Below are 55,848 nucleotides of genomic sequence, written 5' to 3'. Positions count from 1 at the left end.
TTGGAGACGGTCGGGGCCGACACGCCCGCCTCCTCGGCGATACGGGCAATGGTCACACGGGGCTTTCCTGCCATGTCCGGCAGCATATCCGAAATCTTTCGGAGTGTCGTTCGAGCGGCGGCGGGCGCCTTTTGCATACGTCCGGCGCCTTCGCGGATCCTCTTCGGCCGGTCCCGCCGATTCCCGCGCGGAGAAAACTTTCGCTCTTGCCGGAAACGTTCACGGGCGACGTGCCGTTCAGGTGGCGTGGCGGACGCGGACGTTGCCGTCGGTGGAACGGGCGACGAGGGACCGCGCCGCGTCCCGGCTCCTCGGGACCCGCGCCGTCGCCTGCCCGCTCCCGCTGGAGACGCTGACCCGGTAGGTGTCGGCGGTCTTGGGCAGCACCACGTTCACGGTGCCGCTCCTGGAGACCGCCTCGACCTCGGTGGGGGGCGCGGCGAAGCCCAGGTTGACCTTCCCGTCGGTGGAACGCGCGGTGACCTTCGGCGAGCGGATCGCCTCCATGTCGACGCGCCCCGCGGTCGTGACGACGTCCAGCGGGCCGGACAGGGCGCGGGTGTGCACGTCCCCGTCCCCGGCCCTGATCTTCAGGGGCTGGTCGAGGCGGACCGCGCTGACGTTCTGGTCGCTGCCGACCTCGATCGTCACACCCGGCGGGACCATGATCGTGTGATGGGACTCGCAGTTGTCGAGCACGATGCCGGAGCAGGTGACGCTCACCTTCAGCCTCCCGTCCCTCATCGACCAGGAGGCGTTCCCCTCCTTGGCCGGCGTCCCCTTCAGGGTCCGCTTCACCTGGACCGTCCCCGCGGTGCCGGGTTCCAGGCGCACGCGCGTCCCGGCGGCCTCGATGACGAGTCCGGGAGCGGAGTGCGGGAAGAGCCGTTCCTCGTTCCGGACGCCGGAGGAGGTGTGGAGAGCGCAACCGGTGGCCGTCACGGTGAGCAGGCCGGCGGCGAGCAGGAAAGGGGTTCTACGCGTCATGTGTCGAGGATCGCCGGACGGGCCGGGCAGCCGTATCCGCCGTTCGGCCGATCATGGACCGGATCGGGGCCCACGCCTCGGCCTTTCGGCCGGTTTTCCCGCCCCCGCCAAGCGGCCGTCCCCTCACGCGCCGCCCCCTCACGCGCCGCCCCCTCACGCGCCGGCCCGTCAGGCGGCCGGTTCGTCACCGGAGCCCGGACGGCGGCCGGACGGGCGCCCGTCCGGGCGGCCGGGCGGCCGGCCGGACCGGAGCGCACGCAGCGACGTCATGAGCGTCCTGGCGACCGCGACGGCCGCCGCGCCCACCGCCCCGACCAGGGGTTCCCTCTCCTCCTCGGCGGTGGGGCCGGGATCGGGCTCGACGGGGTCGGACCGGCCTGCGCGGACCGCCTCCAGTTGCGCCGCGAACGCCAGCCCGAGGAAGAGGGCCATCGAGCTGAGGAAGGACCACAGCAGCAGCGCCATCACGGCGGTGAGCGGGCCGTAGGTCGCGCCGAAGGTGCCGCTGCTCTCGGTGTAGAGGGCCAGCAGCAGGGTGAAGACCGTCCACAGCGCGAGCGAGACCAGGGCTCCGAACGCGAGCCAGGTGTGGCCCGGCTGCCTGCGGCGCGGCGCGGCGCGGAACAGCACCGAGCTGGACATCAGCGCGAGCAGGAACCCCAGCGGCCAGCGCACCATGTTGAACGCGTCGGTGGCCCCCTCGCCCCAGTCGTAGACCTGGGCCAGCGCCCTGCTGATGGCGCCGCCGCCGACCATCACCACGAAACCGACGGTCATGAACGAGCCCGCCGTCAGCGCCATCAACAGGGCCCTGGCGTACTTGCGCAGGAAGGGGCGGTCCCTCTCGACGCCGTAGATGCGGTTGGCCCCCCGCTCCACCTGGGCCATGGAGCTGGTCAGCGAGACCAGGGCGGTGCCGAGACCGAGCCAGAGCGCGAGGGCGCCCCCGGTACGGCCCGCCTGCCGGTGGCTGTCGGAGAGCACGTCCTGGACGGCCTCCACCCCGGCGCCCGGGGCGATCCTGCTCAGGATCAGCTCCAGCACCTTGCCCATCTCCTCCTGGTTGATCACCGAGCTCAGCCCGACCAGCGCGATGGCGCCGGGAATGATCGACAGGCAGATCTGGAAGGCGAGCGCCCTGGAGTTGGTCAGACCGTCGCCGTACCTGAACCTCGCGAAGGAGTCGCGGACCAGGTGCCAGCGGCCGTACATGCGCAGGGCGGTCCAGGCGTGGTCGGCGGAGAGTTCCTCGCCGTTCATGGTCCGCGTCTGCGGGACCTTCGTCGCTGTTCCCATCGTGAAGGGCCCGTTACCCGGAATGTGATGTCATGAACGGGCCCGCCTCTTCGTGTGGCCAAGAACACTTGATAAAACCCTGATTCTGGGTAAGGCAGACCCATGGCTGAATTTCTCACAGATATCAAGGAGATCCGGGCGCGTGCGCGCCAGGAGATCGACAAGGGTCCTATCACCTCCGCCTACGGCGCCGACGTGCAGCGGGTCATCCAGGTCTGCAACGAGGCGCTGGCGACCGAACTGGTCTGCGTCCTGCGCTACAAGCGGCACTACTACACCGCCTCGGGCCTGCACGCCGGGCTCGTCGCGGCGGAGTTCCTGGAGCACGCGGCCGAGGAGCAGGAGCACGCCGACCGGCTCGCGCAGCGCATCGTCCAGCTGGGCGGGGAGCCGGACTTCAACCCCGACACGCTGACCACGCGCTCGCACGCCGAGTACGACGACAGCCTCGACCTGATCGAGATGGTCAAGGAGGACCTGGTCGCCGAGCGGATCGCGATCGCCTCCTACACCGAGATCGTCAACTGGCTCGGCAACGACGACGTGACCACCAGGCGCGTCTTCGAGGACCTGCTGGCGCAGGAGGAGGAGCACGCCGACGACCTGAAGAGCCTGCTGGAGCGCCTTCCCGGCGCCCTGACCCCCGAGGCCTGAGGTCACGGTCTCCGCGGGCCGGGCCGCGTCGCCGCCGTACGACCGGCAGCGTCACGTGACCCGGCCGTACGGCGGCCCCGGATCGGTCAGCCGGTCGCGCAGGTGACCTGGGACACCGGTGCGGGCGTGCCCGAGGCGATGAAACCGAAGGTCGCGGTGGCGCCCGCGGCCAGGGAACCGTTCCAGGAGACGTTCCGCGCCGAGACCGTGTCCCCCGACCGGGTCACCGTGGCGTTCCACGCCTGGCTGATCTGCCGTCCGGGGAACGCCCAGCTCGCCGTCCAGCCGCTGATCGGCGCCGATCCGCCGTTGGTGACGGTCACCTCCCCCTGGAAGCCGCCCGACCACTGGCCGATCGTCCGGTAGGCGGCCGCGCACCCGCCGGGCGGGGGCGGCGTCGTGGTCGGCGTCACCGTGGGCGTCACCGTCGGTGTCACCGTGGGCGTGGGCGTGGGGACGGAGCCGAGCAGCGCGGTCAGGGCCGGGAACCAGCGGTCGGCCATCTTCCGGTCACCGGCCGCGTTGGGGTGCACCCCGTCGTAGGTGTCCGTCGCCGTGCTGAACCCCGTCCACTGGTCGACCACCGTCACGGGGGAGCGCGCGGTGGTCTTGGACGCCGCCCACCCCGGGATCGCCGCGTTGAGCGCGGTGACCCGCTGCGCGCACTCGCCGCACGTGCTCGGGGTCATCGGGATGATCTGGGCGACCAGCACCTTCATATCGGGATTGTCGGCCCGCATCTGGTCGACCAGCTTGCCGTAGGCGGCCAGGATGGTGGCGGTCGGGCGGTTGCTCCAGACGTCGTTGGTGCCGAAGTGCATCAGCACGATGTCCGGACGGGTCGCCGCCAGCCAGCCGGGAAGCTGGTTCTGGTCGGCGACGGCGGTGACCAGCGCCCCGCCGTGCCCCTCGTTCTCCCCGTCGTGCGCGACGCCGCACCCCTGCGACGGCAGCGTGCCGACGAAGTCGAGGCCGGTGTGGCCGGCGTCCACCAGCTTGTTCCAGAGCATGGCGCGCCAGCAGCCCGGTGAGCCGGTGATGGAGTCCCCGAGCGCCATGATCCTGACGGCCGCCGCGCTGGCGGGCGTCGCCGTGCCCGCCAGCAGAAGGCCCAGGGCCGCCACCGCGGTCACCACGGCCGTGGTGACCGCCAGAATCGCGTTCCCCGCGCGTGTCGTCCTTCGCATCTTCTCCCGCTCCCGCCTCGATGGGGGGCCGATGCTAGGCGGCCCCCGGCGGGGACGGGAAGCACCCCGCCCGGCCCGCGGGGTCCACCTGCGACGCCGTCACCGCCGGAGGTGGAACTTTCAGCGTCGCCGGCGGATCGTAGTCTTGATCGCAACCGCCCGTCCCAGCGGGCGGGCCACGACGAAAGGACCCTCCCGTGGCCGAGACAGCGGACCCCGGCCGATGGCACGCCCGGCTCGCCGAGCTGATCGAGGAGTACCGGGTTCCCGGGGCGAGCCTGGCCTTCCTGCACGAGGGGGAGGTCCACGAGTTCGCCGCGGGCGTGCTCAACGTGTCCACCGGGGTGGAGACGACCACCGACTCGCTCTTCCAGATCGGCTCGATCACCAAGGTGTGGACCACCACCCAGATCATGCTCCTCGTCGAACGCGGCGAGCTGACACTGGACACCCCCGTCCACCGGGTGCTGCCGGAGTTCCGGGTCGCCGACCCGGAGGCCACCGCGACCGTCACGATCAGGCAGTTGCTCTCGCACACCTCCGGCATCGACGGGGACCTGTTCCTCGACACCGGCCGCGGTGACGACTGCGTCGAGAAATACGTGGCGGCCTGCGCGGGCCTGGCGCAGAACCACCCGCCGGGCGTCACCCAGTCCTACTGCAACGCGGGGTTCGTCGTCGCCGGACGCGTCGTCGAGCGTCTCACCGGCAGGGTGTGGGACAGCGCGCTGCGCGAGCAGATCATCGAGCCGCTCGGCCTGACCCACACCTGGACCCTGCCCGAGGACGTACTGCGCTTCCGCGGCGCCATGGGTCACCTGGACGGGGTGCCCGCCCCGGCCTGGGGGCTGATGCGCTCCGGCGGGCCGGCCGGGCTCATCTGCGCCCGCCCCGCCGACGTGGTCGCCTTCGCCCGCGCCCACCTGGGCACCGGGCTGCTCGCCGACCCGCGGGCGATGTGGGAACCGCAGGCCGACGTCCCCAACCCGCACACGCTGGGCCCCCGCTGGGGGCTCGGCTGGGTGCTGGACGAGTGGCAGGGGCGGCGGGTCCTCTCCCACGGAGGCAACACCATCGGCCAGGGCGCCATGCTCTGGGTGATCCCCGAGGAGGGCACGGCGGCGTGCGTGCTGGTCAACGGGGGGTACTCCGCCGCCTTCCGGCAGGCCCTGGCCGCCGAGCTCTTCGACGCGCTGCTCGGCCTGACGGTGCCGCCCGTGCTGGGACCGCCGGCCGAGCCGTTCGAGACCGACGTCGAGCGGTACGCCGGCGTCTACGAGCGGACGGGCGTGCGGCTGACGATGACGGCCCGCGACGGCGCGCTCTCCCTGTACTGGGAGACCACCGGGGCCCTCAGCGACCTGAGCCCGCCCGTGCAGCTGGACCTGGTCCCGGTGGACGACACCACCTTCGTCGGCCGTCCCGAGGGCGACCCCCACTGGATGTCGGCCGTCTTCTACGAGCTCGCCGACGGCACCCCGTACGTCCACATGGGGGTGCGCGCCACGCCCAAGGTCGCCTGAACCGCCGCCGCCGCCGCGGCGGCGGCACGGCCGGCGGCGACCGGCGGCGACGGGGCGGACGTGGGCGCGGGCGGACGGCGGAGCGGGGGACGCGGGCGGACGGCGGAGCGGGGGACGCGGGCGGACGGGGGGGACGGGGGGGACGGGGGACAAGGGGGGACGTCAGAGGGGGATCCACTCGGTGGAGACGGTGACCCGGTCGAGGACGTCCGGGATCGGCTCGACGCCGATGCCGGGCCCGGTGGGCACGTCCAGGTGGCCCTCGTTCAGCTCGAAGGGCGCGGTGAGGTCGGTGGTGAAGTAGCGGCGCGAGGCCGAGGTGTCGCCGGGCAGCGTGAAACCGGGCAGGGCGGCCAGGGCCACGTTGGCGGCCCTGCCGATGCCGGTCTCCAGCATGCCGCCGCACCAGACCGCGATCCCGTGGGCGCGGCACAGGTCGTGGATGCGCCGGGCCTCCAGGTAGCCGCCGACCCGGCCGGGCTTGATGTTGATCACGGAGCAGGCGTCCAGGGAGATCGCGGCGGCGGCGTGCGCGGCCGACTCGATGGACTCGTCCAGGCAGATCGCGGTGGTGACCTTCCGGGCGAGTCGCGCGTGCTGGACGATGTCGTCGTTGGCCAGGGGCTGCTCGACGAGCAGCAGGCCGAACTCGTCCAGCCGGGCCAGGTGCGGGGCGTCGCTGAGGGTGTAGGCGGCGTTGGCGTCCACCTGCAGCGGCACGTCGTCGCCGAAGCGCTCCCGCACGGCGCGGACCGGGGCCACGTCCCACCCCGGCTGGATCTTGAGCTTGATCCGCAGGTAGCCCTCGTCGAGGTAGCCGGCCACGGCGTCCAGGAGCTCGGGGATCGAGTCCATGATGCCGACCGATACGCCTGCCGGGACCCGGTCGGCGGTGGCGCCCAGGAAGGAGGCCATGGACCGGCCCGCGGCGCGCAGCTCGGCGTCGAGCACCGCGCTCTCCAGGGCGGCCTTGGCCATCCGGTGCCCCTTGAAGGGCTCCAGCGCGTGGCCCACGCCCTGGGCGTCGACGCGGGAGGGCAGCGCCGGGACGAGGAAGCGGCGCAGCACGTCGGCGGCGGCGTCGACGTACTCGGGGGAGTAGAGCGGGTCGGACATGGCCACGCACTCGCCCCAACCCTCCGCCTCCGGCGTGACCACCCGCAGCAGCAGCACGTCGCGTTCGGTCTCGGTGCCGAACGAGGTGCGGAACGGCGCGACCAGCGGCATCGCGACCCGCCTGAGCTCAATTCCAGTGATCTTCATGATGTGCGGCCCGCGCCGCGTCTCCCCTCGATGACGTCGCCGCTCGGGCGACACGATACGACGTAGCTGGACCTGTCGTGAAAGCCGGTCACCCGGGCGCCCTCGCCCAGCAGGCCGCCGAGCACCTCGCGCACGGCGCGGCGCCAGGACGCGGCGGCGCCGGGGTCGCGGCGGCGCAGCGCCTCCACGTCCTCGGGCACCGTGACCAGCACGGTCGCGGCGTCGGTCCGGCCCGCGACCGGGCGGCCGTCGCTCTCGCCCAGTCCGACGACGGCGTCCGGCGGGACGTGCGGAAGGCACGGCGCCCCGCCGACGGCGGCCAGGACGTGCGGCTCGGTGAGCCGCCAGACCGCGAGCACCCGGTCGGACTCGTCCCCGGCGTTGATCGCGTCGTCCATGACGCCGTAGAAGGACGGCAGGTACTCCTCGGGACGGGCGCCGAGCTTGACCAGGTTGAAGTGGGCGTTGCGGCGCACCAGCGGGTCGTAGGTCCAGGTGATCCTCTCCAGGCCGCGCTCCAGCGCCCAGGCGCGCTGGTGCAGCTTGAGGGCGAGACCGATCCCGCGCCCGGCCGAGGCGCCGGTGACGTGGGAGTGCAGCACCTGTCCCGCCGGGGCCGCGAGGAAGCCGACCGACGCGCCGGCCAGGCGGCCGCCGGCGTACGCCCCGGCCACGTAGTTGCCGGCGTGCGACAGCGCCCGCATCATCTCCACGCTGACGGGCGCGGCGCCGGGGTCGGGACGCCAGATGCCGTCGAACAACCGGAAGGCGTCCTCGAACTCCTCGATCGAACGGAGCTCGCGCAGCGTCAGGCCGCCGGGGCCGCCGGGGCCGCCGGGGCCGCCGGGGCCGCCGGGGGTGTCGGGGGCGGCGTTCACCGGAGCACCGCCGCGACCAGGCCGGCCAGCAGCCTCGCCCGGAGGGGCATCTCGGCCACGATCACGTGCTCGTCGTCGGCGTGGGCACCGCCGCCGACCGCGCCCAGCCCGTCGAGGGTGGGGCAGCCCGCCCCGGCGGTGAAGTTGCCGTCGGAGGCCCCGCCCACGCCGACACCGGAGAGCGGGGCGAGCCCGGCCCCGGCGGCGACCCCGCGGGCGAGGTCGAACAGCCCCGCCGAGGAGGCGTGCTCCAGCGGTGGGCGGTTCGGGCCTCCCAGGACCTCCAGCCGGGTGCCGGGGACGTGCGGGCGGAGCGCCCTCATCAGCTCGTCCACCCGCCGCTGCGCGTCCAGGGTCGGGACGCGGACGTCCACCGCCAGCCGGGCCAGCGCGGGCACGGTGTTGGTCGTGGTCCCGCCCGACAGCAGGGTGGGCGTCACGGTCACCGGCCCCAGGCCGTCCGCCGTCCCCGGGCCGTCCGCCCACGCCGGCCCGGTCGCGGACGCCGGGCCGGTCGCGGTCCCCGGTGGGGCGGCGTTCACCCGGTCCGCGATCCCGGCGACGGCGAGGATCTGGTGGGCGAGCTCGACGCCCGCGTTCGCGCCCTTCTCGGGGGCGAGCCCGGCGTGCGCGCCCCGGCCGTGCACCACGACCTCGTACATGGACGTGCCCTTACGCGCGATCTTGAGCGCGCCGCCGTCGGCGCTCCCCTCCAGCACGAACGTGGCAGCGCAGGCCCGCGCCGACTCCTCGACCAGCGCGCGCGAGGACGGTGAACCGACCTCCTCGTCGCCGGTCACCAGCACGCACACCCCGTCCAGGGACGGCAGCAGGGCCAGGGCGTGGAACATCTGGACCAGCCCGGCCTTCATGTCGAACACGCCCGGTCCCCGGGCGATCCCGCCGGTGACCGACCAGGGGTGGGTCCGCAGGGTGCCGACCGGCCAGACCGTGTCGTGGTGGCCCAGCAGCAGAACCCTGGGCGTGCCGAACGTCCACCGCAGGTGGGTGACCCCGTCGACCACGATCGTCTCGGGCCGCGCGCCGAGGCGGTCGTGCCCCTGGCCGGCGACCACCCCGGCGCTCGCCGCCACCGCCGCGTGGTCGGCGGAGAAGGACTCGCACAGGACGAGCTCCCGGAGATCCTCCAGCATGGCGTCCGGGTCCGGCGGACCGGCCGGGCTCACCGGGCTCACCGGGCTCACCGGGCTCACCGGGGCCGCCGGGGTCGCGGGTGAGGCGTCCCGGACGCTCGCGGCGGCGTGCTCGGCGTGCTCGAGGTGATGGGCGTGGTCGGGGTGATGGGGGTGATGGGGGTGGGGCGGGCGGGGCTCAACGGACACGTGCCAGTCCTCCGGTTCGGCGGTCACCACGACCGTACGGCAGGCCGGGTGGGGAAATTCATCCGATCCCCTCCGGGGGGTCGTGCCGCCGGCCCGGCTCCCGGAGACGCGTGCCGGGCGGGGATACGGGGCGCCGGACGCCGGCGGGCGATTATGAAGGAAAGTTACAAGCTTTGCCGTCGAGATGGAGATAATTGACGTGACCGCCCGGTCGAACGTAGGGTCCGGACAACACCCCCCGCCCCCCATCTCCAGGCCTCTGACCTCGAAGAAGACCCCACGGAGCGGTTCATGAAGCGAACAGCAGCGGCAGCGGTCTCCCTCTGTCTCGCCGCCGTGACCGCCGCGTGCGGTGGCGGTGCCGGGGGCGCCCCGGGCACCACGGGAGCGTCATCGGGTGACGCCTCCACCGGCGCGGTCTTCACCACGATCGACGCGCTCAAGCCGGGCATCGACGCCAACGCGCCGATCAACCCGTACAACCCCAAGGGCAACGCGTTCCGGGGGTTCAACGCCGAGTGGCTCGGGTGGACCAAGAACCACCTGACCGATCCGAACCTGTTCTACCCGGGCGTCGCGCGGAGCTGGCAGATCGCCCCCGACCAGTCCTCGATCACGCTCCGGCTGCAGCCGGACGGCCGGTGGTCCGACGGCAGGCCGATCACCGCCGAGGACGTGAAGTTCTCCATCGGGGTGGCCTACACCCAGGGCGGCACCGCCTACGCCCTCGACCCCTCCGCGGCCGGCGCCGCCTCCGACATCGCGATCCTGGACGAGCGGACGATCAGGATCACCCAGGCGGCCGAGAACCCCAGCTCCACCTTCGTCCGCAGCGTGATGGAGACCGTGATCGTCCCGAGGCACGTCTGGGGGTCCGTGCTGCCCGCCGACTTCTGGCAGCGCCTGAAGGTCGCCCAGAGCGACGCCCCCGGGGCCGGGGCCGCGCGGGCCGGGATCACCGCCCTCGCCGAGAAGGTCATCACCTTCGCCCCTCCCAGGGATGTCTCGGCCGGGCCGTTCGTCCTCAAGCGCGTCAACCCCGGCGAGGCCCTGCTGGTCAAGAACAGGTACTTCCACAACGCCGCCGCCGTCGCCGCCGACCAGGTGCGCGTCCTCAACTACACCGGCAACGAGCAGGTCTGGAACTACCTCGTCGCAGGCAGGCTGGACAGCGCGCCGTTCACCGCCGTCCCAGCCGGCGTGATGCGCAGGATCCTCCGCACGCCAGGGAACGTCGCGGTCAGGGGGTACTCGCCGGTCAGCGAGGGGCTGGCGTTCAACCAGTCCAGGAAGCCCTACGACAACGTGCACGTCCGCCGCGCGCTCGCCCACCTGATCGACCGCGCCCAGGTCACCAAGGTCGCCTCCCCCGAGGGCGGCACCGCCTCGGTCACCACCTCGGGCCTGCACCAGCGGGCCGCTCAGGCGTGGCTGGGCGACGGTCTCGCCGCCCTGGAGCCGTACCGGCACGACCCGGCCAGGGCCGAGGCCGAGCTGCGGGCCGCGGGCATGCGCAAGACCGGGGGCCGCTGGACGCTGCCGGACGGCTCCCCGTGGAAGATGACCATCAACGTGCCCGCGTCCTTCTCCGACTGGCTGGCCGGGGCCAAGGCCGTCACCAGCCAGCTCAACGACGCCGGCATCGAGGCCGAGGTCGTCACCACCGCCGACTACCCCCTCTACCTGGAGGAGATGGCGGCCGGCAAGTACGACGTGGGGTTCTGGCTGGTCGCGCTCGGGCCGGCGCCGTACAACATCTTCCAGCGCCTGTACGGCGCCCAGAACGGCTGGAAGCTCTTCGGCGGCAAACTCAGGCACGTCCCCGCCGGCACCGAGGGCAACTGGATGGGCGGCGCCGAGACCGTCGAGGTCGCGGGCGAGGGCAGGATCGACCCCGGCGCGCTGGCCGTCAGGCTGAACTCCGCGCCCGAGGCCGAGCAGAGGAGGATCGTCTCGATCCTGGCCAGGGCCGCCAACCAGGACCTGCCGGTGATCCAGCTGTGGGACTACGTCAACACGCAGGTGGTCAACACCACGCGCTTCGACGGCTTCCCCGGCGACGACAGCGACGCGCTGCGCCTCACCTCGGGGGTCTGGCTCCAACTCGGCATGATCAAGAGGAAGTAGCCGCACATGACGGTCATCGCACGCCGCCTGGCGGGTCACCTCGCCCGCGGGCTCGCCATGATCCTGGTGGTCGCCACGATCAGCTTCGTGATCATCAGGAGCATCCCCGGCGACCCCATGCGGGCCCGCTACGAGAAGCTCGTCGAGCAGGGCATGTCGCCCGAGCAGGCCGAGCGCGCCACCGCGGTGATGTACGGCTTCATGCCCCGGGGCACGATGTGGGAGCAGTACACCGACTACGTCAGGGGACTGCTCCACCTCGACCTCGGCCGGTCGACGAGCGTCCCCGGCGCCGAGGTCACCTCCCTGCTCGCCTCGGCCGCCGCCTGGACGATCCTGCCGGTGCTGGTCGGCACGCTGCTCAGCTTCACGGCCGGGATCATCCTGGGCGTCTACGCGGCGATCAAGCGCTCCAGCAGGCTCGGCGACGCGCTGGCCGTCTCCGGCTCGCTCCTGCACGGCCTGCCGCAGTACGTGCTGGCGCTGCTGCTCAGCGCGGCCTTCACCACCCTGCTGCCGATCTTCCCGGCGAGCGGCACCGCCGACGTCACGCTGGAGCCGGGACTCAACGCCGCCTACGTCGGCTCCCTGATCCAGTACGCCACCCTGCCGGTGCTGACCTACGCGCTGGCCGGGTACGGCGGCTGGATCCTGGCGATGAAGTCGAGCGTGGTCACCGTGCTGGGCGACGACTTCATCCTCGCCGCCGAACTGCGCGGCATGCGGCGCGGTGTCGTCTTCCGCTACGTGGCGCGCAACGCCATCCTGCCGCTCTTCACGATCCTGGCGCTCTCGCTGGGCCTGCTCTTCGGCGGCGCCATCTTCATCGAACGGATCTTCACCTATCCGGGACTGGGACTGCTGCTGCTCAACAGCGTCACCGACCGCGACTACGCGCTGATGGGCGGGGCCTTCCTGCTGATCACGGTGGCGATCGTCATCGCCAACATCGTGGCCGACATGCTCTACACCGCGATCGACCCGCGCGTCCGCTCGGGACAGGAGGCCTCATGACGGCACCGACCGTGATCCCCGGGGCGTCCGGCACGCCCGAGGCGCCGGGCACCGGCGCGGTCCCGGGCCCCCCTGTCCTCGGCAGCCGCGCGGTGCAGCGGCGCAACTTCCGGCGCGGCGTGCTGCGGGTCCTGCGGCGCAAGCCCAGCCGCATCCTGGGCGTGGCCATCCTGGCCGTGTTCGCGTTCATGGGGATCTTCGGGCCGCTGCTGTACCCCGCGCGGCTGCCGCGCGACGACGACGCCCTCTACGCCGCGCCGAGCTGGGCGCACCCCTTCGGCACCGACTTCGAGGGCACCGACGTGCTCGCGCTGGTGGTCACCGGCGCCCGGTACGTCCTGCTGACCGCCCTGGTGACCGCGGTCATCACGGTCGCCGTGGGCACCTCGGTCGGGCTGTTCGCCGGCTTCAGGCGCGGACGCTGGGACGGCGTGCTGATGCGGATCACCGACATGAAGCTGACCATCCCGGCGCTGCCGCTGCTGCTGGTGCTCTCGACCGTCTGGAAGTTCACCGGCCCGATCCAGATGGGCCTGGTGCTGGGCCTCCTCGGCTGGGGCGGGGTGGCGCGCGCCGTACGGGCGCAGACCCTGTCGCTGCGCGAGCGCGGTTTCATCGAGGCCGCCCGGGGGCTCGGGCTGTCCACCCGGCACATCATCGGCAGGGAACTGCTGCCCAGCATGGCCCCGTTCATCGCGATGAACATGCTCATCGCGGTGACCGGCGCGGTCTACGCGCAGGTGGGCCTGTTCTTCCTGGGCGTCCTGCCGTTCGACGCCAACAACTGGGGCGTCATGCTCAACCTCGCCGTGTTCGGCGGCGGCGCGCTGACGACGACCGCCGCGCTGCCCTACATGCTGGCGCCGCTGCTGGCGATCCTGCTGCTCACCCTGGGCATCGTCCTCGTCGTCGACGCCATGGACGAGATCTTCAACCCCCGCCTGCGGGAGGAGTGACAGATGTTCGCACGCACGAAGAAGGTGCCCGCCGCACCGGACGGACGGCCGCCCCTGGCCGCGAACGGCCGCGAGGCGGGCGGGGACGGCCCCCCCGGGGTGCGCGTCGGCGGCCTGTCCGTCGTCTACCGCACGGGCGGGGGCGAGCTGCCCGCCGTCTCCGGGGTCGACCTGGAACTGCTCCCGGGCACGATCACCGGCGTGGTCGGCGAGTCCGGCTCGGGCAAGTCCACCCTGGCGCTCTCGCTGCTCAACGCGGTCCAGCCGCCCGGCAGGATCAGCTCGGGAAGCGTGGAGATCGACGGGCTCGGCGACGTCACCGCGCTGCGGGGCGAGGCCCTGCGCAGCGCCAGGGGCCGCCACATCGGGTACGTCTTCCAGGCCGCCCAGAACTCCCTCAACCCGCTCAAGACCGTCGGCAAGCAGCTTCTCGACCTGGGCCGTTCGCACGGGATCGAGGACCTGCGCGCGCTGGTCGCGGACGCCAGGGACCTGCTCGGCCGGATGGGCATGGACGGCGCGCGTGTGCTCGACTCCCACCAGCACGAACTGTCGGGCGGCATGCGCCAGCGGGTCGGCATCATGCTCGCGCTGGTCCTCAACGCCCACCTCGTCGTGCTCGACGAGCCCACGACCGCCCTCGACATGATCACCCAGGCCACGATCCTGCGGATCATCCGGGAGGTCCACCAGGAGCGGGGGCTCACCACGCTCGTCATCACCCACGACCTCGGCGTGGTCGCCGAGGTCGCCGACAGGCTGGCCGTCATGTACGGCGGGCGGGTGGTGGAGCAGGGGCCGACCGCCGAGGTGCTCGCGGCCCCCCGTCACCCCTACACCCAGGGCCTGATCCGGGCCATCCCGCGCCTGGTCGGCGACATCGGGGAGGCCAGGGCGCTGCCCGGCCGGCCGCCGACGCTCGGGACCGTCCCGGCGCGGGGGTGCGTCTTCAGGGAGCGGTGCGAGTGGCGCATGGACGTCTGCGAGACCGAGGAGCCGCCCGCGGTGACCCGCGGCGCGTCGGTCGTGGCCTGCCACGCCGTCGCCGCCCGCGACGCCGGGACGGACGTGGGGACGGACGTGGGGACGGACGTGGGGACGAAAGCAGGGACGGACGACAGGAGCACCGCGCGGATCGCGGAGGGGAGCGGGTGCCGCAGCGCCGTGCTCGACGTGATCGAGGACGCCGGCGCCGCCGGCGCCGCCGGCCCCGCCCGCGCCGAGGTCCCGGTGGGAGCCGGGCGGACCGGCGGGACCCGCGAGACGTACGGGCACGGGGAGGAGAGAACGTGATCACCGGACAGGGCGTCACGAAGACCTTCAGGCAGAAGGGGAACATGCTCGCCGGGCGGGCGGTGCCGGCACTGCGCGGCGTCGACTTCGCCATCCCCAAGGGCGGCGCGGCCTCCTTCATCGGCGAGTCCGGCAGCGGCAAGACGACGCTCGGGAGGATCATCGCCGGGCTGGAGAGCCACGACTCCGGCGAGATCACCATCGACGGCACCGCGATGTCGTCGCTGCGCCCCAAGCAGCGGCAGCCCTACTTCCGCCGCATCCAGCTCATCCACCAAGACCCCTACTCCGCGCTCAACCCGACCCGGACGGTGCACCAGACGCTGGACGCGCCGCTCTCGCTGCGGGCCGGGCAGACCGGCCGCTCGCGGGCGTGGGCGGACGGCCGCGCCCGCGAACTGCTGGAACTGGTCGGGCTCGACCCCGGCTACGTGCTGCCGCGCTACCCCCACCAGCTCTCCGGGGGCATGCGCCAGCGGGTGGTCATCGCCCGCGCCCTCACCGTCGACCCCGAGATGCTCGTCGCCGACGAGGCCGTCTCCATGATCGACGTGTCGCTGCGGCTGGGCATCCTGGCCCTGTTGAAGGACCTGCGCGAACGCCTGGGGGTGAGCGTGCTCTTCATCACCCACGACGTGGCCACCGCCCGCTACATCGGCGACGACGGCGAGCTCTACGTCATCTACCGGGGACAGGTCGTCGAGCGCGGCCACGTCGAGACGATCATCTCCGGGCCGGTGCACCCGTACACCCAGTCGCTGCTGTCGGCCATCCCGGTGCTGCACGGCCTGGAGCGGCCCGGCGAGGAGGCGGTGACGCCGACCGGGGCCCTCGACGAGAGCCGCGCCGACGCCGGGTGCCTGTTCGCCGGGCGCTGCCCGTTCCGCACCGCCCGCTGCGACACCGAGCGTCCGGTGCTGGGTCACGACGGCGGCACCCCCCAGGAACACGCCTGCCTCCACCCGGCCGCCCGCGACGTCGTCGCCGTCCCGGCGGGCCGGTCGTGACCGCTCCGGGGGACGTTCCCGCGACCCCGCGCCGCGCCGGTGGGACGCCCGCCGTCCGCGAGGCGGTCACGGGGGACGCGGCCGAGGCGGCGGCACTCGCCGAGATCGCCCGAGCCGCCCTCGTCCACGACGCCGCCGAGGCCGCGGACCTGGTCGCCCGGCTCGCCGACCCGCCCGCGGACCGGAGCTGGACGGCGCTGGTGACGCGCGACCTGGACGGCGTGGTGTTCGCCTCCGTGTCGGGGCGCGACCCGCGCGTCGGTCACGTCGACCTGCTGGCCGTGCACCCGGCCGCCCAGGGGGCCGGTCTGGGACGGGCGCTGCTCGTCGCGGCCGAGGAGTGGCTGCGCGACCGGGGGGCCGTGGAGGTACGGCTGGCCGGGAACCCGCCCTGCTACGCCTGGCCGGGCATCGACGTGCGCCACACCCCCGCGACCTGCCTGGCCGAGAGCCTCGGCTACCGGCGGTACCACGTCGCGGTCAACATGACCGCCGACCTCACGGGCGACCTCGCCGGCGACCTGTCCGCCGACGCGGGTGCCGCCCGGCTGGAGGAGCGGGGGATCACCGTGCACGCCGCCGCCCCCGGCGACCGCGCCGCCGTCCGCGACTTCGTCGCCGCGCAGTGGCACGCCGGGTGGGCGTGGGAGGCCGAGCGGGCCACCGGCTGCCACTACGCCCTCAGGGAGGGGGAGATCATCGGCTTCGCCTCCTGGGGGGCGCGACCCGCGTGGTTCGGCCCGATGGGCACCGCGCCGGCCGCGCGCGGCCTGGGCGTGGGCGGGGTGCTCATGCGCCGCTGCCTGGCCGAGCAGCGGGCCGCGGGCCTGGGGAGCGTCCAGATCGGCTGGGCCGGGCCGCTCCGCTTCTACTCCCGCGAGATCGGCGCGTACGCCGAACGGGTCTTCTGGCTGTACCGCCGGGACCTGCCCCGGGAGGCGTCGGCCACCGGGACGGACCCGCTGACGGACCCGCTGACGGGGCTCAGACGGGGCAGGCGGCCGTGACGCGGCCGGCGAGGAGAGACCACCCGCGTGATCGCGGCGCGACAGGAGAACCAGCCACATGGGGAATCATGACTGACTCACCGGCCCCTTCCTCGGGCCTCCCGGCCCCTGCGATCCCGCCGACGGCCGCCGCGCCGGCCGCGCCGGCTGTGGCCGCTCACGCCCCGGGAACCTCGGCCGCTGCGGGGCCGGACGCCTCCGCGGGAGCCCCGGACGCCGCGCTGCCGCCGACCGAGCAGAGCGACCCCCGCTACAGCGGCATCGACCGGCTCCCGACCGAGCAGGTGGCCCGGCTGATGAACGCCGCCGACGCCGCCGTGCCCGCGGCGGTGGCCGAGGCGGTCCCGGCGATCTCCGCCGCGATCGACGCGATCGTGGACCGGATGCGCGCCGGGGGCCGCCTGTTCTACGTGGGCGCCGGGACGTCGGGACGGCTGGCCGTGCTGGACGCCTCCGAGTGCCCGCCGACCTTCGGCACCGACCCCGGGCTCGTCCAGGGCGTCATCGCGGGTGGCCCGCCGGCGCTGACCCGTTCGGTCGAGGGCGCCGAGGACGACCACGCCGGGGGCGCCGCCGCCCTGGCGGAGCGGGGGGTGGGCGCGCTCGACACGGTGGTGGGCGTCTCCGCCGGAGGGCGGGCGCCCTTCGTGCTCGGCGCGCTGGCCGAGGCGGGCCGTCGCGGCGCCCTGACCGTCGCGCTCTCCTGCAACCACGCGACCGCCCTGTCGGCGGCGGCGCTGCACCCCATCGAGGTGATCGTCGGCCCGGAGGTGGTGACCGGCTCCACCCGGCTCAAGGCGGGGACCGCGCAGAAGCTGGTCCTCAACATGATCTCGACGATCACGATGGTCCGGCTCGGCCGGACCCACGGCAACACCATGATCGAGGTGTCCGCGATGAACTCCAAGCTGGCCGACCGGGCCACCCGGATGGTCGGCGACCTCACCGGCGCGGCCTCCCCCGTGGCCCGCTCCGCCCTGGAGGCCGCCGGGTGGCACGTGAAGGCCGCCGTGCTCATGATCGAGCACGGTCTCGACGCGGCCGCCGCCCGGCTGCTGCTGGAACGCCACGGCGACCGGCTGGAGGCGGCGATGGAGGCGGCCGGCCGGGCCGGCGGCTGAGGCCGCAGGCCCGGGGCCGTGATACCCGGGGCCGTGATACCCGGGGCCGTGAGACCCGGGGCCGCGAGCGCGGGTGCCCCGGGCGGGCCCGGGGCGCCCGTGACTACTCGGGCTCGTACGCCAGGTTGGGGCGCAGCCAGCGCTCGACCTCGGAGAGCTTCATGTTCCGCCGCAGCGCGTAGTCCTCGACCTGGTCCCTGCCCACGCGCCCCACGGTGAAGTACCGCGACGCGGGGTGGGCGAACAGCAGCCCGCTGACGCTGGCCGCCGGGGTCATCGCGAACGACTCGGTCAGCCCCATGCCGAGCTTCTCGGCCTCCAGCAGGTCGAACAGGTCCTGCTTCTGGCTGTGGTCCGGGCTCGCCGGGTAGCCGAGCGCCGGGCGGATGCCGCGGAACCGCTCGGCGTGCAGGTCCTCGATCCTGGGGTCGGCGTCCGGCTCGTACCAGGCCCGCCGCGCCTCGAGGTGGATGTACTCGGCGAACGCCTCGGCCAGCCGGTCGGCCAGGGCCTTCACCATGATCGCCCGGTAGTCGTCCTGCCGGGCCTCGTGGACGGCCGCGAGCTCCTCGGCGCCGTGCACGGCCACGGCGAACCCGCCGAGGTGGTCCCCGGCCGGGGCCACGTAGTCGGCCAGGGACCGGTTGGGCCGGCCCTCGGGCTTGGCCGTCTGCTGGCGCAGCATCGGCAGCCGGAGGATCTCCGCGCCCTCCGCGGGATCGCCGACCACGATGTCGTCGCCCTCGGAGTGGGCGGGCCAGTACCCGTAGGCGCCCCGGGCCCGGAAGCTCCCCTCGGCGATGATCTGGTCGAGCATGGTGTTGGCGTCGTCGAAGAGCTCGCGCGCCACCGGCTGGTCCAGGATCGCCGGGTACTTGCCCTTCAGCTCCCAGGCCAGGAAGAGGAACTGCCAGTCGATCATCGCGCGGAGGTCGTTCAGGTCCGGCTCCACGACGCGCACGCCGGTGAAGTCGGGGACCGGCAGGTCGTCGAACGGGACCGACTCGCGGTTCGCGCGGGCCTGCTCGACGGTCAGCAGGGCGGTGCGCTGCTTGTTCGCGTACTGCTCGCGCAGGCGGTCCTGGTCGGTGCGGTTGCTCGCGTCCAGCTCCTGGGCCCGGTCTGCGTCCATCAGGTCGGAGACCACGCCGACGACGCGGGAGGCGTCGAGCACGTGCACCGTGGTGTTGTCGTAGGCGGGGGCGATGCGGACCGCGGTGTGCTGGCGCGAGGTCGTGGCGCCGCCGACCAGCAGGGGCAGCTTCAGCCCGCGGCGCTGCATCTCCGCGGCGACGGTGACCATCTCGTCCAGCGACGGCGTGATCAGCCCGGACAGGCCGATGACGTCGGCGCCCTCGGCGATCGCGGTGTCCAGGATGACCGAGGCGGGCACCATCACCCCGAGGTCGACGACCTCGTAGTTGTTGCAGCCCAGGACGACGCCCACGATGTTCTTGCCGATGTCGTGGACGTCGCCCTTGACGGTCGCGAGCACCACCTTGCCCTGGCCGCGTTCGGTCTCGGCGCGTCCCTCCTGCCGAGCCAGCTCCTTCTCCGCCTCCATGTACGGCTCCAGGTAGGCGACCGAGCGCTTCATCACCCGCGCGCTCTTGACCACCTGCGGCAGGAACATCTTCCCCGCCCCGAACAGGTCGCCCACGATCTTCATGCCGTCCATGAGCGGGCCCTCGATGACCTCCAGGGGACGCGCCCTGCTCTGGCGGGCCTCCTCGGTGTCGGCCTCGATGAAGTCGACGATCCCGTGCACGAGCGCGTACGACAGGCGCTCCTCCACCGGCGCGTCACGCCAGGCCAGGTCCACGACCCGGCGCGTGGCCGAGCCGCTGACGGTCTCGGCGAAGGAGACCAGCCGGTCGGTGGCGTCCTCGCGCCGGTCGAAGATCACGTCCTCGACGAGCTCCAGCAGGTCCGCGGGGATGTCCTGGTAGACCGCGAGCTGCCCGGCGTTGACGATGCCCATGTCGAGGCCGGCCCGCACGGCGTGGAAGAGGAACGCCGAGTGCATGGCCTCGCGCACGACGTCGTTGCCGCGGAAGGAGAACGACAGGTTGGAGATGCCCCCGCTGGTCCGCGCCCCCGGGCAGCGCTCCTTGATCAGCGGCAGCGCCTCGATGAACGCCTTGGCGTACCCGTTGTGCTCGCTGATGCCGGTGGCGACCGCGAGCACGTTCGGGTCGAAAACGATGTCCTCGGGCGGGAACCCGGCCTGCCGGGTCAGCAGGTCGTAGGCGCGGGCGCAGATCGAGACCTTGCGCTCGACGGTGTCGGCCTGCCCCTCCTCGTCGAAGGCCATGACGACCACGCCGGCGCCGTAGTCGCGGATGATCCGCGCCTGCTCCAGGAACGGGCCCTCGCCCTCCTTGAGGCTGATCGAGTTGACGACGCCCTTGCCCTGCACGCACTTGAGCCCGGCCTCCAGCACGCTCCACCGCGAGCTGTCGATCATGACGGGGATGCGGGCGACCTCCGGCTCGGTCGCGATCAGGTTCAGGAAGGTCGTCATCGCCTGCACGCTGTCGAGCAGGTCGGCGTCCATGTTGACGTCGAGCAGGTTGGCGCCGCCGCGCACCTGCTCCAGCGCGACGTCGACGGCGCCCTGGTGGTCGCCCCCCTCGATCAGGCGGCGGAAACGCGCCGAGCCGGTGACGTTGGTGCGCTCCCCGATCATGACGAACCCGGTGTCCGGGCCGATCTCGAAGGGCTCCAGGCCGCTGAAGCGGGTGCGTGCCGGCGGCTCGGCGATCTTCCGGGGCGGCAGGCCGGACACCGTGGCCGCGATCTTCGCGATGTGGGCGGGGGAGGTGCCGCAGCACCCGCCGACGATGTTGACCATCCCCGAGGTGGCGAACTCGCCCACCAGCGCCGCGGTCTCCTCCGGCGTCTCGTCGTACCCGCCGAACGCGTTGGGCAGGCCCGCGTTGGGGTGGCTGGCGGTGTAGGTGTCGGCGAAGCGCGCCAGCTCGGCGACGTGCGGGCGCATCTCCGTGGCGCCCAGCGAGCAGTTCACGCCGACCACCAGCGGGTCGGCGTGCCGGATCGAGTTCCAGAACGCCTCGACGGTCTGCCCGGACAGGGTGCGCCCGCTCAGGTCGACGATCGTCACCGAGATCCACAGCGGCAGGTGCGGGGCGACCTCGCGGGCGGCGGCGACCGCGGCCTTGACGTTGAGCGTGTCGAAGCTCGTCTCGATCAGCAGCAGGTCGACCCCGCCCTCGGCCAGCGCCCGGATCTGCTCGGCGTAGGAGGCGCGGACCTGGTCGAACGAGACCGCCCGGTAGGCCGGGTCCTCGACGCGGGGCGAGAGCGAGAGCGTGACGTTCAGCGGGCCGATCGAACCGGCCACGAAGCGCCCGCCCGCCTCGTCGGCGGCCTGGCGCGCGAGCTGGGCGCCGCGCAGGTTCATCTCGTGGACCAGGGACTCCAGCCCGTAGTCGGCCTGGGCGATGGAGGTCGCGGTGAAGGTGTTCGTGGTGGTGATGTCCGCGCCCGCCGCGAGGTACTGGCGGTGGATGTCGAGGATGACGTCGGGGCGCATCACGTTCAGCAGGTCCGGGTCGCCGGTCACGTCACGCGGGTGATCGAGGAACCGGTCGCCGCGGTAGTCGTCCGGGGTGAGCGAGGCGCCCTGCAGCATCGTGCCCCAGGCCCCGTCGAGCACCGCGATCCGGCGGTCCAGCAGCTCCCGCAGGGCCCGCACGCGCTCGGCGGCCTTCGCGGCGCCGGCGTGATCGGCTTCGGCGAGGGCCTGCCCGCCGTCACGGTTCGTAGAATCGTTCATCAAACCACCTCCCAGGGATCGGGAGGCGCCCTTGGTGAACATGGAGGTCGAGCGTGGCGGGTCACGGACCCGTTGCAGCGCCTCTCGACTTCGTCATCGAGGGTACCCAAAAGCCCATGGCGGCGCCAGAAATCGGCTCTTCCGGCCTCTTCCGTTCCCCGGGTCCGCCGTCCCCGGCGGGATTCCAGGTCCTTTCGCCGGTGCCGGCCGGCACCGGCGAAAGGATCCCGGGCCCGGTGAGGAAGGGGCCGGTTCATCGGGGTCCCCGTCCTCACCGGGCCCGTTCCCGGGCCCCTCGCCGGCCGTCTCAGGTGTCCGCGGCGCCCAGGTCGAGCAGGCGCCCCCCGGAGAGCCGCAGCCGGCGGTCCACCCCGATCCCGGCGAGGAACCGCTCGTCGTGGCTGACCACCACGAAGGCCCCCCGGTACGACCGCAGGGCGCCCTCGAGCTGGGCGACGCTGACCAGGTCGAGGTTGTTGGTCGGCTCGTCCAGCAGCAGGAGCCGGGGGGCGGGTTCGGCGTACAGGACGCAGGCCAGGGTGGCGCGCAGCCGCTCGCCCCCGGACAGCACCCCCACGGGCAGGTGGGCGCCGGAGCCCCGGAACAGGAAGCGCGCGAGCAGGTTCATCCGCTCCGCCTCGGGCATCGCGGGCGCGAACGCGGCCAGGTTCTCCGCCACGGTGCGGCCCGGGTCCAGCAGGTCCAGCCGCTGGGACAGGTAGGCGATCCGGCCGTCGGCCCGCCTGATCCCGCCCCCCTCGGGCTCCAGGTCACCGTTGATCACGCGCAGCAGCGTGGACTTGCCGGCGCCGTTGGGGCCGGTCAGCGCGATCCGCTCCGGCCCCCGGATCACCAGGTCGGCCCCCTGGCCGGCGAACAGGGCCCGCCCGCCGCGGCTGATCCGTACCCGCTCGCCGGCGAAGACCGTCCGCCCTGCCGGGACGGAGGTCTCGGGCAGCTCCAGCGTGATCCGCTGCTCGTCGCGCAGGGCGCGGCCCGCCTCGTCCAGGCGGGTCCTGGCGTCGCCGACCCGCGCGGTGTGCGTCTCGTTCGACCGTGCCGCCGACTCCTGGGCGCGCCGCTTCATCGTCCCGGCGTGGATCCTCGGCAGGCCGGCGCTGCCCAGGGTGCGGGCGGCGTTCCCGGCCCGGCGCGCGGCCCGCTCCCGGGCCTGCTGCATCTCCCGCTTCTCCCGCCTGACCTCCTGCTCGGCGGTACGGACGTTCCTCTCGGCGACCTCCCGCTCGGCGCGCACGGCCTCCTCGTAGAAGGTGAAGTTCCCGCCGTGGAAGCGGACCTCGCCCCGCTCGAGCTCGGCGACGCGGTCCATCCGGTCCAGCAGGGTCCGGTCGTGGCTGACCAGCAGCAGGCAGCCGTTCCACTCCTCCAGCACGCCGTAGAGCCGCTCGCGCGCCTCCAGGTCGAGGTTGTTGGTCGGCTCGTCCAGCAGCAGGACGTCGGGCCGCTTCAGCAACTGCGCGGCCAGGCCGAGGGAGACGACCTGGCCGCCGCTGAGGGTGTCCAGGCGCCGGCCGAGGGCGACGTCCCCGAGGCCGAGCCGGTCGAGCTGGGCGCGGGTGCGTTCCTCGACGTCCCAGTCGTTGCCGATCGTGGTGAAGTGCTCCTCGCTCGCGTCCCCGGCCTCGATGGCGTCCAGCGCCTCGATCACCGGGGCGATCTGCAGGACCTCGGCCACGGTCGGGTCGCCGGACAGCGGCAGCGTCTGGGGGAGGTACCCCGGCACCCCCCGCACGGCGGCCGAGCCCGAGGCCGGGCGGAGCTCGCCCGCGATCAGCCTGAGCAGCGTGCTCTTGCCGGCGCCGTTGGGCGCCACCAGCCCGGTGCGCCCGGCCGGGACGGTGAAGGAGAGGTCCTCGAACACCGGGGTGTCGTCGGGCCAGGAGAAGGACAGGTGGGACACGACGATGAGGGCGTCGGACATCGAACCGCTTTCGCGTTCGGCCGGACGGGTCGGAACGGTCGGGCCCGCCCGGCGAGATGGTCGGGGACACGAGGGCATCCGGGTATGTCAAGGACATCGAAGGACATGCCCGGACACACAGGGACGCGCGAGGACATCACCGATCGGTGATCACCCGGAGGTGCCTCACCGACGGCCGGGGGATCCGGGATCACCCGGAGATGTCGTCGTCGCCTGCCATGTCGTGCTCCGTTCCGCCGTCGCCGGCCCGTCACGTCACCGGCCGGTCGGTCGTCGACGGGTTCGCCGGTGTCGGCCGACCATGTTACCAACCGGTGCGGCGCCCGCGCATCCCCGGCACCGGCGTTCCCGGACCGGCGTCGCCGAGGGGTGGCGCGAGCGGGTGGCGCCGAGGGGTGGCGCGGGTTCAGGACGGCCTGCTCCTGCGGCGCGGGTCGGACCTGAAGCCCTCGATGGCCTCCCTGGTGGCCCGCAACGCCGCGTCCGAGGTCTCGAACGTCCGCTGGGCGATGCCGACGAAGATGCAGTCGACGATCAGGAGCTGGCTGATCCTGCTGGCCAGCGCCCCCGGGCGAAAGGCGGTCTCCCGGCCCGCCGAGACCAGGACGTGGTCGGCCAGCTCGGCCAGCGTGGAGCGCGGGTTGTTGGTGATCGCCACCGTCGTCGCGCCCGCCTTGCGCGCGACGCGCACGGGAGCCAGCACGTCGGGGGTCTCCCCGGTGCAGCTCATCGCCACCGCGACGTCGTCCGGCCGTGCCAGCGCCGCGCTGGTCAGCGCCAGGTGCGCGTCGGCGAAGGCGTGGGCGGACAGGCCGATCCGCATCAGCTTCTGCGCCATGTCGGCCGCCACCAGCCCGGAGGCGCCGACCCCGTAGACGTCGACCCTGCGCGCACCGGCCACGGCCTCCACCACGGCCCCCAGCCGGTCGGGGCTGAGCTGGGCCGCGGTGTCGGCCAGCGCCTCGGACTCGGCCCTGGCCACCTTCGCGATCACATCGGTCAGCGGGTCGTCGGGGCCCAGGTCGCCGGGGATCAGCCGCTCCGGCTCGTGCCTGGCCACGGCGGCGGCCAGCGCGAAGCGGAGCTGGGAGTAACCGGCGAAGCCCAGGGCCCTGGCGGTGCGCACGATCGTGGCCTCGCTGGTTCCGGAGGCCACGCTGAACTCGGTGATGGTGCTGCGCGCCACCATGCCGGGGTCGTCGAGGATGAGACGGGCGATGGCCTGGGCGGCCGGGGTCAGCGAGGGCAGGACGGCCCTCACCGTGGCCACCAGGTTCACGGGTGTGGGACCGTCGGGGACGTTCATCGGGCACCTCTCGTGTCGTGGTCAGCCTATTCGCCACCGGTCAGCCGGTGGGCGACGACGCGGGCGGAGGCGCGCGAGACGCCGTTCGTGGTCACGTACACCGCTCCGGCGGGCTCGCCGGGCAGCCCCGTCTCGACGACCACGGCGTCGGGACGCAGCCTCAGGGCCCGTGCCAGCACCTCCGCGGCCCAGGGGTGCAGCCGGACGTCGTGCACGACCAGCACCAGGGGGCGCTCCGGGCCGCCGAGGTCGGGCAGCTCGGGTGCCCGCGCGGTGACGGTGTGCCCCACGGTCCCGGGCAGCAGGCCGGCGAGGGCGTCGGCGATCCCCGTGAGCCTCATCGATTCGGTGGGCTCGACCGGCCGGAGCGGGCCGGCGGGCTCCGCGGGCTCCGCGGGCTCCGCGGGCTCCGTCACCGCCGCCGGAGGGCTCCCGCGCAGGGCGACGGCGACGACCAGCGGGGGAGCGGACAGCACGGGCCCGGGCGTCGTCCGGGACGGGGCTCCCGGCGGCGGGGCGTCCCGGATCAGGACGCGCAGGGCCGCGCGGGCCGCCCTGAGGCCGAGCCGGGATTCGCCGCGTGTCCCGGCCTGTGTCCCGGCCTGTGACCCGGCCTGTGACCCGGCCTGTGACCCGGTCCGCGCCCGTGCCCGTGCGGCGGTGTTCCCGGCGTACCAGTCCGACAGGGCGAGCACGCGCGCGGCCGCCTCGGCCAGCCGTTCCTCGGGCAGCCTGCCCTCCCGTACGGCGTCGACGATCGCGTCGCGCAGCGCGTACACGCTCGCGCCGTCCGGTGAGGAGACACCGGCGCAGATCGCGTCCGCCCCGGCGGCCAGGGCGCGGACCGCGATCTCGCCGGGCGTGTGGCGGGCGGCGACGGCGCGCATCTCGATGGCGTCGGTGACGATCATCCCGTCGAACCCGAGCTCCTGGCGGAGCAGTCCCGTCGTGATCCGACGGCTCAGCGTCGCGGGGTGGTCCGGGTCGAGGGCCGGTACCAGCAGGTGCCCGCACATGACCGCCCGTACGCCGCCGGCCACGGCGGCGCGGAAGGGCGGCAGGTCGCGCTCGGCGAGGAGCCGCGGGGAGGCGTGCACGGTCGGCAGGGCGCGGTGGGAGTCGACGACGGTGCCGCCGTGTCCGGGGAAGTGCTTGGCGCAGGCGGCCACCCCGGTCTCCTGGAGGCCCGAGACCCAGGCCGAGGTGTGCCGGGCGACGAGCCCGGGGTCGGAGCCGAAGGAGCGCACCCCGACCACCGGGTTGTGCGGGCCGGCGTCGACGTCCGCCACCGGGGCGTAGTCCAGGGTGATCCCGGCCGTGCCGAGGAGGCGGCCGATCTCCCGGGCGACCAGCCGGGTCAGCCCGGTGTCGTCTCCCACCCCCAGCGCCCGGTTGCCGGGCCAGGAACTGCCCGTCGTGGCCTGCAGCCGGGTGACCGCCCCGCCCTCCTCGTCCACCGCGACCACCACGGCCGGGTTCTCCGCGCGGAGCCCGGCGACCAGGTCCGCCGTCCGGGCGGGGTCGGGGAGGTTGCGGGCGAACAGCACGACCCCGCCGAGGCCGTCGTCGGCGAGGGCGCGGCGCAGCCAGGCGGGAGGCTCGGCGCCCTCGAACCCCGGTTGCAGGACGGCCATGGCCGACCGGGCCAGGCTGGAGCTGTGGTGGGGCATCCGGTCACCTTCTCCGTCGCGTGGCGCCTCGGGACCGCCCTCAATGGTATTTTCCTTCACGTCAAATGTCGGCCAGGTAGCTTTTCGTCATCTTTGCCGTCACGGGCCGCCGGACCTCGCCGTCGCGGGCCGCCGTCAGGCGGACTGGCGCACCACCAGGGTGGGTTCGAAGATGACCGGATTCGCCCGCCGGCCGGGCTCCTCGATGTGGGCCGGCAGCAGGCGCGCCATCTCCGCGGCCATCTCCTCCATCGGCTGGCGGACCGTGGTGAGCTGCGGGCGGCAGGCCAGGGCGACGCTGCTGTCGTCGAACCCGATCACGGCCACGTCCCCCGCCCCGGAGACCACCAGGGCGATCGATCCGGTCCGGCGGGTGACGAGCGAACGGGCCGCCCTGTTGGGCGCGCACCCGGTGGCCGAGACGGCCTGCCGCACCTTCTCCTGGATCCCGGGATCGACGTTGCGGATCCCGTTGACCACGCGGGAGACGGTCGCGCGGGAGACCCCCGCCACCCGGGCCACGTCCTCCAGGGTGGGCGAGACCAGGGCGGGCTGGGGATCTCGGCTGCTCATCAGAGCTTTACAGCACTCTCGGAGAGCGCTCTCCCTGCGGGTCTCCCCTGCCCGGGAGGGGCGTGCGCCCCGGGGCAGGGACGGGCGGTGGGACGGGGTCTCCCCGACGCGGGCCGGGCCCCGTGTCAGGTGACCACGCCGCCTTTGAGGGAGAGGTGACCATTTTTTTCTCGAACGATAGGCCTGATCATGTTCGTCCCCCCCAACTGGGGGCAGGGCACGAATGTGATGGAATGCGAGGTTCGTCGACACCGCTCCCGCGGCACCGATCCGGGAGGGCGCGGTCGCCGTTCCCAGGTCCTCGCTCGTCGCGGTCTCCCGGGCGGCGCGGACGGACCGGCGCCATCACGGCACGGTGGCGGTGTGTAGCGGTTTTCGAGGAGTTCGGAGGGGTTCCCGGACCCGCGGCCGCGGGCGCGTGGCCGCACGGCCGCAGGTGGGACCCCCTCGCTCATGACGTCGCGACGACGCGGCAGAGATGGGGCCGGAGATGAGGATCGTCGGTATCGCGGGAAGCCTCCTCCCGGGGGCCTACGTGTGGAGGCTTCTGGAGGCGGCGTCGCGGGAGCTGCCCGCGACGGTGGACTTCGAGATCTGGTCCGGCCTGGACCGGGTGCCTCCCTTCGAGGACGGTGAGCTTCCACGGCCGGTGAGCGACCTGTGGCACCGTCTCTCCGACGCGGACGGCGTGCTGATCACCGCGCCGGCGCACAGCACCCTCCCGGCCGAGCTGGGACACACCCTCGACTGGTTGTCGTCCGCGCGGGGCGGGGCGGTGCTGGTCGGCAAGCCCGCGGGTGTGGTGACCGCCTGCCCGAGGGCCCACGAGGCCATGTGGACGCAGATCCAGCTCGGGCGCGCCCTCGGCGCGGCCGGAGCCGTGGTGTACGGCGCGGAGCTGCTGGTCTCCCCGTCGGTCCCGGCCCCCGAACGGTTCGACGCCGAGGGCAGGCTCACCGACGCCGACCATCGCGAGCGGCTCCGCCGGATGCTCGACAAGGTCCGCGAGCACGCCGGGACCGGTAGCCGTTCCCTCAGCGGATCTCCCGGGTGAGACCTGCCGCGACCGCCCGCCGGGACCCGCCGGTCCCGCTCTCCCACGGGTCGCCGCCCGGCCGGTGAACCTCCGGCCGGGCCCCGCGGCGGGCAGGCCGTCCCCCCGGCAACCGCCGCGTCACGCGTTACGAAGTGGACGAGGGAGGGGAGGCGGCCGTGGGGATATCCGGCCAGGAGATGGCGCTGCGAGCCCTTGGCGCGGCACTCGACCTGCACGCGCCGATGGCCAGGCACGGTGTCAGGGCTTTTCCCGAGGGCACACCGTTCGTCTGGCTGACCGTCCCGGGTCTGGGAGGCGCGACCGTCTTCCTGGACGGCCGCCGCTGGATCTGCCTGGGTGAACCGGAGAGGGGCGGCACGACCGTGCAGCTCGTCGCCGGCACCGTCGACGACGACCCCGAGATCGTGGTGGGCCGCCTGATGGGCGTCCTGGCGCCGGCGCCCCGCCGCCTGGGGAACCTGTCGCTCGCCGTGAGGGCGGGCGGGCTCGGGCTGCTGGCGGGAGCGGGCGCGGCGCTGCTGGCCGCGCTGCTCATGGCCATCCTCGTCGCGGGCAACGGCTACACCTCGGAGACGAGCGTCGGCGTCGTCAACTCCGTCGCCGCGCTGATCGGCCTCACGTGCGGTTCCTGGGTCGCCCTGCGCAGGTGGCGTCTGGAGCGGAACCCGCGTGATCGGGACCTGCGTGGGCAGGACCGTAGCGATGATCACGCGGAGGAGTGACGAGGAGCGACATGGCCCAGGTGCTGGCGATCTACAACGAGAATGCGGGAAGCGCCGGCGACGACGCCAGGAACGCGGCCCTGCGGACGCTCCGTGACGGCGGCGCCGACGTGGTCGAGGCGCCCGTGGGGGAGAAGGACCTCGACGAGACGCTCGGCTCCTCCCCGGGCAGGGACGTCGTCGTCCTGGGCGGCGACGGCACGCTGCACGTGGTGGTCGCGGCCCTGCACCGAAGGGGCGAGCTGGGGACCCGCACGGTCGGGCTGGTCCCGCTGGGCACCGGCAACGACTTCGCCCGCGGCATGAGGATCCCGCTCGACCCCGAGGAGGCCGCCCGTATCGTGCTCGCCGGCCGGCCCCGCCCGCTCGACCTGATGGTGGACGACGAGGGCGGGATCGTCGTCAACGTGGTCCACCTCGGCATCGGCGCCGAGGCGTCGAGACAGGCCATGCCGCTCAAGCCGGTGCTGGGGCGGGTCGCGTACTCGCTGGGCGCGCTGCTGGCGGGCGTGCGCAGCCCCGGCTGGCGGCTGCGCGTCACCGTGGACGGCAGACGGCTGGACGGCGGGCGCAAGGTGCTCATGGTCGGTCTCGGCAACGGCATCACCATCGGCGGCGGCACCCCGCTGGCCCCCCGGGCCAGGCCGGACGACGGCATGGCCGACGTCGTCGTGTCGCTGGCGACCGGCCCGCTGAACAGGCTCGTCTACGCCCTCCACCTGCGACGCGGGACCCATCCCACGCTGCGCGACGTGGTGACCGTCCGCGGCAGGGAGATCACCGTGGAGGGGGAGCCCGTCCCGGTGAACGCCGACGGGGAGCTGACGGGCCACGTCGGCCGGCGCCGCTGGACGGTCGTGCCCGCGGCCTGGCGCATGTTCGGCTGAGAGGCGCACGGACCGCCTCGCGGAGCCGGGACCCGGGGAGGCGCCCGGATCGCTTCCCGGGCCGGAAGGCGTCCGGGCCGCCTCCCGAGGAGGCCGTTCCCGGGCCGGAGGCGTTCGGCTCCCCGGCCCGGGACGGCGCTCGGGGTGGCCCCGGGCCGGGACCGCGCTCCGGGCGGCCTCAGCCCAGCGAGGCCGAGACCAGGTCGCGGGCCTCCTGCTGCACCCGGGCCAGATGCTCGGGCCCCTTGAAGGACTCCGCGTAGATCTTGTACACGTCCTCGGTGCCGGAGGGGCGGGCCGCGAACCAGGCGCTCTCGGTGGAGACCTTGAGCCCGCCCAGGGCGGCCCCGTTGCCGGGGGCGGAGGTGAGCACCTGCGTGATGGCCTCCCCGGCGAGGGTGTCCGCGGTGACCTGCTCGGCCGAGAGCTTCGCGAGCACCGCCTTCTCCTCGCGGGTCGCGGGGGCGTCGACGCGGGCGTAGGCCGGGTCGCCGAACCTGGCCGTCAGGTCGCCGTAGTGCTCGCTCGGCGAACGGCCGGTGGTGCCGATGATCTCCGCCGCGAGCAGCGCCAGGATCAGGCCGTCCTTGTCGGTGGTCCACACCGAGCCGTCCCGCCTCAGGAACGACGCCCCGGCGCTCTCCTCGCCGCCGAAGCCGAGCGAACCGTCCAGCAGCCCCGGTACGAACCACTTGAACCCGACCGGGACCTCCATCAGGCGCCGCCCCAGGTCGGCGGCCACCCGGTCGATCATGCCGCTGCTCACCAGCGTCTTGCCGACCCCGGCGTCCGCGGGCCAGCCGGGCCGGTGGGAGTACAGGTAGGAGATGGCCACGGCGAGGTAGTGGTTGGGGTTCATCAGCCCGCCGTCGGGGGTGACGACGCCGTGCCGGTCGGCGTCGGCGTCGTTGCCGGTGGAGACGGCGAAGGCGTCCCGGTTGGAGATCAGCGAGGCCATCGCGTACGGCGACGAGCAGTCCATCCGGATCTTGCCGTCCCAGTCGAGGGTCATGAACCGCCACGTCGGGTCGGTCAGCGGGTTGATCACCGTCAGGTCCAGCCGGTGCCGGTCGGCGATCTCCCCCCAGTAGGCGACGCTCGCCCCGCCCAGCGGGTCGGCGCCGATGCGCACCCCGGCCGCCCGGACGGCGTCCAGGTCGAGCACCGAGGGCAGGTCGTCCACGTAGTGGCCGAGGAAGTCGTACCGGACGGTCGTGTCGGCGGCCAGCGCCCTGGCGTAGGGGACCCGCCGGACCTCCTTCAGGCCGTCGGCGATCAGCGCGTTGGCCCGGTCCTGGATCCACGAGGTGGCGTCGGTGTCGGCCGGTCCGCCGTGCGGCGGGTTGTACTTGAAGCCGCCGTCACCGGGCGGGTTGTGCGAGGGGGTCACCACCACGCCGTCGGCCCGCCCGCCCGTCCGGCCGCGGTTGTACGCCAGGATCGCGTGCGAGACCGCCGGGGTCGGGGTGTAGCCGTCCCGGTCGTCGACCATGACCGTCACGCCGTTGGCGGCGAAGACCTCCAGCGCCGACACCCGTGCCGGTTCCGAGAGCGCGTGGCTGTCGGCGCCCAGGAACAGCGGGCCGTCGACGCCCTGGGCCGCCCGGTACTCCACGATGGCCTGGCTGGTCGCGAGGATGTGGTCCTCGTTGAACGCCACGTTCAGCGAGGAACCCCGGTGTCCCGACGTGCCGAAGGCGACCCGCTGGCCGACCTCGCCCGGGTCCGGACGCAGGGCATAGTAGGAGGTCACCAGGCGGGCCACGTCCACCAGGTCGGACGGCTCGGCGGGCCGCCCCGCGCGTTCATGCGTCATCGCACTCTCCTCACATCGCTCCTGTGCCAACCGTATCCACGCGTATCCGGACAGGGGTTGGCAACCCACCGCATTTCTCCCGGCATCCCTGCCCTCGGCTCCGGATGTCATCCCCCGTTCCCCCGACGCCGCGCGTCGTTGACAACGTTGTCATCGCCGTCGTACCTTCACCCTGTTTGCCCGCTCGGCGGGTGAAGGAACGGTTCGCGACCCCGACAGCCGGAGGATCTCCTTGCCCAGTCGCGTGGCGGCCCCGGCCGTCTGCCCCAGCACCGCGCCGCCGCGCGTCCCGGGGGCCGCAGGATGACCGCTCTCGCGATCGACATCGGGGGGACCAAGTTCGCCGCGGCGCTGGTCGGCCCGGACGGGACCATGGCGCGCCGGACGGAGACGCCGGTCGGCGCCGACCCCTCGGCGACCCTGGCCGCGCTGGTCCGTGAGGTGACGGGCGGGGAGGGAGCGGCCGGCGCCGCCCGCCCCGGCGGCCCGGCGGGGGACCTCCCGCGAACCCCGGCCGGGATCGGGATCGGCTCGGCCGGCCCCCTGGACGCCGTCGCCGGCACGGTGAGCCCGGTCAACATCCCCTCCTGGCGTGACTTCCCCCTGACCGGAGCGGTGGGCGAACTCCTTCCGGGCGTCCCCGTCGTCCTGGCGGGCGACGCGCAGTGCATGGCGCTGGGGGAGTGGTGGCGGGGCGGGCACGGTTCGCGCTCCCGGGCCCTGCTGGGCATCGTGGTCTCCACCGGGGTGGGGGGCGGGCTCGTCCTCGACGGCGTCCCCTACCTGGGGCCGACCGGAAACGCCGGGCACATCGGCCACATCTCCGTGGACCGCGACGGGGAGCTGTGCCCCTGCGGCGCGATCGGCTGCCTGGAGACGATCGCCAGCGGACCGGCCATGGTCCGCTGGGCGCTGGCGAACGGCTGGGGTCCCGCCGTTCCCGGTCCGGACGCGCGGGCGCTCGCGGCGGACGCCGCGCGCGGCGTCCCCGTCGCCCGGACGGCCTTCCAGCGGGCCGCCGACGCGCTGGCCGTGGGCGTCCTCACCACGGCGGCGCTCTTCGACATCGACGACGTCGTCATCGGCGGCGGCGTGTCCGGGGCCGGGGAGCTCCTGCTCGCCCCGCTGCGCCAGGCCGTCGCCAAGCAGGCCGGTCTGGGGTTCCTGCGCCGCCTGACCGTCGGACGCACCTCGCTGGAACGTGACGCCGGGCTGTACGGGGCCGCGGCCCTGGTCCTGCCGCCGGGGACGAGAACGCCACCGGGGGACCGGCCGCCATCGGGAGACTGACCGCCGCCGGGACCGCCGGAACGGGACCGGATCGTGAGGGCGGAGCCGCCGGAGCCGCCGGAGCCGTCGGAGCCGCCGGAGCCGCCGGGACCGCCGGGACCGGGGCCCGGACAGGATCGTGGGTGCGGGCCCGCCGGAGGGTCGGCGCCCGGACAGAGGACCCCCGGGGCGACGCCGCCGGAGGGGAAGACCGCCGACGCAGGTCGGCGCAGAACGCCGAAGGGACCACATCCATGAGCCCACTCGCCGTCCAGCTCTACTCCGTACGGGAGGAGGCGGCCACCGGCCGCCCCGCCGTCCTCCGCGCGATCGCCGGCATGGGGTACGGCGCGGTCGAACCGTACGACGTCCATCTCGATCCCGAGGGACTGCGGGACGACCTCGCCGAGGCCGGGCTCGCGGTGTGCAGCGCGCACGCCCCGCTGCTCGGCGAGGAGCGCGCGGCGGCGCTGGCCGGGGCGGTCACCGTCGGCGCGGACACCGTCGTCGTGCCCTTCGCGCCCGCCGAGTGCTTCGCCGACCGGGAGGGGGTGGAGTCGCTGGCCGCGCGCATCGGCGAGGCGGCCCGCGAGGCCGCCGACCACGGCCTGCGCCTCGGCTACCACAACCACTGGTGGGAGCTGGAGCAACGGGTGGACGGCCGCCCCGCCCTGGAGGTGCTGGCGGACCTGCTGGACCCCTCGGTGCTGCTGGAGGTCGACCTGTACTGGGCGGCGACCGGCGGGGTGGACCCGGCCGGGCTGCTGGCCCGGCTGGGCGGGCGGGTGAGCCACCTGCACGTCAAGGACGGCCCCGCCACCCGGGAGGGGCCGATGACGGCGGTCGGGTCGGGCCGGGTCCCCATCGTGGAGGCGCTGAACGCCGCGCCGGACGCGACACGGATCGTGGAACTCGACCACTGCGCCGGCGACATGCTGCGGGCGCTCGCCGACAGCCACGCCTACCTGACGGACCTGGCCGCGACCGGGCGGGTGAGCCGATGACCGGCCCCGTCGGCCCCGTCGGCGTCGCCGTCGTGGGCTGCGGCACCATCAGCCACCAGTACCTGGCCAACCTCGTCTCCTTCCCGGGCGTGCGGGTGGTGGCCTGCGCCGACCTCGACCCGGGACGCGCCCGGGAGGTCGCCGAGCGGTACGGCGTGCCGGTGGCCGCCACCGTGCCGGAGGCGATCTCCCACCCCGGCGTGGAACTGGTCGTCAACCTCACGATCCCGTCCGCGCACGCCGAGGTGGCCATGGCCGCCGTCGGCGCCGGGAGGCACGTCTACAACGAGAAGCCGTTCACCGCCGACCGGGAGTCGGGCGCGGCGCTGGTCGAGGCCGCGGCGTCGGCGGGGGTGCTGCTGGGCAGCGCGCCCGACACCTTCCTGGGCGCCGGCATGCAGACCGCCGCCCGGATCGTCGCCGAGGGCGGCATCGGCACACCGCTCAGCGCCCTGACCCTGCTCCAGGGGCCCGGTCCCGAGTCGTGGCATCCCAGCCCGGAGTTCCTGTTCCAGCCGGGCGGCGGGCCGCTGTTCGACATGGGCCCCTACTACCTGACGGCCCTGACGACCCTGTTCGGCCCGGCGCGCAGGGTGGCCGCCGTCGCCCGCAGGGCCAGGGACGAGAGGGTCGTCGGCTCCGGCCCCAGGGCCGGGACGCGCTTTCCCGTCGAGGTCCCCACCCATGTGACCGCGCTCCTTGAGTTCGCCGCCGGGCAGGCCGCCACGATGGTGTTCACCTTCGACTCCCCGCTCCGCCGCGCCGGGTTCGTCGAGATCACCGGGACCGAGGCGACCATGCGGGTGCCCGACCCCAACACCTTCGGCGGCGAGGTCCGGCTGCGCCGGGCGGAGGACGAGGAGTGGAGGCCGGTGCCCACCGAGGGCACCGAGGCCGGTCGTGGCCTGGGCGTGCTCGACATGGCGCAGGCGATCCGCGAGGGGCGGCCGCACCGCGCCACCGGCGAGCTGGGCCTGCACGTCCTGGACACGATGATCGCCGTCGCCGAGTCGGCGGAGCGGGCCGCGTTCGTGGAGGTCACCGGCGACTGCCCGGTGCCCGAACCGCTGCCGAGGGGGTGGGACCCGGCCACGATCCGGTTCGGCTGAACCGGATCGTGGCCGGGTCGCGGGCCCCTTGCCTTTGTTACTCACTTGAGTTATTTATTACTCATGCAAGTAACAAAACCTCCGGGGCCCGCGGCCGTCGCGCGGCGCGCGCAGATCGTCGAGGCCGCCGTCGAGACCATCGCCGAGCTGGGCTACGGGCAGGCGTCCTTCGCGCGCATCGCCGAACGGGCCGGGCTCAGCAGCACCCGCCTGATCTCGTACCACTTCCGGGGCAAGGACGAGCTGATCGCCCGCATCGTCGCGGTGATCCACGGCGAGATCGGGGAGTTCATGTCCGCCCGGGTGCGGGCGGAGTCCACGGCGGCCGGCGCGATCAGGGCCTACATCACGGGCAACGTCGAGTTCATCGCGGCCAACCGCGCCCGGATGAGGGCGCTGTACGAGATCTTCGTCAACCACCGCCCCGAGGACGGCGAGGGGGCCCACGACGCCGCCGTCGACCTGGGGGTCCTCTCCCACGTCGAGGAGATCCTGCGCTGGGGGCAGCGGGAGGGGGAGTTCCGGGCCTTCGAGCCGAGGGTGATGGCGATGAGCATCCAGCGCTCCGTGGACGGGCTGGTCTTCCTGCTGGAGACCGGCACGGACGTCGACACCTCCGGCTACGCCTCCGAGCTGGCGACCATCTTCGACCTGGCCACCCGGAGCCGCGGGTGAGGCGGGACCGGCGCGCCGCGGCCGTGCTGATGCTGGTGGACCTCGTGCTGCCCGTCGCGCTCTACTACGTCCTGCGCGCGGCGGGCGTCGGCTACGTCGCCTCCCTGGTCCTCAGTTCCCTGGTGCCCGGCACCGGAACGGTCGTCACCCTCGTCAGGGAGCGCCGCCTGGACTCCATGGGGCTCTTCATGGTGAGCCTGATGCTGCTGAGCGCCGGGCTGTCGTTCGCCGGCGGCGACCCCAGGCTCCTGCTCCTCAAGGGCGCCCTGCTCATGGTCGTGGCGGGCGGCTGGTTCCTGGCCACCGCCCGCGGGCCGAGCCCGCTGGCCCTGCGGTTCTCCCGGCCACTGCTGGAGGGGCGGACCGGCGCCAGGCAGATGTCCTGGGACGAGCTGTGGGAGACCTCGCCGCGTTTCCGGCGCGTGTGGCGGGTCTCCACGGCCCTCTGGGGGGCTGGCGCGCTGGTCGACGCGGCCGTCCGGGTGGTGATCGCCCTGACCCTCCCGGTCGACGTGGCCGTCGGGCTGGGCGGCCTGCAGTACGGGGTCTTCCCGGCCGTGATGCTGGTGATCCTCAACGTCTACCAGGCCCGTGCCGGGCTCCACGACCCCCGCTCCGCGCTCTACCCCGCCCGGCCGGACGCCGTCGGCGTGCCGTCCGGGCCGGTCACCGGGCGTCCCGCCTGAGCAGGGCGCCCAGCCGGGCCACCGGCTCCCTCAGGCGCTCGGTGAGCGACCGCCGGGCCTTCGCGGCCGCGGGCATGTCGGAGAAGGCGGCCGCGGGAACGGCGTCGGAGGCGCCGATCGGCCTGAGGTCGTCCTCGGGCGGCTCCTCCAGCCGGGCGCGCAGGCGGGTGCGGATCTCGTCGGGCGTGTAGGCCTGACGGCGGCGCTCCGCCCGCGCTATCACCACGCCGGTGGCCGCGACGCCCGCGACGCCGGCCAGACCCAGTACCTTCCACCATCGCATGTGCCTACGCTATCGGAATGTCCGGCAAGAGCATCAGCCTCGATGAGGCCGTCAACCTGACCCGCACCGGCGACGTGTGGCTGTTCCGCGGCCGAACGGTGCCCGATCGAGCGATCCAGACCGTGACCAACAGCCCGGTCAACCACGTCGGCATGTCGGTCGTCATCGACGACATGCCCCCGCTGATGTGGCACGCCGAGCTGGGACGGTCGCTGCCCGACCTGTGGTCGGGGACCCACCAGCGCGGCGTCCAGCTGCACGACCTGCGCGAGGCCGTCACGGTCTGGGCGACCCGCTACGGCCAGCGCGGCTGGCTCAGGCAGCTGTCACCGGAGCCCTCCCGGGAGATGGAGGACGCCGTCCTGCGCACCGTCGCCCGGCTGGACGGCACGCCCTTCCCGTCCACGAGCAGACTCGCCGGCCGCTGGCTGAAGGGGCGCGTCCCCACGCTCCTCAAGCGGGCCGCGCAGGAGAACGCGCTGGAGAGCGCGTACTGCGCGGAGGTCGTCGCGGTCACCTACGAGGCGATGGGCCTGCTGCCCGGCGGGCGGCGTCCGAACTGGTACGACCCGGGCAGGTTCTGGAGCGGCGACGACCTGGAGCTGACGGGCGGGTTCCGCCTCGGGGGAGAGATCACCGTGAAGCTGGGGTGAAGCTGGGGCAGGGCCGCCCGTGAGGTCCCGCGAAGCCGGGGTAGGGCCCGTGGGGAACGGACGGCGGGCGCAACCCCCGGCGCCCGGCGTCCGAAGACACAGGCGGCGGTTCCCGGCTCCGCGGGTCCCGTCCGCCGTCGAATCAGGGGGATTGTCATGCCGGACACGGTGATCGTCGTCGGTGCGGGCCTGGCCGGCCTCGCGTGCGCCCTGCGGCTGCGTTCGGCCGGGATGGACGTGCGCGTCCTGGACGCGGCGGCGGAGGTGGGCGGCCGGGTGCGCACCGACGTCGTGGACGGCTTCCGGCTGGACCACGGCTTCCAGGTGTTCAACACCGCCTATCCCGAGGCGGCCCGCGTCCTCGACCTGGGCGCCCTGGACCTGCGCGCGATCCCGTCGGGGGTGATCTCCTTCGACCGGGGGCGGCGGGAGCGGCTCATGCTGCCCTGGCGCCACCCGTCCCAGGCGTTCAGCGGGGTGCTGGCCGACGTGGGCACGCCCGTGGACAAGGCGGTCCTGGCCGCGCTGACCACGCGTGACATCGTGCTGCCGGCGAGCAGGCTGCGCGCCGGGCGCGAGCGCACCACGCTGGAGGAACTGAAGCACTGGGGCGTCTCGCCCAAGATGGTGGAGAAGCTGATCCGTCCCTTCCTGGCGGGCGTGCTGCTGGAGCGGGAACTGGAGACCTCCAGCCGCTTCTTCCACCTGATCTGGCGCTGCTTCGCGCGCGGCACGATCGCGGTGCCCGCGCTCGGCATGGGGGAGATCACCCGCCAGCTCGCCTCCCGTCTCCCGGCGGAGACGATCACGCTGGAGACCCCGGTCATCGCGGTGACCGAGGAGGGGGTGGAGACGGCCCAGGGCGGGACGATCCCGGCCCGCGCCGTGGTGGTGGCGACCGACCCCGCCATGGCCGCCGCGCTCCACCCGGGGCTGGAGATCCCCGCGATGCGCTCGGTGACGACCTTCTACCACGCCGCCTCGCGCCCGCCCACGGAGGACGCCACCCAGTTCGTGGACGTGCAGGGGGAGATCACCGACACCCTGGTCATCAGCAACACCGCGCCCGCGTACGCCCCGCCGGGCCGCGCGCTGATCTCCACGTCGGTGCTGGGGATGCTCACCGACGCCGACGAGCCCAGGGTGCGCGCGCGGCTGGCTCAGATCTACGACATCGACGCCTCCGGCTGGGAACACCTGGCGACGTACGCCGTCGAGGGGGCGCTGCCCGCGATGACGCCGCCGTTCTCCCTGCGCAGCCCGGTCCGCCTCGGGCCGGGACGCTACGTGTGCGGCGACCACCGCGACACCGGTTCGCAGCAGGGGGCCCTGGTCTCCGGGCGCAGGGCGGCCGACGCCGTCCTGGCCGAGCGACGCTGAAAGGGGCGGGGGTCGCCGAACGGGGCGGGGCCCGGGCCGGTCGCGTCGGTCGTGCCGGGGGGGAGGGGAGGGCGGGGGCTCAGGCCAGCCGGGCGGGGAAACCGCCGGTGGCGATCGGGCCCCAGCGCTCCGGGGTGACGCGCAGCAGCGACTTGCCCTGCCGCGTCATGGCCTCGCGGTACTCCGCCCAGTCCGGGTGCTCGCCGGAGATCGACCGGTAGTACTCCACCAGCGGCTCGAGCGCCCCGGGCAGGTCGAGGACCTCGGCCGTGCCGTCCACCTGCACCCACGGGCCGTCGAAGTCGTCCGACAGGACCACGACGCTCACCCGGGGGTCGCGGCGCGCGTTGGCGACCTTGGCGCGCTCGGGATAGGTGGACACCACGATGCGGCCCTCGGCGTCGAGACCGCAGGTCACCGGGGACGCCTGCGGCCTGCCGTCGGTCCGTGCCGTGATGACCAGCGCGCGGTGGCGGTCACGGAGGAAGCCGAGCAGCCGATCACGGGAGACGGTCTCGTTGGTGGCGATCCTGGGGCTCATGTTCCCACTGTACGTGGGTGGGACGAACCGGCATTCACGCCCCGACGAATGGAAAATAGCTATCTTTCTTGGGAGATATGTAGTCAAGAGTGTTCTAATGGGGCATTTGGCATCAAATTTCAGGGAATTGATCTCTAATACAGCATGTGAGCGGTTCTGGCCCGTACGGCCGGAGCGGCTCATCCGCCCGAACAAGGAGATAACCGTGAAGCAGAAGTCTCTTCTGGCATCGGCCCTGACCGTGCTCGCGCTGACCGCCGCCCCCGTCGCCGCCGAGGCCGGGACCGGCGCCTTCGCGCGCACCCTCTCGCCGACGCCGGTTCCCACGGACATGACCTCCCCGCCGGCGGAGAGCGCCTCGCCCACGGATTCCGTCATGCCCACGGACGGCGCCTCGCCGTCGGCGGGCGCCGCGGGCGAACCGTTCGGTCCCGCCTGCGCCTCCCTGCCCACCAGCGGGGCGGGCAGCCCGGCCGAGATGGCCACCCAGCCGGTCGCCACCGCGGCCTCTTCCAACCCCGAGCTCTCCACGCTCGCGCAGGCCATCGAGCAGGCCGGCCTGACCGAGACGCTCAACTCCGCCCAGGACATCACGGTGTTCGCGCCGACCAACGACGCGTTCGACAAGATCCCGAAGGACACGCTCGACAAGGTCCTGGCCGACAAGGAGCAGCTCACCAAGCTCCTGACCTACCACGTCGTGGAGGGGAAGAAGACCCAGCAGGATCTCGCCGACGGCGAGCTGACCACCATGCAGGGCGGCACGCTCACCGTCAAGGGCTCCGGCCAGGAGTACACGGTCAACGACGCCAAGATCGTCTGCGGCAACGTCCAGACCTCCAACGCCGTCGTCTACCTGATCGACACGGTCCTCATGCCCAAGTGAGCACGGTGTCCGAGGCGGCCAGGGCCCGCAAGGGCGGGCCGTGACGCCGGCCGGACCCTGATCCGGCCGGTCGGGCCCGTGGTCCGACGGAGGGGTGCCCGCGGGAGGCGCCCCTCACCCGTGTCCGGGGCTCGCCCCGCGCCCTTCCCGGGCTCGCGCCCGGTGTCCTTCTCCCCGGCTCCCGGCCCCCGGCCCCCGGTCCCCGGCTCCCGGTCCCCGGGGCGCCCTCGCCACGCCCGCGGCTCCCTCGCCCCGCCGTCTTCGCTCCCGCCCGTGCCCGGGAACGTCCTCCCGGCATGCCCCGGGAACCTCTTCCCGGCATGCCCGGGACGTCCATCCCGCCTGCCCGCCGCCTGCCCGCCCCGTCCGCACCTCCCGCCCCACCCGTTCCGGACCCTTCCGTCCCCGTCTCCGCCCAGTTCGGGCCCGCATCCCGCGCCCGCGCCGCGATGACCGGGGACTATCCCGCCGATCATGGGGTAACTGGGGCGGGACATGGAAGGCGGAGGCATGAGCATCAAGGACAGGTTCGGGCCGCGGGCGCGGCGGTTGCGCTCGGTGGCCCGCAAGGTCTTCGGCTGGAAGGACCTGCGACCCGGGCAGCTCGACGCCATGCGTCACCTGCTCGACGGCGGTGACGCCCTCGTCGTCATGCCCACCGGCAGCGGCAAGTCGGCCGTCTACCAGGTGCCCGCGCTGCTGCTCGACGGCCCCACCGTGGTCGTCTCGCCGCTGATCGCCCTGCAGCGCGACCAGGTCGCCGGGCTGGCCGAGGCCGACGCCGGGGGCGCGGTGGCGGTCAACTCCGCCCAGTCCGGGGCGGAGGCGTCACTGGAGGAGGTACGCGCCGGCACCACCGAGTTCGTCTTCCTCTCGCCCGAGCAGCTCGCCAAGCCGGAGACGGTGGAGCGGCTGCGGGCCGCGCGCCCCTCGCTGATCGCCATCGACGAGGCGCACTGCGTGTCGGCGTGGGGCCACGACTTCCGGCCCGACTACCTGCGGCTCGGACAGGTCATCGAGCGGCTCGGCCACCCCCCGGTGGTGGCGCTGACCGCCACGGCCACCCCGTCGGTGCGCGAGGAGATCGTCGCCGCCCTCGGCCTGAGGAACGTCCGCCAGATCGTGCGGGGCTTCGACCGGCCCAACATCGACCTGGAGGTGCGGCGCTTCGTCACCCAGGAGGACCTGCGGCGGGCGCTGGTGGAGGACGCCACGTCCCGCGAGGGGCTCGGCCTCGTCTACGTGGCCACCCGCAAGGCCGCCGAGGAGTACGCCGCCGCGCTGCGCGAGGCCGGCCGCAGGGCCGAGCCCTACCACGCGGGCATGAAGGCGGCCGACCGCCACCGGATCCACGAGATGTTCCGCGACGACGAGCTGGACGTGGTCGTGGCCACCTCGGCGTTCGGCATGGGCATCGACAAGCCGGACGTGCGGTTCGTGCTGCACGCCTCCCCGCCGGAGTCGCCGGACTCCTACTACCAGGAGATCGGCCGCGCCGGACGCGACGGGAAGCCGGCCGCCGCGGTGCTGTTCTACCGCCCGGAGGACCTCGGGCTGCGCAGGTTCTTCGCCGGGGGCCGCGCCGACGAGGAGCTCCTGCTGCGGGTCGCCACGCTGGTGCACGAGCACGGCGGCGCCGTACCCGCCGGTGAGCTGCGCGGCGTGCTCGACATCGGCGCCACCCGGCTGACCCGGGTCGTCAACCTGCTGGAGCGGGCGGGCAGCGTCCGGGTCACCCGCAAGGGCGACCTGCGCCGGGTGCCCGGCGCGCCCGGTCCCGAGGCGTCCACCGCCCGCGCCGTCGAGCTGGACGAGACCCGCCGCCGCATCGACGACTCCCGGATCGACATGATGCGCGGGTACGCCGAGACCACGGGCTGCCGCCGCCGGTTCCTGCTGGAGTACTTCGGCGAGCCGCGCGAGCGCGCCTGCGACGCCTGCGACACCTGCCGGGCGGGCCTGCCCGAGGAGGCCGAGGCCGAGACGGAGGGGCCGTTCGCGATGCACGCCCGGGTGCGGCACAGCGCCTGGGGGGCGGGGATGGTGATGAGCAGGGAGAGCGACCGGATCACCGTGCTGTTCGACGAGGTCGGCTACAAGACGCTCTCGCTGGAGGCCGTGGAACGCGAGGATCTCCTGGTCGCCGCCGGGTGACCGGCCCGGGGGCCCGCCGGTGACCTCTCACGTCACCCGCCGCGCCCGGTGTGACGTCCGGCGGGCCGGGTCAGCCCTCGGTCTTGCGGCCGACCCCGCCCATCGACCACGTCCGGTCGGGTCCCCGGGTCGTGAGCGGGTTGTCGGGACGCCAGTGGCGGAGGTGGACCAGGCCGGGCTCGACGAGCTCCAGCCCGTCGAAGAAACGCAGCACCTGGTCGCTGGTGCGCGAGGCGTCCTCCTGGCGGCCCAGGACGCGCCGGTAGATGTCGACCAGCGGGCCGGCCGCCTCCGGCCGCGTGTCGAAGACGACGTGGGCGATGGCGAAGTGGCTGCCGACCGGTACCGCCTCGCGCAGGACGGCGACGCTCTTGTGGGGGTCGTCCTCGTCGGGGATGAACTGCAGGGCCGACAGGATCAGCACGGCCACCGGCCGCTCCAGGTCGATCAGGCGCCGCAGCTCGGGGTCGGCGAGCAGCTCCCGCGGGTGCAGCACGTCGCCCTCGACGACGGTGGTCCTGCCGTCGGTGGCGAGCATGGCGCGGGAGTGGGAGAGCACCACCGGATCGGTGGCGACGTAGACCACCCGGGTCTCCGGCTCGATCTCCTGGGCCACCTCGTGCGCGCTCCGGCGAGTGGGCAGCCCGGAGCCGATGACGACGAACTGCCTCATGCCCTGCTCGACGAGGTGACGCACCACCCGGCCGAGGAAGGCGTGGGACTCCTGGGCCATGGCCCTGATCTCCGGCGCGACGGCGAGCACCCGCTCGGCCGCCTCGCGGTCGGCGGCGAAGTTGTCCTTGCCGCCCAGGAAGTAGTCGTTCATCCGGGCGACGTTGGGCACGCTCGTGTTCAGCCCGGACGCGGGCCGCCTGGCGGCGTCGCTCATGCGTCGTCCTCTCCGTTACCTGTGACACTAAAGAACCGCACGTCCGGTGAACGGATGTCAAGTCCCGTGCCGGATCCGGGGGGCCCGGACCGCCCCGGACCTGTTCGGCCCCGGCCCGCCCGCCACGCGTCAGTCCTTGACCCCGACCCCGCCGACCACCCAGATCGAGTCCGGGCGATGCGGCCCCGTCTCGTCCGGCCGCCAGTCGGGGACGTAGACCAGGCCCGGTTCGACGAGTCTGAGCCCGTCGAAGAAGCGCCCGACCTCCGCCATGGTCCGCAGGTTGCCGCGATGGGGGCCGGCGATCGACCCGCGCTCGCGGTAGAGGGCGGAGAGCTTGGCCGTCGTCTCCGGGCGCAGGTCCGAGACCGCGTGCGAGAGGGCCAGATGGCCGCCGGGCACCAGGGCCTTCTGCAGGGCGGTCGTGATCTGCATGGCCTCGACGTCGTCGCTGAGGCGGGTCAGCGACGAGAAGAGCAGGACGGCCACGGGGGCGTCCAGGTCGATCGTGGCGGTGAGGCCGGGGTGCCGCAGCAGCCGCTCTGTGTCCCGGACGTCGGCCTCGACGGCGACGGCCGGACCGTCCTCGCGCAGCACGGCCCGGGTGTGGACGACCATCATCGGGTCCCGGTCGACGTGGACGACCCGCGCGTCGGGCGCGAGATCGCGCAGGATCCGGTGCACGCTGTGCTGGGTCGGCAGGCCGCAGCCGATGTCGACGAACTGGCGGACGCCGGTCCCGACGAGGAACCGCAGGACGCGGCGGTGGAACCTGTGGCCCTCCCTGGTCAGGGCGGGAAGTTCGGGGGCCAGCTCCAGCGCCATCCGCGCGGTCTCGCGGTCGGCGGCGAAGTTGTCCTTGCCGCCCATGTAGTAGTCGGACATCCGGCCCGCGTTCGGGGTCGTGGGGTCGAACCTGAGACGGTCGGGCGGTGGCGACGCCATCATGTCCTCCGTCCAGCGATGCGGCCTGCAGCGGACATTATCGGCCTTTCGGCCATGGTGTGACGCCTTTTCTGCGTGTTCTCTCTACATATGTCCTTATATGTCGTCTTCAGTCGGAATGTTTGCCTGTAAGTTCCGTCCCGGAGCGCGGTCAGCGGCAGGCCTCCAGGTGCCGGCCTCCCCTCGGGGGCAGGGCGAAGGCCGCCCACACCGCCTTGCCGCGGTTCTCCAGCGGAGCCCAGCCCCACGTCTCGCTGACGCCGTCGATCAGTTGGAGTCCTCGCCCGCACTCGGCCTCGTAGTCGGGCTCGCGCAGGCGCGGGGCCCGGTCGCCGGGGTCGGTGACCGCGCAGAGCATCGAGTGCCCGGTGTGGCAGAGGATCACCGTGACCTCGGGGAGGGGGCGGGCGTGCGCGGCCCCCGGCGTACCGTGGCGCAGCGCGTTGGTCACCAGTTCGGAGACCACGACGCCGGTGTCGTCGATCAGCGGTTCGAGTTCCCAGGCCCGCAGGGAACGGACGGCGAACTCGCGGGCCGTCCGCGCCGCGCACGGGTCGTGGTGCAGGCTGCGGACGGCCATCTGCATCTGGTCGGCGCGGCCCTCGCCGCCGCTCCAGAAGGGCACGCCGTTCGGGGGGAGCACGTCGTCGAGCATCGACAACCACCGTTCCCACCCGCCGGCCTGGGGTCGGACGGGTGTGGCTTCGTGTCTTCGGTAACCAGTCATCGGAGACCTTGGGGGTGGGCGACCGTGGGCGAGTAAAGATCCGTTTTAGCAATCTTGCACGCCGTTATGTGCATAGGCAAGTACAGATGCACGTGCATCTGCACAAAACCCCCTATGCTCGTGGTGTTGTCCCCTCCCAAATCCCGAGAGGCGAGGATGAATCCGCCGTACAACGGCATGTCGGCCGCCCAGATGGACGGCGTCGTCTGGCGCAAGAGCCACTTCAGCAACCCGAGCGGCAACTGCGTGGAGATCGCGGAGCTTCCCGACGGCCGGGTCGCCATGCGCAACTCCCGTGACCCCGAGGGGCCCGCGCTCGTCTACACCCGCCACGAGACGGACGCCTTCGTCCGCGGGGTCAAGAGCGGGGAGTTCGACGACCTGATCGCCTGACCGCCGTCCGGCGATGGTTGAAGGATGGAATTCTCTCTGGTCCGTACAGGACGGGCGGAGTACCGTGAAGGGTCGCGATCGCCGTGAACGATGGGCGACGGCTCGTCCCCGCGCCCGAAGGACTGCAGATGATCACACCTCATGCCGACGGCGGACCGGCCACCCCGCTCTCGATGGCAGCGCCGAGGGGCAACTCGACCGTGCTGCGGATCGTCCTGGGCGCGCAGCTGCGCCGCCTGCGGGAACAGCGCGGCATCACGCTGGAGGACGCGGGGTACGCGATCCGCGCCTCGCACTCGAAGGTCAGCCGCATGGAGCTCGGCAGGGTCGGCTTCCGGCTCAGGGACGTGGCCGACCTGCTGACGCTGTACGGGGTGACCGACGAGAGCGAGCGGGAGCCGTTGCTCTCCCTGGTGGAGAAGGCCAACCTCACCGGCTGGTGGCACAACTACAGCGACGTGCTGCCCGGCTGGTTCGAGACGTACGTGAGCCTGGAGGAGGCCGCGACCGGCATCCGCAACTACGAGGTGCAGTTCGTGCCGGGCCTGCTGCAGAGCGAGAGCTACGCGCGGGCCGTCGTCCAGCTCGGCTTCCCCACGGCGTCCCCGGCCGAGGTCGACCGGCGGGTGCGGCTCCGCCTGGCACGCCAGCGGCTCCTGCACCGCCCCGACCCGCCCCACCTGTGGGCCGTGCTCGACGAGGCCGTGCTGCGGCGCCCCCTCGGCGGCGCCGAGGCGATGTGCGAGCAGATCGACCACATCCTGCGTGCCCTCGAACTTCCCAACGTGACCGTCCAGATCGTGCCCTTCAGCGTCGGCGGCCACGCCGCGGCCGGAGGGCCCTTCAGCGTCCTTCGCTTCTCCCAGCCCGACCTGCCCGACGTGGTCTACATGGAGCAGCTCACCAGCGCCGTCTACCTGGAGAAGCGCGAGGACGTCGACCGCTACCTGGAGGTCATGGAGCGCCTGTGCATCGAGGCCGAGCCGACCACGCGCACCCGTGAGATCCTGCTGGGCATCCGCGAGGGGTTCCGGCGCCGCCGCTGAGCGCGCCACGCGTCCCGGACGCGGCTCCGGGTGCCCTCACGCCGCGCCGGTCCGGGTGCCCCCTCAAGATCCCTCGTGCGAGGACTTCGAGGGCGCTCCCGCGTGTCCGAGCCGCAACCGCGGCGGGGGGCCGTACGAAGATGGATGAATGAGATGTCTCGTGACCGGCGCGACCGGATACATCGGGGGACGGCTGGTCCCCGAACTGCTGGACGCGGGTCATGAGGTCCGCTGCATGGCGCGCTCGGCCGGACGCCTACGCGACCAGCCGTGGGCCTCGCGGGTCGAGGTCGCCCAGGCCGACGCGACCGACGCCGGACAGGTGGACGAGGCCCTCGAGGGCGTCGACGTCGTCTACTACCTGATCCACACGATGGGCGGGGGCGGCGGCGTCGGCGGCAAGGACTTCGCCGCGGCCGACCGCGAGGCGGCCACCACCTTCGCCGCCGCGTGCGAGCGGGCCGGGATCCGCCGCGTCGTCTACCTGGGCGGCCTGGCGCCCGACGAGAAGCTCTCGCCGCACATGAGCTCCCGTGCCGAGGTGGGGGAGATCTTCCTGGGGTCCGCCGTCCCCGCGGTGGTGCTGCGTGCGGCGATGATCATCGGTTCCGGATCGGCCTCCTTCGAGATGCTGCGCTACCTCACCGAGCGGCTTCCGGTGATGACGACGCCGCGCTGGGTCTCCACCAGGACCCAGCCCATCGCCATCCGCGACGTCCTGCGCTACCTGGTGGCCTGGGCGGGCGTGCCGGAGGAGGTGAACCGCTCCTTCGACATCGGCGGCCCCGACGTGCTGACCTACGCCGACATGATGCGCGTCTACGCCGACGTCGCCGGGCTGACCCGCCGGTTGATCATCCCGGTCCCGCTGCTCAGCCCCGGCCTGTCCAGCCACTGGGTGGGGCTGGTCACCCCCGTCCCCGCCGGGCTCGCCCGCCCGCTGGTGGAGTCGCTGCGCAACGAGGCGGTCTGCGGCGAGCACGACGTCGCCCGGTACGTCCCCGATCCGCCCGGCGGCCTGATCGGGCTGCGGCGCGCGGTCGAGCTCGCCCTGAAGAAGATCAAGGAGGCCGAGGTCACCACCCGCTGGTCCTCGGCCTCCACCCCGGGCGCGCCCAGCGACCCGCTGCCCACCGACCCCGGCTGGGCGGGCGGCAGCCTCTACCTCGACGCGCGGGCCCGCCGGGTGAACGCCTCCCCGCGGCAGCTCTGGGAGGTCGTCGAGGCGATCGGCGGCGAGGCCGGCTGGTACTCCCTGCCCATCGCCTGGCAGGTGCGCGGCCTCATGGACCGCGCTGTCGGCGGCGTGGGGCTGCGCAGGGGACGCCGCGACCCCCGGCGTCTGCGGGTGGGCGACTCGGTCGACTTCTGGCGGGTCGAGGAGGTGCGGCCGGGCCGGCTGCTGCGGCTGCGGGCGGAGATGCGGCTGCCGGGCCTGGCCTGGCTGGAGATGCGGGTGCTCGAACACGAGGGGGAGACCGTCTACGGCCAGCGGGCGATCTTCCATCCGCGCGGCCTGTCCGGGCACCTGTACTGGTGGTCGGTCTCGCCCTTCCACACCCTGATCTTCGGCCGGATGCTGCGCAACGTGGCCGCCGCCGCCGAGCACGGCCCGGTCTCGCCCCGCCCGTCCCGGGGAGCCGTCACGCAGACCGGCACCGAAGCCGACACAGGAGCCGACACAGGAGCCGACGCCGGAGCCGTCACGGAGTCCGACGCCGGGACCGACGCCGACGCCGGGGCCGGAACGGGGACCGGCGGCGGCACGGGCGCCGGCGCCGGGGACGACCGGGCCGCGTCCGGTGCCCCGCGGGACCGGAACGCCTAGCGGGGCGGGCGCGCCGCCGCGACCAGGCCCGTCTCGTAGGCGACGATGACGAGCTGGGACCGGTCGCGCGCGGCGAGCTTGCCGAGCAGGTGACCCACGTGCGTCTTCACCGTCGCCAGGCTCAGCGTCAGGCGATCGGCGATCTCGGTGTTGGACAGCCCCCGCGCGATGAGCTCCAGCACGTCGCGCTCCCGGCCGGTGATCCCCTCCAGCCCGCGTCCGGGCGGGCGCGCCGGTTCCGGACGCCGGGAGAACTCGGCGATGAGACGGCGCGTCACCGTGGGGGCGAGCAGGGCCTCGCCGGAGGCGACCACCCGGATCGCGGAGAGCAGGCCGGCCGGCGGGGTGTCCTTGAGCAGGAAGCCGGCGGCCCCGGCACGCAGCGCCGCGTAGACGTACTCGTCCAGGTCGAACGTGGTGAGCATCAGCACGTGCGCCCCGGGGACGCCCTCGGGGCCGCAGATGCGCCGGGTCGCCTCGATGCCGTCCATCCGCGGCATCCGCACGTCCATCAGCACCACGTCCGGCGACTCGGCACGGGCCAGCTCCACCGCCTCGGCCCCCGTCCCGGCCTCGCCCACCGCCACCAGGTCGGGCGCGGTGTCCACCAGCAGCCGGAAGCTGCCGCGCACCAGCGCCTGGTCGTCGGCGACGAGCACCCGGATCACGACGCCTCCCCGCGCACCGTGCGGGCCTCCTCGTACGGCGCGGGTGTCTCCCCGTACGGTATGCGGGCCGAGACGGCGAAACCGCCCGGCGGACGGCGCCCGGCCGTGAAGCTCCCGCCGTAGGCGGCCACCCGCTCGCGCATCCCGATCAGCCCGTGCCCGCCCTCCCCGGGCGGCACCCGCCCGCCGGGCCCGTCGTCGACGACCTCGACCCGGACCTCGCCCCCGGCCTCGCCGCGCGACGCCGTGACCGAGACCCGGCACCGGGCGGGGGCGGCGTGCCGGACGACGTTGGTCAGCGCCTCCTGGACGATCCGGTAGACCGACAGCTCCACCCCCTCGGGCAGACCGGCGGCGCGCAGGTCCAGCTCGACCCGCACCCCGGCCGTCGCCGCCCGCCCCGCCAGATCGGCCAGATCCGCCAGGCCGGGGGAGGGGAGGAGGGCGGGCGCGGCGTCGAGGTCGGAGCGGAGCACGCCCAGCAGCCGGCGCATCTCGGCCAGCGCTCCCCGGCTGGTGATCTCGATGACGCGCAGCGCGTCCGCGGCCTCCTCGGGACGGGCCGCGGCGACGTGGTTGGCGATGCCCGCCTTGACCGCGATCAGGCTCATGCTGTGCGCCACCACGTCGTGCATCTCACGGGCGATCCGGAGCCGCTCCTCGGCGACCGCCCGGTCGGCGAGCTGCTCGGCCGACCGCGCCGCGTAGGCGCGCCGCTCCCGCACGGCGCGGCCCGCGACCCAGGCTCCGCCCAGGAGCGCCACCCCCGTGAGCAGCGCGCCGGGCAGGCGGGACGCCGGGGGCGGGCCGGGGGTGCCCGCGGCGGAGAGCAGCAGGACGGCCACCGCGCCGCAGGCGCCGATGGCGAGGGTGGGTTCCCGGCGGAGCCGGGGCCGGGTGAGCGCCACCATGTAGGCCGCGAGGGCCGCCGCCACGAAGCCATCGTGTATCAGGCCGAACAGGACGGCGGTCAGGGAGGCCGCGAGGACGACGCAGAGGACGGTGAGCGGCCAGATCCGCCGCACCGCCAGCGGCAGGGTGAGCGCGGCCAGCGGCGGGAGCCAGGCCCAGGCGGGCACGGCCGGGTCGGGGGGACCGCCGAGCAGCAGGACGAGCGCGTACCCGGCGGAGGCGAGGGCGTCGAGGCGGACGAGCCGGCCGTGGCTCCAGCGGTGCGGGAAGAGCGGGTCGCCCGCGGTGAGGTCCACGGTGGAACCGTATCCCTCACGGCCGGGTCCCCACCTCCACCCGTGGGACGTCATCCTCCGGGTGGAAACCGCGCGGGCCCGGACGTGAGGGGGCGACCGACCGGCATACCCTCAACTTACTTTGTAAAGGCGTCCGCTCAAATCAAAATGATCATGAAATGAAAAAGAGGGGAAGACATCAGCGGTCGAGGGTGGCGGCCAGGTGCGCGGCAAGACCGGTGGAGGCGGCCTCGACCATCCGCAGCACCTCGGCGAACCCCTCGCGTTCGCCGTAGTAGGGGTCGGGCACCTCGGCGCCCCGCGGGGCGGCGGGGTCGAAGGAGCGGAACAGGCGCACGTCCGCGCCCGCCGGGGCGAGGCGGCGCAGCGCGCCCAGGTTGCGGGCGTCCATGGCCAGCACCAGGTCGATCCCCTCCCACCGGTCCGGCAGGAACTGCCGGGCGCGGTGCCGCGAGCCGTCGTAGCCGTGGTCGGCGAGCATGGCGGCGGCCCGCGCGTCCATCGGGCCGCCCTGGTGCCAGTCCCCGGTGCCCGCGCTGTCGACCGTGACGAGATCGGCCAGGCCGTGGTCGGCGAGGGTCTTCCTCAGCACGATCTCGGCCATGGGGGAGCGGCAGATGTTGCCCATGCACACCAGGCATATGTGATAGCTCATGCGTACAGGATGCCGTCTGGCGGGACGGTTCCGGCCGGCGTCCCCTCGCGGATCACGTCATCTCCGTCCCGGCCCGGCGCGACGGATGCGCGGGCCAGCTCTCCAGCAGGACGTGCAGGGCGTCCAGGCCCCTCTCCCAGGAGGTTCGCACGTCGCGGGAGTGACCGAATCCGCCGCCGGCCTCCAGGGTGACGTAGCCGTGGAAGGTGCTGCGCAGCAGGCGGCCCGCGTCGGTCAGGTCCGGTTCGGCCAGCCGGTACGCGCGCAGCATCGCGTGGGTGAGCTCGATGTTGCGCGCGTAGGCGGCGGATCCGGCGGCGACGGCGGGGTCCAGGCGCATCTGGGTCGCCGCGTAGCGGCCGGGGTGGGCCAGCGCGTACTCCCGGTAGGCGTTGGCGAACGCGGTCATGGCGTCCTTGCCGGCGCGGCCCGCGACCGCCGCGGCGATGTGGTCGGCGAGTTCGCCCGCGGCCAGCAGGGCGACGCGTTCCCGCAGGTCCTGAAGATTGCGGACGTGCGAGTACAGGCTCGCGTCCTTGACCCCGAAGCCTCGCGCCAGCGCGGACACGGTGAGGTTCTCGAACCCGACGGCGTCGGCCAGCTCCGCGGCCGCCCGTGTCACCCGTTCCGCCGTCAGTCCCGCGCGAGCCATGCGCCACCCTCGCCTTTCCTGGGATGTCCAGGCGTTCACTTAACGCAGGCAGGCATCGTAGCGTTCCGCGCCACGTGAGCGTCGTGTGCTCGGGCCGGTGGGCGGGGCGCGGGCGGGGTGTGGGCGCGGCGCGGAAGGTGTGCGCGCAGGGCGCGGGGGGCGGGGGGACCGCGCGTCGGGCCGGTGCGGTCCCCCCGCGTTCCGGGGGCGGGGCTAGCATGTCGCGCGACGGAACGGCATGGGAGGGGTGGGGTGTTGAAGGATCTCGGAGAGGGGCTCCGCGCCTTCTGGCGGGAGCGTCACCTGTGCACGCTGAGCACCGTGCGCGCCGACGGCACCCCGCACGTGGTCCCGGTGGGGGTGACGCTGGACGCCGACTCCGGGATCGCCAGGGTGATCACGTCGGGCGGGTCGCACAAGGTCCGGCACGTGCTGGCGGCGGGCGAAGAGGGCGCGGCGGTCGCGGTCTGCCAGGTGGACGGGCGGCGCTGGTCGACGCTGGAGGGGCGGGCGGTGATCCGTACCGACCCGGAGTCGGTCGCCGACGCCGAGCGCCGCTACGCCGAGCGTTACCGGGTGCCGCGCGAGAACCCGGCCCGCGTGGTGGTGGAGATCCGTCTCACCCGGGTGCTGGGCAATGTCTGACCCCGTCACCGGCCCCGCGACGGGCCCCGCGACGAGCCCCGGGCCCGGCTCCGTCGCCGGTCCCGCGACCGGCCCTTTCGTCGACTCCGCGGGCGATCCGGGGGCGGAACCGGTGACCGTGGTGGGGATCGGGGCGGACGGATGGGCCGGCCTGTCCAGGGCGGCGCGGTGGGAGCTGCACGCCGCCGAGGTGCTGATGGGCGGCGCGCGGCAGCTCGCGCTCGTTCCCGAGCCCAGTGCCGAGCGGGTGACGTGGCCCTCACCGTTGCTTCCGGCGCTGCCCGGCCTGATCGACGCCCACCGGGGTCGCAGGGTGTGCGTGCTGGCCAGCGGCGATCCCATGTTCCACGGGATCGGCGCGACCCTGGTGCGGCTGCTGGGCGCCGGCCGGGTCCGGGTGCTGCCGCACCCCTCGTCGGTCTCGCTGGCCTGCGCCCGGCTGGGCTGGGCCGCCGACCGGGTCGAGGTGGTCAGTCTCGTGGCGCGCCCGCCCGAGGTGCTGCACCCGGCCGTCCACGACCGCCGCCGCGTCCTGGTCCTGGGCGCCGACGGACGTACCCCGGCCGTGGTCGCCGCGCTGCTCGTCGCCCGGGGGTACGGGGCGAGCGCGATGACGGTCCTGGAGCGGCTCGGCGCCGCCGAGGAGCGGGTGGTCACCGGCACGGCCGCCGGGTGGTCCCTGCCGGTGGCCCACGACCTCAACGTGGTGGCCGTGGAGTGCCGGGCCGACGCCGGCGCGGTGGCGCTGCCCCGGCTGCCGGGCCTGCCGGACGGGGCGTTCGAGCACGACGGCCAGCTCACCAAGCGGGAGGTGCGCGCGGTCACGCTCTCCCGGCTGGCGCCCGTCCCCGGCGAGCTGCTGTGGGACGTCGGGGCGGGGGCGGGCAGCGTCGCCGTGGAGTGGATGCGCGCCCACCCGGACAACCGGGCCGTGGCGGTGGAGGCCCGCCCCGACCGGGCGGCGGCGGTCGCCCGCAACGCCGCGGCGCTGGGCGTCCCCGGGCTGAGGGTGGTGACCGGTGCCGCTCCCGGGGCGCTGGCGGGCCTGGAGCGGCCCGACGCCGTCTTCGTCGGAGGCGGGGTGACCGTGCCGGGGACGGTGGAGGCGTCCTGGGAGGCGTTGCGGCCGCGGGGCAGGCTGGTGGCCAACGCGGTGACCGTCGAGTCGGAGGCGGTCCTGGCCTCCTGGCACGGTGAGCTGGGGGGCGAGCTGGTGCGGCTGGCGGTCAGCAGGGCGGCGCCGGTGGGCGGGTTCACCGGCTGGCGGCCGATGATGCCGGTCACGATCTGGGTCGCGGTCAAGGGTGAGGGGGAGCGATGACGGTACGTTTCATCGGTGCCGGACCGGGCGCCGCCGACCTGGTGACCGTGCGGGGACAGCGGGCGATCGAGGCCGCGCCGGTCTGCCTGTTCGCCGGGTCGCTCGTCCCCCGGGAGCTGCTGGAGTCCTGCCCGCCGGGCGCGCGGATGGTCGACACGGCGAGGATGGCGCTGGGGGAGATCGTCGCGGAGATGGTCGCCGCCCACCGGGCCGGGCACGACGTGGCCCGGCTGCACTCGGGCGACCCGTCGGTGTTCAGCGCGATGGCCGAGCAGATGCGGCGGCTGGACGCCGAGGGGGTGCCGTACGAGGTGGTGCCCGGGGTGCCCGCGTTCGCCGCCGCCGCGGCGTCGCTGCGGCGCGAGCTGACCGTGCCGGGGGTGGGGCAGACGATCGTGCTGACCCGCACGGCGGTACGGGCCACCCCGATGCCCGAGGGCGAGGATCTCGGCACGCTGGGCCGGAGCCGGGCCACGATGGTGCTGCACCTGGCGGTGCAGCGGATCGGGGAGGTCGCGGCGGAACTCGTGCCCAACTACGGGGCCGACTGCCCGGTGGCGGTGGTCGCCAGGGCCAGCCGCGCCGACGAGGTGATCCTGCGCGGGACCCTGGCCGACATCGCCGGTCAGGTGCGGCGGGCCGGGATCCTGAGGACGGCGGTGATCGTGGTGGGCCGGGTGCTGACCGCCTCGGAGTTCCCCGACAGTCACCTGTACTCGGCCGCGCGCCGCCGTGACTGACCCGCGCGGTGCGGCGGGCCGCGGGCGATCCGGCCGGACGCGCCCGGGTGAAGGGTCTGACGGGCACGGCGGGCACGGCGGGACCGGACCGGGCGGGCCCGGCCGGCTCGTGCCGGGCGGGATCAGCCTGCGCGGCCGACGACGGTGCCGGCGCGGTCGATGACCACCACGTCCACGGACACCGGCGCCTCGCGCAGCACCCCGGCGGCGGTGCGGCGGGCCCCCTCGGCGACCAGGTCGCCCAGCGGCAGGCCCGCCTCCTGGCACAGGTGCAGCGCGTGCAGCGCCGTGTTGGCCTCCAGGACGCGAGCGGCCAGTTCCTCGTCCCCGCCCGCGGAGCGGACCAGCCCGGCCAGCATCGCCGGATCGACCTGGGAGCGCCCGGAGTGAAGGTCGAGGTGACCGTCGGCGAGCTTGGAGAGCTTGCCGACGCCCCCGGCGATGGTCAGCCGGGGGACGGGGTGCCTGCGCAGGTACTTCAGCACCGCCCCGGCGAAGTCGCCCATGTCCAGCAGCGCGTCCTCGGGAAGCCCGTACAGCTCGGCGGCGACCCTCTCGGAGGTGCTGCCGGTGCAGCCGGCGACGTGGGTGCGGCCCGCGGCCCTGGCCACGTCGATGCCGCGGCGGATGCTGTCGATCCAGGCCGAGCACGAGTAGGGCACCACGACGCCGGTCGTGCCGAGGATCGACAGGCCGCCCAGGATGCCCAGCCGAGGGTTCCAGGTCTTCTTCGCCAGCTCCTCGCCGCCCTCCACGGAGATCTCCACGAGCACGTCGCCGCTCCCGCCGTGCCGGGCCGCGACCTCGGCGACGTGCTCGCGCATCATCGTGCGGGGGACCGGGTTGATCGCGGGCTCGCCCACCGGCAGCGGCAGTCCGGGCTTGGTGACGGTGCCCACGCCGGGGCCGGCGCTGAAGACCACCCCGGTGCCCGGGGCGCCGTGCCGTACGGTCGAGGAGATCAGCGCGCCGTGCGTCACGTCGGGGTCGTCACCGGCGTCCTTGACCACCGAGGCCCTGGCCGAGGTCGCGCCGACGTTCCCGCCGGTGGTCCCACCGGCGGTCCCGGCGGTCCCGGTGGCGCCGGTGAGCTCCTCGGCGGCCAGGGCGAAGGCCGGGTGCCGCCCGCCGGGCAGGGTGATCCGCACCGGGTCGGGGAAGTCGCCGGTCAGCAGGGCGGTGTACGCGGCCGCGGTGGCCGCGGTCGCGCAGGCGCCGGTGGTCCAGCCGTGCCGCAGGGAAGTGCTCATGTTCCAAGCATCCGACGGTACGAGCGGGGAGAGGGGGCGGGGTGCCGAACATCCTGATCCTGGGCGGTACGGACGAGGCCAGGAGGCTGGCCGCCGCGCTGGCCGGGCGCGAGGGCACGCACGTGGTGTCGTCGCTCGCGGGCCGGGTGCGTGACCCGAGGCTGCCGGTCGGGGAGGTGCACGAGGGCGGGTTCGGCGGTCCCGGCGGGCTCGCGGCGTGGCTGGAGGAGCGGGGGATCGACACGGTGGTGGACGCCACGCATCCGTTCGCGGCCCGGATGACCGCCTCGGCGGTCGAGGCGACGGGCCGGGTCGGCCTGCCGCTGCTGATCCTGCGCAGGCCGGGCTGGCGGGCGGGCCCCGACGACGACTGGCGCTGGGTGGCGTCGCTGGAGGCCGCCGCCGAGCTGCTGCCCTCGCTGGGGGAGCGGGTGTTCCTGACGACCGGGCGCAGGAGCCTGCCGGTGTTCGCCGGTCTCGACGGCCACTGGTTCCTGGCCCGTTCGGTGGACCCGCCCGAGCCGCCGATGCCGCGCCGGACGCAGGTGCTGCTCAGCCGGGGGCCGTTCACCGTGGAAGGGGAGACGGCCCTGATGCGCGAGCATCGGGTGGGGGTGCTGGTGACCAAGGACAGCGGCGGTGAGATGACCACGGCGAAGCTGCGGGCCGCCCGCGAGCTCGGGCTGCCGGTCGTGATCGTGCGCCGGCCGCCCCCGCCCGCGGGGGTGCCCGCGGTGGGGGACGTGCCGGCCGCGCTCACCTGGCTGGAGGGCGCGGCCGCCCCCGGCGGGAGAGGCGGTGCCGGACACGGCG

51 protein-coding genes and 1 riboswitch (1 of these 52 only partly in view) are annotated in these 55,848 nt (G+C 74.0%); of the genes, 28 read left to right on the top strand and 23 right to left on the bottom strand.

Features of this window, described 5'->3' with window-relative positions; translation table 11 throughout:
• The 3 genes from AB0G16_RS18100 to AB0G16_RS18090 all read right to left on the bottom strand — a co-directional run.
• Positions 1-74, bottom strand: the start of a protein-coding gene (locus AB0G16_RS18100) for a LacI family DNA-binding transcriptional regulator (RefSeq protein ID WP_362805891.1). The gene continues 949 nt to the left of window position 1, outside the view; the window shows 74 of its 1,023 coding nt (coding positions 1-74); the start codon lies at positions 72-74; the stop codon falls past the left edge of the window.
• Between the two features lie 163 nt (positions 75-237).
• Entirely contained in the window at positions 238-987 is a 750-nt protein-coding gene (locus tag AB0G16_RS18095) for a DUF4097 family beta strand repeat-containing protein (RefSeq protein WP_362805889.1), read from the bottom strand.
• A 168-nt stretch (positions 988-1,155) separates the two neighbouring features.
• On the bottom strand, positions 1,156-2,283 hold the full coding sequence (locus tag AB0G16_RS18090) for a YihY/virulence factor BrkB family protein (RefSeq protein ID WP_362805887.1): 1,128 nt from the start codon (positions 2,281-2,283) through the stop codon (positions 1,156-1,158).
• 102 nt (positions 2,284-2,385) lie between these two features.
• On the opposite strand from AB0G16_RS18090, the gene AB0G16_RS18085 reads away from it, so the two are divergent.
• On the top strand, positions 2,386-2,937 hold the full coding sequence (locus AB0G16_RS18085; RefSeq protein WP_362805885.1) for a ferritin-like domain-containing protein: 552 nt from the start codon (positions 2,386-2,388) through the stop codon (positions 2,935-2,937).
• 86 nt (positions 2,938-3,023) lie between these two features.
• Here AB0G16_RS18085 and AB0G16_RS18080 read toward each other — a convergent pair whose 3' ends face one another.
• Entirely contained in the window at positions 3,024-4,124 is a 1,101-nt protein-coding gene (locus AB0G16_RS18080) for a cellulose binding domain-containing protein (protein WP_362805883.1), read from the bottom strand.
• Positions 4,125-4,321: 197 nt separating this feature from the next.
• Here AB0G16_RS18080 and AB0G16_RS18075 point away from each other — a divergent pair, with 197 nt between their 5' ends.
• Positions 4,322-5,647, top strand: coding sequence for a serine hydrolase domain-containing protein (locus tag AB0G16_RS18075; protein ID WP_362805881.1), 1,326 nt, complete (start codon positions 4,322-4,324; stop codon positions 5,645-5,647).
• Between the two features lie 162 nt (positions 5,648-5,809).
• Here AB0G16_RS18075 and menC read toward each other — a convergent pair whose 3' ends face one another.
• Genes menC through AB0G16_RS18060 form a run of 3 tightly spaced genes read right to left on the bottom strand, consistent with a single transcriptional unit; the run spans position 5,810 to position 9,131 of the window.
• Complete coding sequence (menC, locus tag AB0G16_RS18070) at positions 5,810-6,910, bottom strand: o-succinylbenzoate synthase (RefSeq protein ID WP_362805878.1); 1,101 nt, start codon at positions 6,908-6,910, stop codon at positions 5,810-5,812.
• Positions 6,907-7,788 (bottom strand): GNAT family N-acetyltransferase, encoded by an 882-nt coding sequence (locus AB0G16_RS18065; RefSeq protein ID WP_362805876.1) that lies wholly within the window; start codon positions 7,786-7,788, stop codon positions 6,907-6,909. The genes menC and AB0G16_RS18065 overlap by 4 nt, the downstream gene beginning before the upstream one ends.
• The gene (locus tag AB0G16_RS18060) at positions 7,785-9,131 is read right to left on the bottom strand and encodes a M20/M25/M40 family metallo-hydrolase (RefSeq protein WP_362805874.1); all 1,347 of its coding nucleotides are present in this window, start codon (positions 9,129-9,131) and stop codon (positions 7,785-7,787) included. The genes AB0G16_RS18065 and AB0G16_RS18060 overlap by 4 nt, the downstream gene beginning before the upstream one ends.
• Positions 9,132-9,422: 291 nt before the next feature.
• On the opposite strand from AB0G16_RS18060, the gene AB0G16_RS18055 reads away from it, so the two are divergent.
• The 7 genes from AB0G16_RS18055 (at position 9,423) to murQ (ending at position 17,656) form a co-directional block, all read left to right on the top strand.
• Positions 9,423-11,258 carry an ABC transporter substrate-binding protein gene (locus tag AB0G16_RS18055; RefSeq protein WP_362805872.1) on the top strand — a complete coding sequence of 612 codons (1,836 nt, stop codon included), beginning with the start codon at positions 9,423-9,425 and terminating at the stop codon, positions 11,256-11,258.
• Between the two features lie 6 nt (positions 11,259-11,264).
• Positions 11,265-12,272, top strand: coding sequence for an ABC transporter permease (locus AB0G16_RS18050; RefSeq protein ID WP_362805870.1), 1,008 nt, complete (start codon positions 11,265-11,267; stop codon positions 12,270-12,272).
• Positions 12,269-13,228, top strand: a complete 960-nt coding sequence (locus AB0G16_RS18045; protein ID WP_362805868.1) for an ABC transporter permease — start codon at positions 12,269-12,271, stop codon at positions 13,226-13,228. The genes AB0G16_RS18050 and AB0G16_RS18045 overlap by 4 nt, the downstream gene beginning before the upstream one ends.
• Before the next feature lie 3 nt (positions 13,229-13,231).
• Complete coding sequence (locus AB0G16_RS18040) at positions 13,232-14,521, top strand: ABC transporter ATP-binding protein (protein WP_362805866.1); 1,290 nt, start codon at positions 13,232-13,234, stop codon at positions 14,519-14,521.
• Entirely contained in the window at positions 14,518-15,528 is a 1,011-nt protein-coding gene (locus tag AB0G16_RS18035) for an ABC transporter ATP-binding protein (RefSeq protein WP_362805864.1), read from the top strand. Before AB0G16_RS18040 ends, AB0G16_RS18035 begins: the two co-directional genes overlap by 4 nt.
• Positions 15,525-16,535 carry a GNAT family N-acetyltransferase gene (locus tag AB0G16_RS18030; protein ID WP_362805862.1) on the top strand — a complete coding sequence of 337 codons (1,011 nt, stop codon included), beginning with the start codon at positions 15,525-15,527 and terminating at the stop codon, positions 16,533-16,535. The genes AB0G16_RS18035 and AB0G16_RS18030 overlap by 4 nt, the downstream gene beginning before the upstream one ends.
• A 68-nt stretch (positions 16,536-16,603) precedes the next feature.
• Entirely contained in the window at positions 16,604-17,656 is a 1,053-nt protein-coding gene (murQ, locus tag AB0G16_RS18025) for an N-acetylmuramic acid 6-phosphate etherase (protein ID WP_362805860.1), read from the top strand.
• Positions 17,657-17,759: 103 nt separating this feature from the next.
• Here murQ and metH read toward each other — a convergent pair whose 3' ends face one another.
• The 5 genes from metH to AB0G16_RS18000 form a co-directional block, all read right to left on the bottom strand.
• A complete protein-coding gene (metH, locus tag AB0G16_RS18020; RefSeq protein WP_362805858.1) occupies positions 17,760-21,455 on the bottom strand; it encodes a methionine synthase in 3,696 nt (1,231 codons plus the stop codon).
• Positions 21,456-21,471: 16 nt separating this feature from the next.
• Positions 21,472-21,547: riboswitch (S-adenosyl-L-homocysteine riboswitch) on the bottom strand.
• Between the two features lie 215 nt (positions 21,548-21,762).
• A complete protein-coding gene (locus AB0G16_RS18015; RefSeq protein ID WP_362805856.1) occupies positions 21,763-23,397 on the bottom strand; it encodes an ABC-F family ATP-binding cassette domain-containing protein in 1,635 nt (544 codons plus the stop codon).
• 406 nt (positions 23,398-23,803) lie between these two features.
• Positions 23,804-24,703, bottom strand: coding sequence for a MurR/RpiR family transcriptional regulator (locus AB0G16_RS18010; protein WP_362805854.1), 900 nt, complete (start codon positions 24,701-24,703; stop codon positions 23,804-23,806).
• 26 nt (positions 24,704-24,729) lie between these two features.
• Positions 24,730-26,373 (bottom strand): glycoside hydrolase family 3 N-terminal domain-containing protein, encoded by a 1,644-nt coding sequence (locus tag AB0G16_RS18005; protein WP_362805852.1) that lies wholly within the window; start codon positions 26,371-26,373, stop codon positions 24,730-24,732.
• 135 nt (positions 26,374-26,508) lie between these two features.
• A complete protein-coding gene (locus tag AB0G16_RS18000; protein ID WP_362805850.1) occupies positions 26,509-26,946 on the bottom strand; it encodes a substrate-binding domain-containing protein in 438 nt (145 codons plus the stop codon).
• Between the two features lie 490 nt (positions 26,947-27,436).
• On the opposite strand from AB0G16_RS18000, the gene AB0G16_RS17995 reads away from it, so the two are divergent.
• The 3 genes from AB0G16_RS17995 to AB0G16_RS17985 all read left to right on the top strand — a co-directional run bounded on the left by AB0G16_RS17995 (position 27,437) and on the right by AB0G16_RS17985 (position 29,612).
• Positions 27,437-28,000: an NAD(P)H-dependent oxidoreductase gene (locus AB0G16_RS17995; protein ID WP_362805848.1), complete on the top strand. Its 564-nt coding sequence runs from the start codon at positions 27,437-27,439 to the stop codon at positions 27,998-28,000.
• A 158-nt stretch (positions 28,001-28,158) separates the two neighbouring features.
• Positions 28,159-28,725: a hypothetical protein gene (locus AB0G16_RS17990; protein ID WP_362805846.1), complete on the top strand. Its 567-nt coding sequence runs from the start codon at positions 28,159-28,161 to the stop codon at positions 28,723-28,725.
• Between the two features lie 11 nt (positions 28,726-28,736).
• Complete coding sequence (locus AB0G16_RS17985) at positions 28,737-29,612, top strand: diacylglycerol kinase family protein (protein WP_362805844.1); 876 nt, start codon at positions 28,737-28,739, stop codon at positions 29,610-29,612.
• Between the two features lie 178 nt (positions 29,613-29,790).
• Here the strand turns inward: AB0G16_RS17985 and pgm are convergent, their stop codons facing one another.
• A complete protein-coding gene (gene pgm, locus AB0G16_RS17980) occupies positions 29,791-31,428 on the bottom strand; it encodes a phosphoglucomutase (alpha-D-glucose-1,6-bisphosphate-dependent) (RefSeq protein ID WP_362805842.1) in 1,638 nt (545 codons plus the stop codon).
• A gap of 303 nt (positions 31,429-31,731) precedes the next feature.
• On the opposite strand from pgm, the gene AB0G16_RS17975 reads away from it, so the two are divergent.
• The 5 genes from AB0G16_RS17975 to AB0G16_RS17955 all read left to right on the top strand — a co-directional run bounded on the left by AB0G16_RS17975 (position 31,732) and on the right by AB0G16_RS17955 (position 36,171).
• Entirely contained in the window at positions 31,732-32,718 is a 987-nt protein-coding gene (locus tag AB0G16_RS17975; RefSeq protein ID WP_362805840.1) for an ROK family protein, read from the top strand.
• 233 nt (positions 32,719-32,951) lie between these two features.
• Positions 32,952-33,701, top strand: a complete 750-nt coding sequence (locus tag AB0G16_RS17970; protein ID WP_362805838.1) for a sugar phosphate isomerase/epimerase — start codon at positions 32,952-32,954, stop codon at positions 33,699-33,701.
• Positions 33,698-34,810: a Gfo/Idh/MocA family oxidoreductase gene (locus tag AB0G16_RS17965; RefSeq protein WP_362805836.1), complete on the top strand. Its 1,113-nt coding sequence runs from the start codon at positions 33,698-33,700 to the stop codon at positions 34,808-34,810. The genes AB0G16_RS17970 and AB0G16_RS17965 overlap by 4 nt, the downstream gene beginning before the upstream one ends.
• A 63-nt stretch (positions 34,811-34,873) precedes the next feature.
• A complete protein-coding gene (locus AB0G16_RS17960; RefSeq protein ID WP_362805834.1) occupies positions 34,874-35,485 on the top strand; it encodes a TetR family transcriptional regulator in 612 nt (203 codons plus the stop codon).
• Positions 35,482-36,171, top strand: coding sequence for a VC0807 family protein (locus AB0G16_RS17955; RefSeq protein WP_362805832.1), 690 nt, complete (start codon positions 35,482-35,484; stop codon positions 36,169-36,171). Before AB0G16_RS17960 ends, AB0G16_RS17955 begins: the two co-directional genes overlap by 4 nt.
• On the opposite strand, the gene AB0G16_RS17950 is transcribed toward AB0G16_RS17955, so the two are convergent.
• On the bottom strand, positions 36,152-36,454 hold the full coding sequence (locus tag AB0G16_RS17950) for a hypothetical protein (protein ID WP_362805830.1): 303 nt from the start codon (positions 36,452-36,454) through the stop codon (positions 36,152-36,154). The genes AB0G16_RS17955 and AB0G16_RS17950 overlap by 20 nt on opposite strands.
• Before the next feature lie 17 nt (positions 36,455-36,471).
• Between AB0G16_RS17950 and AB0G16_RS17945 the strand changes: the two genes are divergently transcribed.
• Together AB0G16_RS17945 and AB0G16_RS17940 are read left to right on the top strand one after the other, a co-directional pair.
• Complete coding sequence (locus AB0G16_RS17945) at positions 36,472-37,107, top strand: hypothetical protein (protein ID WP_362805828.1); 636 nt, start codon at positions 36,472-36,474, stop codon at positions 37,105-37,107.
• A 156-nt stretch (positions 37,108-37,263) separates the two neighbouring features.
• On the top strand, positions 37,264-38,487 hold the full coding sequence (locus AB0G16_RS17940) for an NAD(P)/FAD-dependent oxidoreductase (protein WP_362805826.1): 1,224 nt from the start codon (positions 37,264-37,266) through the stop codon (positions 38,485-38,487).
• A 79-nt stretch (positions 38,488-38,566) separates the two neighbouring features.
• On the opposite strand, the gene AB0G16_RS17935 is transcribed toward AB0G16_RS17940, so the two are convergent.
• Positions 38,567-39,028, bottom strand: coding sequence for a PPOX class F420-dependent oxidoreductase (locus AB0G16_RS17935; protein WP_362805824.1), 462 nt, complete (start codon positions 39,026-39,028; stop codon positions 38,567-38,569).
• Positions 39,029-39,233: 205 nt separating this feature from the next.
• On the opposite strand from AB0G16_RS17935, the gene AB0G16_RS17930 reads away from it, so the two are divergent.
• Both AB0G16_RS17930 and AB0G16_RS17925 read left to right on the top strand, forming a co-directional pair.
• Positions 39,234-39,914: a fasciclin domain-containing protein gene (locus tag AB0G16_RS17930; RefSeq protein ID WP_362805822.1), complete on the top strand. Its 681-nt coding sequence runs from the start codon at positions 39,234-39,236 to the stop codon at positions 39,912-39,914.
• Between the two features lie 510 nt (positions 39,915-40,424).
• Entirely contained in the window at positions 40,425-42,068 is a 1,644-nt protein-coding gene (locus AB0G16_RS17925; protein WP_362805820.1) for an ATP-dependent DNA helicase RecQ, read from the top strand.
• A gap of 70 nt (positions 42,069-42,138) precedes the next feature.
• Here AB0G16_RS17925 and AB0G16_RS17920 read toward each other — a convergent pair whose 3' ends face one another.
• The 3 genes from AB0G16_RS17920 to AB0G16_RS17910 all read right to left on the bottom strand — a co-directional run bounded on the left by AB0G16_RS17920 (position 42,139) and on the right by AB0G16_RS17910 (position 44,557).
• A complete protein-coding gene (locus tag AB0G16_RS17920) occupies positions 42,139-42,957 on the bottom strand; it encodes an SAM-dependent methyltransferase (protein ID WP_362805818.1) in 819 nt (272 codons plus the stop codon).
• Positions 42,958-43,086: 129 nt separating this feature from the next.
• Positions 43,087-43,905 carry an SAM-dependent methyltransferase gene (locus tag AB0G16_RS17915; RefSeq protein ID WP_362805816.1) on the bottom strand — a complete coding sequence of 273 codons (819 nt, stop codon included), beginning with the start codon at positions 43,903-43,905 and terminating at the stop codon, positions 43,087-43,089.
• A gap of 148 nt (positions 43,906-44,053) precedes the next feature.
• On the bottom strand, positions 44,054-44,557 hold the full coding sequence (locus tag AB0G16_RS17910; RefSeq protein WP_362805814.1) for an ATP-binding protein: 504 nt from the start codon (positions 44,555-44,557) through the stop codon (positions 44,054-44,056).
• 228 nt (positions 44,558-44,785) lie between these two features.
• Here AB0G16_RS17910 and AB0G16_RS17905 point away from each other — a divergent pair, with 228 nt between their 5' ends.
• The 3 genes from AB0G16_RS17905 to AB0G16_RS17895 all read left to right on the top strand — a co-directional run bounded on the left by AB0G16_RS17905 (position 44,786) and on the right by AB0G16_RS17895 (position 47,896).
• Positions 44,786-45,022, top strand: coding sequence for a DUF397 domain-containing protein (locus tag AB0G16_RS17905; protein ID WP_362805812.1), 237 nt, complete (start codon positions 44,786-44,788; stop codon positions 45,020-45,022).
• Between the two features lie 128 nt (positions 45,023-45,150).
• A complete protein-coding gene (locus tag AB0G16_RS17900; RefSeq protein ID WP_362805810.1) occupies positions 45,151-46,068 on the top strand; it encodes a helix-turn-helix transcriptional regulator in 918 nt (305 codons plus the stop codon).
• Positions 46,069-46,216: 148 nt separating this feature from the next.
• Entirely contained in the window at positions 46,217-47,896 is a 1,680-nt protein-coding gene (locus tag AB0G16_RS17895; protein WP_362805808.1) for an SDR family oxidoreductase, read from the top strand.
• On the opposite strand, the gene AB0G16_RS17890 is transcribed toward AB0G16_RS17895, so the two are convergent.
• The 4 genes from AB0G16_RS17890 to AB0G16_RS17875 all read right to left on the bottom strand — a co-directional run bounded on the left by AB0G16_RS17890 (position 47,893) and on the right by AB0G16_RS17875 (position 51,079).
• Positions 47,893-48,564, bottom strand: coding sequence for a response regulator transcription factor (locus AB0G16_RS17890; protein WP_362805806.1), 672 nt, complete (start codon positions 48,562-48,564; stop codon positions 47,893-47,895). The two genes, AB0G16_RS17895 and AB0G16_RS17890, sit on opposite strands and share 4 nt — an antisense overlap.
• Positions 48,561-49,772, bottom strand: coding sequence for a sensor histidine kinase (locus AB0G16_RS17885; RefSeq protein ID WP_362805804.1), 1,212 nt, complete (start codon positions 49,770-49,772; stop codon positions 48,561-48,563). The genes AB0G16_RS17890 and AB0G16_RS17885 overlap by 4 nt, the downstream gene beginning before the upstream one ends.
• 178 nt (positions 49,773-49,950) lie before the next feature.
• Positions 49,951-50,427, bottom strand: a complete 477-nt coding sequence (locus AB0G16_RS17880) for a low molecular weight protein-tyrosine-phosphatase (protein ID WP_362805802.1) — start codon at positions 50,425-50,427, stop codon at positions 49,951-49,953.
• A gap of 52 nt (positions 50,428-50,479) precedes the next feature.
• The gene (locus tag AB0G16_RS17875) at positions 50,480-51,079 is read right to left on the bottom strand and encodes a WHG domain-containing protein (protein WP_362805800.1); all 600 of its coding nucleotides are present in this window, start codon (positions 51,077-51,079) and stop codon (positions 50,480-50,482) included.
• Positions 51,080-51,334: 255 nt separating this feature from the next.
• Between AB0G16_RS17875 and AB0G16_RS17870 the strand changes: the two genes are divergently transcribed.
• The 3 genes from AB0G16_RS17870 to cobM are packed head-to-tail and all read left to right on the top strand — an operon-like array spanning position 51,335 to position 53,785.
• Positions 51,335-51,724: a TIGR03618 family F420-dependent PPOX class oxidoreductase gene (locus tag AB0G16_RS17870; protein WP_362805798.1), complete on the top strand. Its 390-nt coding sequence runs from the start codon at positions 51,335-51,337 to the stop codon at positions 51,722-51,724.
• The gene (gene cbiE, locus AB0G16_RS17865) at positions 51,717-53,045 is read left to right on the top strand and encodes a precorrin-6y C5,15-methyltransferase (decarboxylating) subunit CbiE (protein WP_362805796.1); all 1,329 of its coding nucleotides are present in this window, start codon (positions 51,717-51,719) and stop codon (positions 53,043-53,045) included. The genes AB0G16_RS17870 and cbiE overlap by 8 nt, the downstream gene beginning before the upstream one ends.
• Entirely contained in the window at positions 53,042-53,785 is a 744-nt protein-coding gene (gene cobM, locus AB0G16_RS17860) for a precorrin-4 C(11)-methyltransferase (protein ID WP_362805794.1), read from the top strand. The genes cbiE and cobM overlap by 4 nt, the downstream gene beginning before the upstream one ends.
• 122 nt (positions 53,786-53,907) lie before the next feature.
• Here the strand turns inward: cobM and AB0G16_RS17855 are convergent, their stop codons facing one another.
• Positions 53,908-55,035 (bottom strand): cobalt-precorrin-5B (C(1))-methyltransferase, encoded by a 1,128-nt coding sequence (locus AB0G16_RS17855; protein ID WP_362805792.1) that lies wholly within the window; start codon positions 55,033-55,035, stop codon positions 53,908-53,910.
• Between the two features lie 41 nt (positions 55,036-55,076).
• On the opposite strand from AB0G16_RS17855, the gene AB0G16_RS17850 reads away from it, so the two are divergent.
• Positions 55,077-55,848, top strand: a 772-nt coding sequence (locus AB0G16_RS17850; RefSeq protein ID WP_362805790.1) for a cobalt-precorrin-6A reductase, incomplete at its 3' end; no start/stop codon positions are given.

The organism is Streptosporangium sp. NPDC023615 (genome assembly GCF_040640155.1).
Taxonomy (GTDB): Bacteria; Actinomycetota; Actinomycetes; order Streptosporangiales; family Streptosporangiaceae; genus Streptosporangium.
The sequence above is the reverse complement of the archived record's forward strand: the minus strand, read 5'-3'. Positions and strand labels throughout refer to the sequence as shown.

Bases quoted from the DNA above. Each gene is read 5' to 3' on its own strand.
- AB0G16_RS17985 (WP_362805844.1), top strand. From the start codon at position 28,737: ATGGCCCAGGTGCTGGCGATCTACAACGAGAATGCGGGAAGCGCCGGC.
- AB0G16_RS17900 (WP_362805810.1), top strand. From the start codon at position 45,151: ATGATCACACCTCATGCCGACGGCGGACCGGCCACCCCGCTCTCGATG.
- AB0G16_RS18000 (WP_362805850.1), bottom strand. From the start codon at position 26,946: ATGAGCAGCCGAGATCCCCAGCCCGCCCTGGTCTCGCCCACCCTGGAG.
- AB0G16_RS17935 (WP_362805824.1), bottom strand. From the start codon at position 39,028: ATGAGCCCCAGGATCGCCACCAACGAGACCGTCTCCCGTGATCGGCTG.
- AB0G16_RS18080 (WP_362805883.1), bottom strand. From the start codon at position 4,124: ATGCGAAGGACGACACGCGCGGGGAACGCGATTCTGGCGGTCACCACG.
- AB0G16_RS18040 (WP_362805866.1), top strand. From the start codon at position 13,232: ATGTTCGCACGCACGAAGAAGGTGCCCGCCGCACCGGACGGACGGCCG.
- AB0G16_RS17895 (WP_362805808.1), top strand. From the start codon at position 46,217: ATGAGATGTCTCGTGACCGGCGCGACCGGATACATCGGGGGACGGCTG.
- AB0G16_RS17940 (WP_362805826.1), top strand. From the start codon at position 37,264: ATGCCGGACACGGTGATCGTCGTCGGTGCGGGCCTGGCCGGCCTCGCG.
- AB0G16_RS17950 (WP_362805830.1), bottom strand. From the start codon at position 36,454: ATGCGATGGTGGAAGGTACTGGGTCTGGCCGGCGTCGCGGGCGTCGCG.
- AB0G16_RS18045 (WP_362805868.1), top strand. From the start codon at position 12,269: ATGACGGCACCGACCGTGATCCCCGGGGCGTCCGGCACGCCCGAGGCG.
- AB0G16_RS17995 (WP_362805848.1), top strand. From the start codon at position 27,437: ATGAGGATCGTCGGTATCGCGGGAAGCCTCCTCCCGGGGGCCTACGTG.
- AB0G16_RS18015 (WP_362805856.1), bottom strand. From the start codon at position 23,397: ATGTCCGACGCCCTCATCGTCGTGTCCCACCTGTCCTTCTCCTGGCCC.
- AB0G16_RS17920 (WP_362805818.1), bottom strand. From the start codon at position 42,957: ATGAGCGACGCCGCCAGGCGGCCCGCGTCCGGGCTGAACACGAGCGTG.
- AB0G16_RS17945 (WP_362805828.1), top strand. From the start codon at position 36,472: ATGTCCGGCAAGAGCATCAGCCTCGATGAGGCCGTCAACCTGACCCGC.
- AB0G16_RS18055 (WP_362805872.1), top strand. From the start codon at position 9,423: ATGAAGCGAACAGCAGCGGCAGCGGTCTCCCTCTGTCTCGCCGCCGTG.
- AB0G16_RS18090 (WP_362805887.1), bottom strand. From the start codon at position 2,283: ATGGGAACAGCGACGAAGGTCCCGCAGACGCGGACCATGAACGGCGAG.
- AB0G16_RS17925 (WP_362805820.1), top strand. From the start codon at position 40,425: ATGAGCATCAAGGACAGGTTCGGGCCGCGGGCGCGGCGGTTGCGCTCG.
- AB0G16_RS17970 (WP_362805838.1), top strand. From the start codon at position 32,952: ATGAGCCCACTCGCCGTCCAGCTCTACTCCGTACGGGAGGAGGCGGCC.
- cobM (WP_362805794.1), top strand. From the start codon at position 53,042: ATGACGGTACGTTTCATCGGTGCCGGACCGGGCGCCGCCGACCTGGTG.
- AB0G16_RS17915 (WP_362805816.1), bottom strand. From the start codon at position 43,905: ATGATGGCGTCGCCACCGCCCGACCGTCTCAGGTTCGACCCCACGACC.
- AB0G16_RS17965 (WP_362805836.1), top strand. From the start codon at position 33,698: ATGACCGGCCCCGTCGGCCCCGTCGGCGTCGCCGTCGTGGGCTGCGGC.
- AB0G16_RS17875 (WP_362805800.1), bottom strand. From the start codon at position 51,079: ATGGCTCGCGCGGGACTGACGGCGGAACGGGTGACACGGGCGGCCGCG.
- AB0G16_RS18095 (WP_362805889.1), bottom strand. From the start codon at position 987: ATGACGCGTAGAACCCCTTTCCTGCTCGCCGCCGGCCTGCTCACCGTG.
- AB0G16_RS17855 (WP_362805792.1), bottom strand. From the start codon at position 55,035: ATGAGCACTTCCCTGCGGCACGGCTGGACCACCGGCGCCTGCGCGACC.
- AB0G16_RS17905 (WP_362805812.1), top strand. From the start codon at position 44,786: ATGAATCCGCCGTACAACGGCATGTCGGCCGCCCAGATGGACGGCGTC.
- AB0G16_RS17910 (WP_362805814.1), bottom strand. From the start codon at position 44,557: ATGCTCGACGACGTGCTCCCCCCGAACGGCGTGCCCTTCTGGAGCGGC.
- AB0G16_RS17880 (WP_362805802.1), bottom strand. From the start codon at position 50,427: ATGAGCTATCACATATGCCTGGTGTGCATGGGCAACATCTGCCGCTCC.
- AB0G16_RS18050 (WP_362805870.1), top strand. From the start codon at position 11,265: ATGACGGTCATCGCACGCCGCCTGGCGGGTCACCTCGCCCGCGGGCTC.
- AB0G16_RS17975 (WP_362805840.1), top strand. From the start codon at position 31,732: ATGACCGCTCTCGCGATCGACATCGGGGGGACCAAGTTCGCCGCGGCG.
- pgm (WP_362805842.1), bottom strand. From the start codon at position 31,428: ATGACGCATGAACGCGCGGGGCGGCCCGCCGAGCCGTCCGACCTGGTG.
- AB0G16_RS18005 (WP_362805852.1), bottom strand. From the start codon at position 26,373: ATGCCCCACCACAGCTCCAGCCTGGCCCGGTCGGCCATGGCCGTCCTG.
- cbiE (WP_362805796.1), top strand. From the start codon at position 51,717: ATGTCTGACCCCGTCACCGGCCCCGCGACGGGCCCCGCGACGAGCCCC.
- murQ (WP_362805860.1), top strand. From the start codon at position 16,604: ATGACTGACTCACCGGCCCCTTCCTCGGGCCTCCCGGCCCCTGCGATC.
- AB0G16_RS18010 (WP_362805854.1), bottom strand. From the start codon at position 24,703: ATGAACGTCCCCGACGGTCCCACACCCGTGAACCTGGTGGCCACGGTG.
- AB0G16_RS18085 (WP_362805885.1), top strand. From the start codon at position 2,386: ATGGCTGAATTTCTCACAGATATCAAGGAGATCCGGGCGCGTGCGCGC.
- metH (WP_362805858.1), bottom strand. From the start codon at position 21,455: ATGAACGATTCTACGAACCGTGACGGCGGGCAGGCCCTCGCCGAAGCC.
- menC (WP_362805878.1), bottom strand. From the start codon at position 6,910: ATGAAGATCACTGGAATTGAGCTCAGGCGGGTCGCGATGCCGCTGGTC.
- AB0G16_RS17960 (WP_362805834.1), top strand. From the start codon at position 34,874: ATGCAAGTAACAAAACCTCCGGGGCCCGCGGCCGTCGCGCGGCGCGCG.